The sequence below is a fragment of the Saccharothrix deserti genome (genome assembly GCF_009769385.1).
Classification (GTDB): Bacteria; Actinomycetota; Actinomycetes; order Mycobacteriales; family Pseudonocardiaceae; genus Actinosynnema; species Actinosynnema deserti.
Genome location: NZ_ML775963.1, coordinates 173,084 through 228,677, shown reverse-complemented (window position 1 = coordinate 228,677; position 55,594 = coordinate 173,084). Strand labels below are relative to the sequence as shown.

At 71.0% G+C, this 55,594-nt stretch carries 55 protein-coding genes (1 of these 55 only partly in view); 26 read left to right on the top strand and 29 right to left on the bottom strand.

Translation table 11 applies throughout. The annotated features are described in order from the left end of the window. The 5 genes from FM051_RS09825 to FM051_RS09805 form a co-directional block, all read right to left on the bottom strand. Positions 1-346: the 5' portion of a hypothetical protein gene (locus FM051_RS09825; protein WP_202918760.1), read on the bottom strand. The gene continues 71 nt to the left of window position 1, outside the view; the window shows 346 of its 417 coding nt (coding positions 1-346); its start codon is at positions 344-346; its stop codon lies beyond the left edge, outside the window. A 20-nt stretch (positions 347-366) separates the two neighbouring features. After that, the gene (locus FM051_RS09820; RefSeq protein WP_158842595.1) at positions 367-936 is read right to left on the bottom strand and encodes a PadR family transcriptional regulator; all 570 of its coding nucleotides are present in this window, start codon (positions 934-936) and stop codon (positions 367-369) included. 204 nt (positions 937-1,140) lie between these two features. Continuing rightward, positions 1,141-2,328, bottom strand: a complete 1,188-nt coding sequence (locus FM051_RS09815; RefSeq protein ID WP_158842594.1) for an ABC transporter permease — start codon at positions 2,326-2,328, stop codon at positions 1,141-1,143. Next, complete coding sequence (locus FM051_RS09810; RefSeq protein ID WP_238412267.1) at positions 2,325-3,167, bottom strand: ABC transporter ATP-binding protein; 843 nt, start codon at positions 3,165-3,167, stop codon at positions 2,325-2,327. The genes FM051_RS09815 and FM051_RS09810 overlap by 4 nt, the downstream gene beginning before the upstream one ends. A 137-nt stretch (positions 3,168-3,304) precedes the next feature. After that, complete coding sequence (locus FM051_RS09805) at positions 3,305-3,568, bottom strand: helix-turn-helix transcriptional regulator (protein ID WP_158842592.1); 264 nt, start codon at positions 3,566-3,568, stop codon at positions 3,305-3,307. Positions 3,569-3,761: 193 nt separating this feature from the next. Here FM051_RS09805 and FM051_RS09800 point away from each other — a divergent pair, with 193 nt between their 5' ends. From FM051_RS09800 to FM051_RS50420, 3 genes are read left to right on the top strand one after another with little or no spacing between them, the layout of a single operon-like run. Further along, positions 3,762-4,205, top strand: coding sequence for a YbaB/EbfC family nucleoid-associated protein (locus tag FM051_RS09800; RefSeq protein WP_158842591.1), 444 nt, complete (start codon positions 3,762-3,764; stop codon positions 4,203-4,205). An 11-nt stretch (positions 4,206-4,216) separates the two neighbouring features. Then, entirely contained in the window at positions 4,217-4,531 is a 315-nt protein-coding gene (locus tag FM051_RS09795; protein ID WP_158842590.1) for a type VII secretion target, read from the top strand. Further along, positions 4,528-6,180 carry a WXG100 family type VII secretion target gene (locus tag FM051_RS50420; protein WP_202918759.1) on the top strand — a complete coding sequence of 551 codons (1,653 nt, stop codon included), beginning with the start codon at positions 4,528-4,530 and terminating at the stop codon, positions 6,178-6,180. Before FM051_RS09795 ends, FM051_RS50420 begins: the two co-directional genes overlap by 4 nt. A 256-nt stretch (positions 6,181-6,436) precedes the next feature. On the opposite strand, the gene FM051_RS09785 is transcribed toward FM051_RS50420, so the two are convergent. Continuing rightward, positions 6,437-7,873: a glycerol-3-phosphate dehydrogenase/oxidase gene (locus FM051_RS09785; protein ID WP_158842589.1), complete on the bottom strand. Its 1,437-nt coding sequence runs from the start codon at positions 7,871-7,873 to the stop codon at positions 6,437-6,439. A gap of 31 nt (positions 7,874-7,904) precedes the next feature. After that, positions 7,905-8,471 (bottom strand): TetR/AcrR family transcriptional regulator, encoded by a 567-nt coding sequence (locus FM051_RS09780; RefSeq protein ID WP_158842588.1) that lies wholly within the window; start codon positions 8,469-8,471, stop codon positions 7,905-7,907. 16 nt (positions 8,472-8,487) lie between these two features. Between FM051_RS09780 and FM051_RS09775 the strand changes: the two genes are divergently transcribed. Beyond that, positions 8,488-10,110, top strand: a complete 1,623-nt coding sequence (locus tag FM051_RS09775; protein ID WP_158842587.1) for an FAD-binding oxidoreductase — start codon at positions 8,488-8,490, stop codon at positions 10,108-10,110. After that, a complete protein-coding gene (locus FM051_RS09770) occupies positions 10,100-11,296 on the top strand; it encodes an amidohydrolase (protein WP_158842586.1) in 1,197 nt (398 codons plus the stop codon). The genes FM051_RS09775 and FM051_RS09770 overlap by 11 nt, the downstream gene beginning before the upstream one ends. Positions 11,297-11,320: 24 nt before the next feature. Here FM051_RS09770 and FM051_RS09765 read toward each other — a convergent pair whose 3' ends face one another. The 3 genes from FM051_RS09765 to FM051_RS09755 all read right to left on the bottom strand — a co-directional run bounded on the left by FM051_RS09765 (position 11,321) and on the right by FM051_RS09755 (position 13,772). Continuing rightward, complete coding sequence (locus tag FM051_RS09765) at positions 11,321-11,719, bottom strand: RidA family protein (RefSeq protein ID WP_158842585.1); 399 nt, start codon at positions 11,717-11,719, stop codon at positions 11,321-11,323. Between the two features lie 61 nt (positions 11,720-11,780). Beyond that, a complete protein-coding gene (erm, locus tag FM051_RS09760; RefSeq protein ID WP_158842584.1) occupies positions 11,781-12,539 on the bottom strand; it encodes a 23S ribosomal RNA methyltransferase Erm in 759 nt (252 codons plus the stop codon). Between the two features lie 225 nt (positions 12,540-12,764). Further along, positions 12,765-13,772, bottom strand: coding sequence for an NADP-dependent oxidoreductase (locus tag FM051_RS09755; RefSeq protein WP_158842583.1), 1,008 nt, complete (start codon positions 13,770-13,772; stop codon positions 12,765-12,767). 236 nt (positions 13,773-14,008) lie between these two features. Between FM051_RS09755 and FM051_RS09750 the strand changes: the two genes are divergently transcribed. Next, complete coding sequence (locus FM051_RS09750) at positions 14,009-15,178, top strand: RtcB family protein (protein ID WP_158842582.1); 1,170 nt, start codon at positions 14,009-14,011, stop codon at positions 15,176-15,178. 54 nt (positions 15,179-15,232) lie between these two features. Beyond that, the gene (locus FM051_RS09745) at positions 15,233-15,640 is read left to right on the top strand and encodes a GNAT family N-acetyltransferase (RefSeq protein WP_158842581.1); all 408 of its coding nucleotides are present in this window, start codon (positions 15,233-15,235) and stop codon (positions 15,638-15,640) included. Positions 15,641-15,644: 4 nt separating this feature from the next. Here the strand turns inward: FM051_RS09745 and FM051_RS09740 are convergent, their stop codons facing one another. The 5 genes from FM051_RS09740 to FM051_RS09720 form a co-directional block, all read right to left on the bottom strand. Continuing rightward, positions 15,645-16,076: a hypothetical protein gene (locus FM051_RS09740; protein ID WP_158842580.1), complete on the bottom strand. Its 432-nt coding sequence runs from the start codon at positions 16,074-16,076 to the stop codon at positions 15,645-15,647. Beyond that, entirely contained in the window at positions 16,073-18,838 is a 2,766-nt protein-coding gene (locus FM051_RS09735) for an FtsK/SpoIIIE domain-containing protein (RefSeq protein ID WP_158842579.1), read from the bottom strand. Before FM051_RS09735 ends, FM051_RS09740 begins: the two co-directional genes overlap by 4 nt. 1 nt (position 18,839) lies before the next feature. After that, the gene (locus FM051_RS09730; protein ID WP_158842578.1) at positions 18,840-19,091 is read right to left on the bottom strand and encodes a hypothetical protein; all 252 of its coding nucleotides are present in this window, start codon (positions 19,089-19,091) and stop codon (positions 18,840-18,842) included. A 1-nt stretch (position 19,092) separates the two neighbouring features. Next, a complete protein-coding gene (locus tag FM051_RS09725) occupies positions 19,093-19,353 on the bottom strand; it encodes a hypothetical protein (RefSeq protein ID WP_158842577.1) in 261 nt (86 codons plus the stop codon). A gap of 137 nt (positions 19,354-19,490) precedes the next feature. Continuing rightward, on the bottom strand, positions 19,491-20,408 hold the full coding sequence (locus FM051_RS09720; RefSeq protein ID WP_238412262.1) for a hypothetical protein: 918 nt from the start codon (positions 20,406-20,408) through the stop codon (positions 19,491-19,493). A 200-nt stretch (positions 20,409-20,608) separates the two neighbouring features. Between FM051_RS09720 and FM051_RS09715 the strand changes: the two genes are divergently transcribed. Next, positions 20,609-21,076 carry a hypothetical protein gene (locus FM051_RS09715; protein WP_158842576.1) on the top strand — a complete coding sequence of 156 codons (468 nt, stop codon included), beginning with the start codon at positions 20,609-20,611 and terminating at the stop codon, positions 21,074-21,076. Between the two features lie 95 nt (positions 21,077-21,171). Then, the gene (locus FM051_RS09710; RefSeq protein WP_158842575.1) at positions 21,172-21,918 is read left to right on the top strand and encodes an SDR family NAD(P)-dependent oxidoreductase; all 747 of its coding nucleotides are present in this window, start codon (positions 21,172-21,174) and stop codon (positions 21,916-21,918) included. A gap of 84 nt (positions 21,919-22,002) precedes the next feature. On the opposite strand, the gene FM051_RS09705 is transcribed toward FM051_RS09710, so the two are convergent. The 4 genes from FM051_RS09705 to FM051_RS53660 all read right to left on the bottom strand — a co-directional run bounded on the left by FM051_RS09705 (position 22,003) and on the right by FM051_RS53660 (position 26,236). Continuing rightward, positions 22,003-23,649, bottom strand: a complete 1,647-nt coding sequence (locus tag FM051_RS09705) for a hypothetical protein (protein ID WP_158842574.1) — start codon at positions 23,647-23,649, stop codon at positions 22,003-22,005. A 56-nt stretch (positions 23,650-23,705) separates the two neighbouring features. Further along, on the bottom strand, positions 23,706-24,491 hold the full coding sequence (locus FM051_RS09700; RefSeq protein WP_158842573.1) for an alpha/beta fold hydrolase: 786 nt from the start codon (positions 24,489-24,491) through the stop codon (positions 23,706-23,708). Beyond that, entirely contained in the window at positions 24,492-25,076 is a 585-nt protein-coding gene (locus FM051_RS09695) for a DUF4232 domain-containing protein (protein ID WP_158842572.1), read from the bottom strand. A 98-nt stretch (positions 25,077-25,174) separates the two neighbouring features. Further along, positions 25,175-26,236 carry a gamma-glutamylcyclotransferase gene (locus FM051_RS53660; protein WP_158842571.1) on the bottom strand — a complete coding sequence of 354 codons (1,062 nt, stop codon included), beginning with the start codon at positions 26,234-26,236 and terminating at the stop codon, positions 25,175-25,177. A 349-nt stretch (positions 26,237-26,585) separates the two neighbouring features. Between FM051_RS53660 and FM051_RS09685 the strand changes: the two genes are divergently transcribed. Then, complete coding sequence (locus tag FM051_RS09685; protein ID WP_158842570.1) at positions 26,586-27,011, top strand: nitroreductase family deazaflavin-dependent oxidoreductase; 426 nt, start codon at positions 26,586-26,588, stop codon at positions 27,009-27,011. A gap of 18 nt (positions 27,012-27,029) precedes the next feature. Here FM051_RS09685 and FM051_RS09680 read toward each other — a convergent pair whose 3' ends face one another. After that, positions 27,030-27,860 carry a PhzF family phenazine biosynthesis protein gene (locus tag FM051_RS09680; protein ID WP_158842569.1) on the bottom strand — a complete coding sequence of 277 codons (831 nt, stop codon included), beginning with the start codon at positions 27,858-27,860 and terminating at the stop codon, positions 27,030-27,032. 76 nt (positions 27,861-27,936) lie between these two features. Between FM051_RS09680 and FM051_RS09675 the strand changes: the two genes are divergently transcribed. Beyond that, entirely contained in the window at positions 27,937-28,752 is an 816-nt protein-coding gene (locus tag FM051_RS09675) for a LysR family transcriptional regulator (RefSeq protein WP_158842568.1), read from the top strand. 22 nt (positions 28,753-28,774) lie between these two features. Here FM051_RS09675 and FM051_RS09670 read toward each other — a convergent pair whose 3' ends face one another. The 3 genes from FM051_RS09670 to FM051_RS09660 all read right to left on the bottom strand — a co-directional run bounded on the left by FM051_RS09670 (position 28,775) and on the right by FM051_RS09660 (position 33,067). Further along, positions 28,775-30,193 carry a P-loop NTPase family protein gene (locus FM051_RS09670; RefSeq protein ID WP_158842567.1) on the bottom strand — a complete coding sequence of 473 codons (1,419 nt, stop codon included), beginning with the start codon at positions 30,191-30,193 and terminating at the stop codon, positions 28,775-28,777. Continuing rightward, positions 30,190-32,004, bottom strand: coding sequence for a dynamin family protein (locus FM051_RS09665; RefSeq protein ID WP_158842626.1), 1,815 nt, complete (start codon positions 32,002-32,004; stop codon positions 30,190-30,192). Before FM051_RS09665 ends, FM051_RS09670 begins: the two co-directional genes overlap by 4 nt. Positions 32,005-32,113: 109 nt before the next feature. Continuing rightward, the gene (locus FM051_RS09660; protein ID WP_158842566.1) at positions 32,114-33,067 is read right to left on the bottom strand and encodes an IniB N-terminal domain-containing protein; all 954 of its coding nucleotides are present in this window, start codon (positions 33,065-33,067) and stop codon (positions 32,114-32,116) included. 244 nt (positions 33,068-33,311) lie between these two features. Here FM051_RS09660 and FM051_RS09655 point away from each other — a divergent pair, with 244 nt between their 5' ends. After that, entirely contained in the window at positions 33,312-34,583 is a 1,272-nt protein-coding gene (locus tag FM051_RS09655; protein WP_158842565.1) for an Hsp70 family protein, read from the top strand. After that, positions 34,580-36,946 carry a helix-turn-helix transcriptional regulator gene (locus FM051_RS09650; protein ID WP_238412260.1) on the top strand — a complete coding sequence of 789 codons (2,367 nt, stop codon included), beginning with the start codon at positions 34,580-34,582 and terminating at the stop codon, positions 36,944-36,946. The genes FM051_RS09655 and FM051_RS09650 overlap by 4 nt, the downstream gene beginning before the upstream one ends. Before the next feature lie 63 nt (positions 36,947-37,009). Here FM051_RS09650 and FM051_RS09645 read toward each other — a convergent pair whose 3' ends face one another. Together FM051_RS09645 and FM051_RS09640 are read right to left on the bottom strand one after the other, a co-directional pair. Beyond that, positions 37,010-37,900 (bottom strand): VOC family protein, encoded by an 891-nt coding sequence (locus FM051_RS09645; protein WP_158842564.1) that lies wholly within the window; start codon positions 37,898-37,900, stop codon positions 37,010-37,012. After that, complete coding sequence (locus FM051_RS09640) at positions 37,893-38,405, bottom strand: RNA polymerase sigma factor (protein WP_158842563.1); 513 nt, start codon at positions 38,403-38,405, stop codon at positions 37,893-37,895. The genes FM051_RS09645 and FM051_RS09640 overlap by 8 nt, the downstream gene beginning before the upstream one ends. Positions 38,406-38,477: 72 nt before the next feature. Between FM051_RS09640 and FM051_RS09635 the strand changes: the two genes are divergently transcribed. Both FM051_RS09635 and FM051_RS09630 read left to right on the top strand, forming a co-directional pair. Beyond that, positions 38,478-39,053 carry a TetR/AcrR family transcriptional regulator gene (locus FM051_RS09635; RefSeq protein ID WP_158842562.1) on the top strand — a complete coding sequence of 192 codons (576 nt, stop codon included), beginning with the start codon at positions 38,478-38,480 and terminating at the stop codon, positions 39,051-39,053. 85 nt (positions 39,054-39,138) lie between these two features. Continuing rightward, a complete protein-coding gene (locus tag FM051_RS09630; RefSeq protein ID WP_238412259.1) occupies positions 39,139-40,608 on the top strand; it encodes a carboxylesterase/lipase family protein in 1,470 nt (489 codons plus the stop codon). Positions 40,609-40,716: 108 nt separating this feature from the next. Here the strand turns inward: FM051_RS09630 and FM051_RS09625 are convergent, their stop codons facing one another. Next, on the bottom strand, positions 40,717-41,208 hold the full coding sequence (locus tag FM051_RS09625) for a DUF2165 domain-containing protein (RefSeq protein ID WP_158842561.1): 492 nt from the start codon (positions 41,206-41,208) through the stop codon (positions 40,717-40,719). A gap of 257 nt (positions 41,209-41,465) precedes the next feature. Then, a complete protein-coding gene (locus FM051_RS09620; RefSeq protein ID WP_158842560.1) occupies positions 41,466-45,524 on the bottom strand; it encodes an nSTAND1 domain-containing NTPase in 4,059 nt (1,352 codons plus the stop codon). Positions 45,525-45,817: 293 nt separating this feature from the next. Between FM051_RS09620 and FM051_RS09615 the strand changes: the two genes are divergently transcribed. From FM051_RS09615 to FM051_RS09585, 7 genes are all read left to right on the top strand, one after another. Then, positions 45,818-46,015, top strand: a complete 198-nt coding sequence (locus tag FM051_RS09615; protein ID WP_158842559.1) for a hypothetical protein — start codon at positions 45,818-45,820, stop codon at positions 46,013-46,015. Between the two features lie 138 nt (positions 46,016-46,153). Beyond that, positions 46,154-47,611, top strand: coding sequence for an AlkA N-terminal domain-containing protein (locus tag FM051_RS09610; protein WP_158842558.1), 1,458 nt, complete (start codon positions 46,154-46,156; stop codon positions 47,609-47,611). Positions 47,612-47,627: 16 nt separating this feature from the next. Then, entirely contained in the window at positions 47,628-48,155 is a 528-nt protein-coding gene (locus tag FM051_RS09605; RefSeq protein ID WP_158842557.1) for a methylated-DNA--[protein]-cysteine S-methyltransferase, read from the top strand. Between the two features lie 432 nt (positions 48,156-48,587). After that, entirely contained in the window at positions 48,588-49,172 is a 585-nt protein-coding gene (locus FM051_RS09600; RefSeq protein WP_202918755.1) for an ArsR/SmtB family transcription factor, read from the top strand. Positions 49,173-49,174: 2 nt separating this feature from the next. Beyond that, entirely contained in the window at positions 49,175-49,891 is a 717-nt protein-coding gene (locus tag FM051_RS09595; RefSeq protein ID WP_158842556.1) for an SRPBCC family protein, read from the top strand. Further along, complete coding sequence (locus FM051_RS09590) at positions 49,888-50,514, top strand: DUF998 domain-containing protein (RefSeq protein ID WP_158842555.1); 627 nt, start codon at positions 49,888-49,890, stop codon at positions 50,512-50,514. The genes FM051_RS09595 and FM051_RS09590 overlap by 4 nt, the downstream gene beginning before the upstream one ends. Positions 50,515-50,528: 14 nt before the next feature. After that, positions 50,529-51,323 (top strand): alpha/beta fold hydrolase, encoded by a 795-nt coding sequence (locus tag FM051_RS09585; protein ID WP_158842554.1) that lies wholly within the window; start codon positions 50,529-50,531, stop codon positions 51,321-51,323. A gap of 111 nt (positions 51,324-51,434) precedes the next feature. Here FM051_RS09585 and FM051_RS09580 read toward each other — a convergent pair whose 3' ends face one another. Further along, on the bottom strand, positions 51,435-52,268 hold the full coding sequence (locus FM051_RS09580; RefSeq protein WP_158842553.1) for an SAM-dependent methyltransferase: 834 nt from the start codon (positions 52,266-52,268) through the stop codon (positions 51,435-51,437). Positions 52,269-52,483: 215 nt separating this feature from the next. Between FM051_RS09580 and FM051_RS09575 the strand changes: the two genes are divergently transcribed. From FM051_RS09575 to FM051_RS09565, 3 genes are all read left to right on the top strand, one after another. Next, the gene (locus FM051_RS09575) at positions 52,484-53,359 is read left to right on the top strand and encodes a helix-turn-helix domain-containing protein (RefSeq protein WP_158842552.1); all 876 of its coding nucleotides are present in this window, start codon (positions 52,484-52,486) and stop codon (positions 53,357-53,359) included. Positions 53,360-53,490: 131 nt separating this feature from the next. After that, positions 53,491-53,730: a DUF397 domain-containing protein gene (locus FM051_RS09570; RefSeq protein ID WP_158842551.1), complete on the top strand. Its 240-nt coding sequence runs from the start codon at positions 53,491-53,493 to the stop codon at positions 53,728-53,730. Continuing rightward, positions 53,714-54,022, top strand: coding sequence for a hypothetical protein (locus tag FM051_RS09565; RefSeq protein ID WP_158842550.1), 309 nt, complete (start codon positions 53,714-53,716; stop codon positions 54,020-54,022). Before FM051_RS09570 ends, FM051_RS09565 begins: the two co-directional genes overlap by 17 nt. Before the next feature lie 223 nt (positions 54,023-54,245). Here FM051_RS09565 and FM051_RS09560 read toward each other — a convergent pair whose 3' ends face one another. Next, complete coding sequence (locus FM051_RS09560) at positions 54,246-54,854, bottom strand: TetR/AcrR family transcriptional regulator C-terminal domain-containing protein (protein WP_158842549.1); 609 nt, start codon at positions 54,852-54,854, stop codon at positions 54,246-54,248. 76 nt (positions 54,855-54,930) lie between these two features. On the opposite strand from FM051_RS09560, the gene FM051_RS09555 reads away from it, so the two are divergent. Beyond that, positions 54,931-55,473 (top strand): peroxiredoxin-like family protein, encoded by a 543-nt coding sequence (locus FM051_RS09555; protein WP_158842548.1) that lies wholly within the window; start codon positions 54,931-54,933, stop codon positions 55,471-55,473. The last annotated feature ends 121 nt before the right edge of the window (positions 55,474-55,594 follow it).

The following is a 55,594-nucleotide window of genomic DNA, read 5'->3' as shown; positions in this document are numbered from 1 at the left end:
CGCCGTACTGCTCGACCAGGTCGCGCAGGAAGTCGCAGTAGCCCGCGACGTCACCGGAGGCGGACTGGTACTGCGCAACCAGGTCGAGGCGGCGTCCCCGCTGCGCGTACCGGGCGGCGTCGGACGGCGTCGCGGTCGGGTGCGGTGCGCCGTTCGGGGTGGTGTCGTCGAAGCCGACGTAGGCGCGCACCAGGAAGGGACGGCCCGGCTCACCCTGCAGTCGATCCAGTGCCGCCGAGATCCGCTCAGGGTCGTCGGGCGCGCCGGTGGCCAGGCCGCCGCTGTCGTCACCGGTGATCCCGCCCGGGTAGATCCCGAAGAGCAGCTTGTCGTGGTCGGTGGACACGGGTTCGTCCTCTCGTTCGGTCAGGTGGGCCACGTCAGCGAGCCGACGCGGATCTCGTCCACGACCGTGCCGATCCACTCCAGTTCGGCGCGGGCCAGGCGCAGCGCGTACTCGGCCTCGATGACGTGCAACCGGGGCACGCCGCTTTCCAGCACTTCGGCCAGGTGGCTCTCGTCGGCCTCGACGCGGTCGGACAGCCGCTGGGCGCGCTCGGTCAGGGCCGCGACGGCGCCGGTCGGCCCGAGCGCGCCGAGGTAGGCGACCGCGCCGACGAACTGCGTGAACTCGCGCCGGGGGTTGCGGATCTGGCTGTCCAGGCGGCGCACCAGCTCCTCGCGCCCGGTGTCGGTGAGCGCGTACACGGTCCGTTCCGGGCGGTTCCCGGTGCGCTGCTTGCCCTGCGGAGCGACCCATCCGGCCGCCACCAGCGCCTCGACGATGTCGTAGAGCGTGCCCCGGCTGATCACGGTGGCGCGGTTCTCGCCGCGTTTCCGCAGCTCGGAGAGCATCTGGTACGGGTGCGCCGGGTTCTCCAGCAGCAGGCCCAGCACCGCGAGCACCAGCGGGTTGTCGAGCGCGCGACGTGGCATGGCCGAAATCTAACAGTCGAAATCGACTATGCCACGGCGAGCGCTGTAGCAGGGGTCCCCGCCAAGGGGATCCCTTGATTTGATCTTGCCAGGAGGGGGCGACAATTCCAGGCCGTCGAGCCTGCGCCTGTGGACAACCAGTGGACAGCTCTAGCGGACAGCTTTAGCGGACGGCTCTAGCGGACAGCCAAGGGAACGCGAGGGCTACCGCAGCACGTCCCGCAGGCGGACGCGGGCGCCGGTGCGCAGCACGGCGTTCGAGTACACCTTGCCGCCCAGCCACGTGATCGCCGCGACCGCGAGGAGCGCGAGCACGATCGCCAGCAGCACCTGCCACGTCGGCGCGACACCCATCGCCATCCGGCCCGGCATCAGGATCGGCGCGAACGGCGGCAGCACCGACATCACCGCCACGGCGGACCCGGTCGGGTCGCTGATCATCAGGTTGATGCCGACCACGAACGCCACCACGATCGCCATGCTGATCGGCGTCAGCACCGACTGCAGCTCCTCCTGGCGCGACACCAGGGACGCCGCCGCCGCGAAAACGGTGGCGTACAAGAAGAACCCGAGCAGGTACCACAGCAGCCCGGTCGCCAACGCCCCACCGGCCACGCCCGCGACGTCGATCACCCCGGACGCCGACGACAGCACCAGCCCGATGCCGCCGATCAGCAGCAGTTGCAGCAACCCCACCGCGCCCAGCCCGACGACCTTGCCCAGCAACAACTGCCACGGCCGCAGCGTCGCCAGCAGGATCTCCACCACCCGGCTGGACTTCTCCTCCACCACGCCCTGCGCGACCATCGTCCCGTAGACCAGCAGCGAGTAGTACAGCAGCGCCGCGATCACCAGGCCGATCGCCAGCCGTTGGCCCTTCCGGTCGTCCTCCGGCTCCAGCGCCACCACGTCGACGCCCGCGCGCTCCACGTTCTGCGCGGCCACGGCCGGGTCGACGCCCGCCTCGGCCAGTTGGGCGTTGAGGACCTGCTGCTTGACGATCAGGTCGATCGAGGCGTGCAGCTCGTCGCTCAACGACTCCTTCACCACCACGTGCAGGTCGTCCGGCGCACCGGTGACCAGGGCGTCCACGTCACCCGACCGCACCTGCTCCTCGGCCGCCGCCGGATCGGTCACGTCGACCGTCTCCACCTCGCGGCCGAACGACGCGGCGGTCTGCTTCAACGGCTCCGCCAGCACGGTGGCCTGACCGCTCAACGCGACCCGGTCGCGGCCCGCGTCGTCGAACAGCACGGCCTGCAGCAGCACGTACCCCGCCATCAGGGCGACGATCACCAGCGTGCCCCACAGGAACGACTTCGTGCGCACCTTGGCCAGGAACTCCCGGCGCGAGACCAGGAACACCGCCCGCCCGGGGGTGATGCTGTTCATGCCGCGGACTCCTCGGTCACCACGCTGCGGAACAACTCGGTCAGCGAGGGGCGCTGCCGGGAGAACTCGTGCACCGGGCCTGTGTCCAGGGCGGCGCGCAGCACCACCTGGTCGTCGCCGTCCGGGGCCAGGTCCACCACCGTGCGGCCGGACGACGTGTGCGCGGACCGAACGCCGGGCAGGTGGTCGGCCCAGCCGGCGGGTGCCTGTGGTGCGTCAACGACCAGCTTCGAGTCGCCGCCGGCGCGCAGTTCGTCCACCGGGCCGCACGCGACGAGGGTGCCTCGGCGCACGATGCCGACCCGGTCGCACAACCGTTCCACGAGATCCAGCTGGTGGCTGGAGAACACCACGGGCACACCGCTCGCGGCCTTCTCGCGCAGCACCTGGCTCATCACGTCCACCGCGACCGGGTCCAGGCCGGAGAACGGCTCGTCCAGCACCAGCACGTCCGGCTCGTGCACCAGCGCCGCCGCCAACTGGACGCGCTGCTGGTTGCCCAGGCTGAGCTTCTGCACCTCGTCGTGACTGCGGTCGCGCAGGCCGAGGCGGGCGATCCAGTTGTCCGCGGACCGGTGGGCGGCGTTGGTGGACATGCCGTGCAGCTCGGCCAGGTACACGAGCTGGTCGTGCACCTTCATCTTCGGGTAGAGGCCGCGCTCCTCGGGCATGTAGCCGATCCGGCGGCGGGTCTCGAAGGTGATCGGCTCGCCGTTCCACCGCACCTGGCCCGAGTCGGCGGCGAGCACACCCAGCGCGATGCGCATCGTGGTGGTCTTGCCGGCCCCGTTGCTGCCGACGAACCCGAACAGCTCGCCCGCCCGCACGTCGAAGGTCATCCCGTCCAACGCGACGACCTCCCCGTAGCGCTTGGAGACCTGGTCGATCTCCAGCTCTCCCAGAACCGTGCGGCCCTGTGCCACGGTGCTCTCCTCCTGTTGTGACCAGTCGTGACCAGCCATGACCAGCCGTAGACCTAGGCCAAGCCGTAGACCTGGCTCGACAGCGGCTCGAACGGCGTGCGGCTGAACACCGCCTCCACGGGGAGACCGAAAACGTCGCAGATCCGCAGCGCCAGGTCGAGGCTGGGGTAGTGGTCGCCCCGCTCCAACGCGCCGATCGTCTGCGGATTGACCTCCACCGCCTTGGCCAGCACCGCCCTCGTCATACCCCGCTCGACCCTGAGCACCCCGATCCGGTTGTGGATCGGCTGCCCGGGGCCTCGGCGCACCGGACTCATGCTACGAAGTGTTGCGAAAACCCAACAGATCGGCAAGTAAACAATTCACAGAATAGACCGAATGGTGGTATCCGCCGGTGTCGTGCCCGTAAATCACGATTCGGTGAAACGATACGTCGCCGGGAACCGAATCGTCTGTCGACGGGTCGAATGCGCAGTAGGGCCGCAAGCCCCGTTGCCGTGAGGGGTGAACATGGAGCCGGACCAGTGGCTCGCGCAGTACGGAGAGAAGATCGACCAGGCCAAGCGGAACGCCGCCCAGGTCGAGACGCAGCTCGGGGGTGTCGGCGGCAGCGCGACGTCACCGGACGGCCTGATCACGGTCACTGTCAACGCCTCGGGCGCGTTGACCGACCTGATCCTGCGCCCGCAACTGCGGGGCGAGGACCCGGAGCGGATCTCCGGCGCGATCATGACCGCCGTCGCGCAGGCGCAGCGCGCCGCCGCGGGCAAGGTCGTCGAGATCATGACCGAGTTCGTCGGCGACAGCCCGGCGCTGGAGTTCGTCAAGGCGAAGATGCCGAACGGCTATTCGGGTGACGGCACGGATGCCGTGGAACCGGCGCCGGAGATCCAGCGTCGAGACGTCAGGCCCGATGACGACTACTTCACCAACCCACCCGATGTCATGGCCTGAGCAGGGGGTAGATGACCATGTTCGACTCGTTCAACGTGAGCCCGGAGCAGATCCGGGCGCACGCTGGCACGGTCGACCAGCTGACGCAGCGGATGCTCTCGGCCACCAACACCGCTGACCCGTCGCTGTCGACCGAAGCCTTCGGCGTGTTCGGCTCGTTCCTGGCCCAGTTCCTGCTCAAGACGGCCGGTTCGTCCCAGGACATCCTCGGCCAGGCCACGGAGACCATCGCCGACATGTGCCAGGGCCTCAAGGAGGTCGCCGACCTCTACGAGAACGTCGACCTCGACAACGCGTTCGGCTTCACCGGAAAGGCACGGGGATGAGCGCGCAAGCCACGACAGGGAATTCCACCGGTCAGGGCCGTGACCCGTCGTACCTGATCAGCGACGTGCAGGGCACCGTCGCGGCGGTCGAGCGCGGTGACTGGGTGCAGGCCGGTCTCGGCATGGCGAACACCGCCATGGGCATCGTCGGCATGGCGAGCAACCCGCTGTCGGGCTTCCTGTCCGCCGGGTTCAGCTGGGCCATGCAGCACGTCGACTTCCTGCGCGAGCCGTTCGACGCGCTGCTCGGCGACCCGCAGGCGATCCAGAAGATGTCCGACAGCTGGGCGTCCGCGGCCAAGCAGATCGAGGGCATCGTCGCCGACTACCGGCGCACGTCCGAGCAGGAGACCAAGGGCTGGCACGGTCGTTCCGCCGACGGTTACCGGGCGGCGAGCAAGAAGCACGCCGCCGGCCTGGAAACCCTGGCCAAGGCCACGAAGGGCATCTCCGGCGCGGCCAAGGGCGCGGGCGAGCTCGTCGCGACCGTGCGCAAGACCATCATGGACCTGATCAGCCAGGCCGTGTCCGAGATGGTCATGAAGATCATCCAGTGGCTCGCGGCGTCGTTCCTGACGTTCGGCGCGGCCATCGGCGCGGCGATCGCGGACATCGTGCAGATGGCGTGCAACTACGCCAAGAAGCTCGCCGACTTCCTGCAGAAGCTCGCCAACTCGCTCAAGAAGCTGATCGACCTGATCAAGTCGGTCGCGCAGATCGCCCAGACCGCCAAGCAGATCCTCCAGGCGATCACCGCGATGACGTCGTCCAACAGGGGTTCGGGCGGCGGTGGCGGCTCGGGGCCGCGGCTGACGCGGGGCGGTGTCGGGCTGACCGAAGACCAGTTGAACAACATGGACCGCGGCGCGGACCAGCGCTACACGTCTCCGGGGAACGATGGGACGAACACGTCCGGCTCGGGTGGCGGCGGCACGGGTGGTCCCGTGGTGAGCCGTCCGCCGACGGTGGGCGTGGGTTACGGGCCGGGCTCCGACCCGGACGGGCGTGTCTACCCCGGTGGTCCGAGCGGGCCGGTGGTGAGCCGTCCGCCGACGGTCGGCACCGGTGGCGGTTCCGGTCGTGGTTCCGGTGGTGGCGCGGGTGCCGGCGGCCACTGGGAGCCGGGGCGTTGGGTGGCGGGCAACGGTTCGGCCGGTGGTGACCGGATGACGTCGCTGCCTTCGCTGGGCGGCACGACCCACACGACGAGTGGGTCCGGCGCGCCGACCGTGCCGGGCGTGCCCACTGTGCCGCCGGTGCGTCCGGTGGCTGCTGACCTGCCTACCATGCCGACCGGCGGTGGTTCGGGCGGTGGCGGTGGTGGTGGCTTCGCCGGTGGTGGCGGTGGCTTCGCGGGCGGCGCAGGCGGTGGTGGTGCCGGTGGCGGCGGCTCGACCCTCCAGTCCGGCGGCTCGTCCGGCGTGCTCGGTGCCGCGGGCAGTCCGGCCGGTGGCGCGGCAGGCGGCGTGCCCGGCGGTGCCGGTGGCGGCCGTCCCGGTGCCGCGGGCATGGCCGGCGGGATGATGCCGATGATGCCGCCCCCTGGCCAGGGCGGCGACGGCAAGGACCACCAGCGCAAGGTGCGGCTTGAAGGTGAGCCCCTGATCGAGGAGCCGCCGAAGGCGGCGAAGCCGATCATCGGCGAGTGACCCGAACGCCAAGGGGGGACCTCCACACGGAGGTCCCCCCTTTGCTTACCCAACAGCACCTTCGCTCGTCCTGAACGTAGAACTCAGACCCCCTGAACGTTCGACTCACGGCACCTGAACGTTCGACTCTCGCGGTCTGGAGGTAGGACTCTCGCGGTCTGGAGGTAGGACACACCTGGCGTGAACGTAGGACACACGCGTGAGTCCTACGTTCGCGTTGGGTGTGTCGAACGTTCAGGTGGGGTGAGTTCTGCGTTCAGGTCGCTTGGGCGGCCAGTTCTTCGGCTACTTGGTGGGTGATGGTGGGTTCGGCGTGGGCGCGGTCGGTGGGGATCAGGCCGGTGCGGGTTCGGCGGTCCAGGACGTCGGCGGCGGTCAGGGCGCCTTCGTGGCGGACTGCCCAGGCGACCTCGCCGATCTCGGCCACGCGGGGGGCCTCGGTGCCGTAGCGGGGGATCAGGTGGGGTGGGCCGGTGGCCGGGCCTGCGCCTACCAGTGGGAGGTGGGCGGTGCGGGAGGGGGCTGTTGTCAGGGCGGTGGCGTTCACGGCGTCGGCGGCCATGCGGCGGTAGGTGGTGAGTTTGCCGCCCACGACTGTTGTCACTCCGTCTTGGGTCAGTACCGCGTGGCGGCGGGAGAGGTCGGCGCTGGGGCCGTCGCCGGTGTCCAGGAGGGGGCGCAGGCCGGCGAACGTGCCCAGGACGTCGGCTTGGGTGAGTGGGCGTTCGAGTACTGAGGACGCCACGGTCAGGAGGAAGTCCACATCGGACTGGGGAACCGTTGGCACGTCGGGGATGGGGCCGTCGAACGGTTCGTCGGTCAGGCCTATGTAGACGCGGCCGTCGCGTTGGGGGAGCAGTAGGGCGAAGCGGTTGCGGGCACCGGGGACCGGAACGGTCAGGGCGGTGTTGGTCAGGCCCAGGGCGGAGGCTGACAGGACCAGGTGCGAGCCGCGGGACGGGCGGAGTTTCACGTCCACCAAGTCGCCTGCCCACACGCCGGTGGCGTTCACCACCGCCCGCGCCTTGATGTGCAGAGACGTGTTGGTGAGGGTGTCGGTCACGTGGGCGCCGTTGTCGGTCAGGGACGTGACGCGGGCGCGGGTGATGACGCGTGCGCCGAAGCCGGCGGCGGTGCGGGCGAGGGCGACGACCAGGCGGGCGTCGTCGACCAGTTGGCCGTCGAAGCTCAGGAGGCCGCCGCGCAGGTCGGCACGGCGCAGGCCGGGAGCCAGGGCCAGGGCCTCCACGGCGGGCACGTGCCGCGGACCGGGCAGCACGCGGGACGGGGTGCGGGCCAGGCGGCGCAGCACGTCACCGGCACGCAGACCGGCCATGACGACCGGGTCGTGCGACTTGCCGTGCAGCGGCACCAACTGCGGCAGCGCCCGGACCAGGTGCGGCGCCGTGCGGGTCATCAGGATGCCCCGCTCGACCGCGCTCTCGTACGCCAGTCCCACCTCGCCCTGCGCGAGGTACCGCAGGCCGCCGTGGATGAGCTTGCTCGACCAGCGGGACGTGCCGAACGCCAGGTCGTGCGCCTCCACCAGGCACACCGACAGGCCGCGCGAGGCGGCGTCGAGGGCGACACCGGCACCCGTCACCCCGCCACCGACGACCAGCAGGTCGACCGGCGACGAGGACACGTGGTCCAGGTCCGCGCGGCGGCGGGCGGCGTTCAGCGAGGTGCTCATGACAGTCGAGGTGCTCACGACAGTGATGTGCTCATGACAGGGCCGCGTCCAGGTAGGCCGCCAGTTCGGCCAGCAGTTCGTCGAAGTCCAGGTCCGTGGTCGCGGGCCGGATCGACAGGACCAACGACTGCGTGGTCAGCAGCACCAGTCGGGCCTGGGCGGCAGGGGAACCGGGACGGATCGAGCCGTCGGCGTGACCGGCCTCGATCTGCGCCACCAGGAACGCCTCGACCAGCTTCTGCGTGCTGCCCAGCCGCCGCACGAGGTACGGCAGCATCAACTCGGCGTCCAGGTCGAGCACCCGCCGCATCAACGGGTCGGCGGCGAGCAGCCGGATACCGGCGATGGCCTGCGCCACCAGCCGCTGCCGGGCGTTGTCGCCGGTCACCGCGATGCGCTGCAAGAGCGCGGTGAACTCCCTGGTCATCAAGGCCCTGACCAGCGTCCCGACGTCCGGGAACCGGCGGTAGAGGGTCATCCGGCTCACCCCGGCGCGTTTGGCGATGTCCGTCAGCGTGGTGCGGCGGACCCCGACCTCGACCACGCAGTCGCGGGCCGCGTCGAGGAGCGCGTCATCACTGTGACGTTGAGACGTCATGTGTCACACTGTAGCGGTGACCGAGCGCACCGACCACACCCTCCGGGGCAGTTGGACCTCAACCACGGGCGAGCTCCCGCCGCACGCCCTCAGGTGGCTCCGCGGGCGCACCGGCCTGGCGGACGTCCGCACTCCGCCGCGTGCGCCGGTCGTGCCGGAGTCGGCGCTGTCGGGTGCCGCGCACGCCGCGTTGGACGCCGTCGTCGGCCCCGGGTACGTCCGGGTGGACCGCGATTCACGGCTGGGACGCGCGGGCGGATTGTCCTATGTGGACCTGTTGAGGCAACGTGGTGACGGTGACCTGGCCGTGCCGGACGCGGTGGTGCTGCCCGCGTCACCCGGGCAGGTCGTCGAAGTGCTGAAGACGTGCGTCGAGCACGACGTGGCGGTGGTGCCGTTCGGCGGTGGCACGTCCGTCGTCGGCGGCGTGAACGCCCTGCGCGGCGACAAGGCGGCGGTGATCGCGCTGGACCTGAACCGGCTGGACGAGCTGGTCTCGGTCGACCCCGTGTCACGCCTGGCCGTGCTCCAGGCCGGTCTGCCCGCCCCGCAGGCCGAACGGGCGCTCGCCGCCCACGGCCTGACCATCGGGCACGTCCCGCAGTCCTACGAGCGCGCCACCGTCGGCGGGTTCGCCGCGACCCGCTCGGCCGGTCAGGCGTCCTCCGGTTACGGCCGGTTCGAGGACGTGGTGGAGGGCGTGCGGCTGGCCACGCCGGTGGGCGAGTGGCGGCTGGGCGGCGCGCCCGCGTCGGCCGCCGGGCCGGACCTGAAACAGCTGGTGGTGGGCAGTGAGGGCGCGTTCGGCGTCATCACCGAAGTCACGCTTCGCGTCCGGCCGCGTCCGGAGGTCGAGCGCTACGAGGGTTTCGTGGTGGACGGCTGGGCGCGCGGCTCGGCCGTGGTGCGCGGGCTGGCGCAGCGGCGCGTCCTGGCCGACGTGACCCGTCTGTCCGATGTGGACGAGACCGGGGTGTCCCTGGCGATGACCGGGGGCTGGAAGATCAACGCGCTCAAGGCGTACCTGAAGGCGCGTGGCGTGCGGCGGCCGTGCCTGCTGATCCTCGGTTGGCACGGCGCGAGCGAGGCCGAGGTCAAGCGCAAGCGCGCGGAGACGTTGCGGGGCCTGAAGCTGGTGTCCCTCGGCACGGCGCTAGGTGAGGCGTGGCGGCACGGCCGGTTCAACGGTCCGCGTCAGCGGGACGCGTTGATGGAGGTCGGTGTGTGCGTGGAGACGTTGGAGACCGCCACGCACTGGTCGAAGGTGTCCGAGCTGCGCACCGCCGTGCGCGAGGCGCTGGTGGACGCGCTCGGTGAGTGCGTGGTCATGTGCCACATCTCGCACGCCTACGAGACCGGCGCGTCGCTGTACTTCACCGCGCTGGCGGCACGGGACGTCGCCGATCCGATCGGGCAGTGGCAGGTCGCCAAGGCCGCCGCGAGCGAGGCCATCACCGGGCTCGGCACGATCAGCCACCACCACGCGGTCGGTGCGGACCACGTGCCGTACCTCGAAGCCGAGATCGGCGCGCTCGGGGTGGACGTGCTGGCGGCCGTGAAGCGGACACTCGACCCGACCGGTGTGCTCAACCCTGGAAAGCTCATCCCGACGGGGCTAGCGTCGCCTGGTGACCGGTGACCTGCTGATCCGTTCCGTGCGGCCGTGGCCGAACAGCCCGGACGCGCCCCTGGTCGACGTGCTCTGCGAGGGCGGGCACGTCGCCGCGTTCGCCCCGGACCTCGACCCGCCGCCCGCCGTGCCGGTGGTCGACGGCCGGGGCGGTGTGCTGCTGCCGGCGTTCACCGACGCGCACGCGCACCTCGACTCCACCCGGCTCGGCCTGCCGTTCCGGCCGCACAGCGCGGGCGAGGGCCTGGCCGAGCTGATCGACAACGACCGGCGCAACTGGCGTTCCGCCGAGGTGTCCGTCGCGCAACGGGCCACTCACACGCTCGGGCGCACGATCGCGTCCGGTGCGACGCACGTGCGCAGCCACGCGCAGGTGGACGTCGACTCCGGGTTGGACAAGCTGGAAGGCGTGCTCGCGGCGCGCGAGGAGCACTCCGGGCGGGCGCACGTCGAGGTGGTGGCGTTCCCGCAGTGCGGCATCCTGCGGGAGAAGGGGACCGCCGAGCTGCTGGACGCGGCGTTGCGCGCGGGCGCGGACCTGGTCGGCGGGCTCGACCCGGCCGGTTGCGACCGTGATCCGGTGCGGCACCTCGACGTGGTGTTCGGGTTGGCGGAGAAGCACCAGTGCGGCGTGGACGTGCACCTGCACGACGCCGGGTCGCTCGGTGCGTTCCAGGTGGAGTTGATCTGCGAACGCGTGAACGCGCTCGGCATGCAGGGGCAGGTGACGATCAGCCACGCGTTCGCCTTGTCCACTGTGGACGACGAGCGGCAGCGGGAACTGGTGGAGCTGCTGGCGGAGCACGACGTCGCGGTGACCACCGTCGCGCCCGGCGTGCGGGAACCGTTGCCGTTGCGGCAACTGCGGTGGGCGGGGGTGCGGTCGGGGCTCGGGCAGGACGGCATCCGCGACTACTGGTCGCCCTACGGCAACGGCGACATGCTGGAGCGGACCTGGCAGTTGGCCTACCGCAACGGGTTCCGGCGGGACGACCTGGTGGAGATGTGCGTCGACATCGCCACGCGCGGCGGCGCGGCCGTGATGGGACGGACTCTGGGCTTGACGGAGGGCTCGCCGGCGGACCTGGTGGTGGTGCCGGGCGACACGGTGACCGCCGCGGTGATGGACCACGCCCCGCGCACACTGGTCGTGCACGCGGGACGCGTCGTCGCCGCCGACGGCGAGATCGTCTAGTTCAGACTTCGGACGGCCGGGTGCTCATGACGTCACGGCCGCGACCGCGCTGACTTCGAGCAGCGCTCCGGGCACGCCCAACCCGGCCACCCGCGCGGCTACGACCGGCGGCGCGGCGCCCGCCAACTCGGCGGCCGCCACCGGGTAGGCCGCGTTGAGGTCGACGCCCTCGACCAGCAGGATCGTCACCATCACCAGGTCGTGGACGGTCGCGCCCGCCGCGGCCAGCGCGACGTGCAGGTTCTTCATCACCTGCTGGGTCTGGGCGGCCACGTCATCGCCGCCGACGAGCCTGCCATCGCCGTCGACGGCGTTCTGGCCGCCGATGTAGACCGTCGTCGAACCCGGCGGCACCACGGCGACGTGGGTGAAGGCGGGCGACCGGACGAGTCCGTCGGGGCGGAGCAGTGAGTTGCGGTTCATGCTGACCAGCATGCCGCCATATCAGGACAGCTACTGTCCTGATATCCGGAATTCCCCAGGGCTAGCAGCACAGGTCGAACAGTTGCGCCCACTGCTCGGCGGTGAGGTCGCGCGGCAGAGTGCGGTCGGTGATGCCGTGCCGTCGGGCCCACGCGGTGACGCGGGACGACGGGTAGGCGGCACGCACGACCTGCGGCACGCCGCGCCCGCGTCCGGTGAAGATGCGGTGCACGAACGTCTGGTACCGACGTCGGCTGCGGACGTCCACGAGAGGGTCGGCTCGGCGTGTCACGGTCATCAGGCCGCCGTCCACGCTCGGTCGTGGGTGGAATGCCGCGGCCGGAACCCGCCGTGCCAGGTCGAACGAGTACCAGGGCCACCACTGCGCGGTCATCATCGTCGCCCCGCCGACGCCCGCCCGGCGCCGAGCGACCTCCCACTGGACCAGCAGCACGGCGTCCGTCCAGTGGTCGGCGTGGACGATGCGCCGCAGCATCGCCGTGGTCAGGTGGAACGGCAGGTTGCCGACCAGCACGTGCGGCGTGGAGGGCAGGCGGTGCCGGAGGAAGTCCGCGTGGACGACCGACGTGCCCGGCCCGACCCGTTTACGCAGGTCACGGACCCGGTCGGGGTCGATCTCCACACCCGTCAACGGTCGGCCGAGGGCCTGCAGGGGCAGGGTCAGCGCGCCTGCCCCGGAGCCGATCTCGAGGATCGGCCCGCGGGTGCGGGCGACGAGGTCGACCACGGCGGTGACGACGGTGCGGTCGGTGAGGAAGTTCTGGCCGTTCTCGTGCCGGCCGTTGTGGTGCGTGCGCACTGGTGGAGCTCCGCGGCTGCTGGGAAGCGAGCCGGGCAGCACGGAAGAGACCGCCCGGCGTGGACTCGCTGGAGCGGCGGAGCTTCTACCCGAAGGATGCCGCCGCTAGACGCGGCGCAACCGGGTCAATGCCGAGGCGGCGCACATGCCGGCGACGCTAGCGCATCGCCGGCGGTGTCCGACAACCGATTTTCGTGCACGAGACAACTTTCGTGCACGGAACAACTACAGGGTGACCAGGGCCTTGCCGGTGTTCTCGCCGCGCAGCATCCCGATGAACGCCTCCGGCGCGCGGTCCAGGCCCTCGGTCACGGTCTCCTGGTAGCGCAGCTTGCCCTCGGCGATCCAGCCGCCGACCTCGCCCACGAACTGGTCGCGCAGGTGCTCGTGGTCGTGGACCAGGAAGCCGCGCAGGTTCAGCCGCTTGCCCACGGCCAGGCCGAAGTTGCGCACACCCGCCGGGGTCCTGGTGTTGTAGTTCGAGATCGCGCCGCACAGGGCGACGCGGCCGTACGGGTTGAGCGCGTCGATCGCCGCTTCCAGGTGGTCGCCGCCGACGTTGTCGAAGTACACGTCGACGCCGTCCGGCGCCGCCTCCGCGAGCTGGTCGGCGACCGGGCCGTTCTTGTAGTTGAACGCCACGTCGAAGCCCAGCTCCTCGACCAGGTACTTCACCTTCTCGTCGCTGCCGGCGCTGCCGATGACGCGCTTCGCGCCGCGCAGCCGGGCGACCTGACCGGCGACCTGGCCGACCGCGCCCGCCGCGCCGGACACGAACACCACGTCGCCTTCCTTGAACGCGGCCACGTCCAGCAGGCCCGCGTAGGCGGTCATGCCGGGCATGCCCAACACACCCAGGTACGCGCCGATCGGCGCCTGCCGCGGGTCGACCTTCACCGCGTCGGCCGCCTCCACCGCGCCGTACTCACGCCAGCCCAGGAAGTGCAGCACGGTGTCGCCGACCTCGAAACCGGGAGCGTTGGACGCCACGACCTCGCCCACCGCGCCGCCGTCGAGGGCCTTGCCGATCTCGAACGGCGCCACGTACGACTTGCCCTCGTTCATCCGGCCCCGCATGTACGGGTCGACGCTCATCACGAGGTTGCGGACCAGCAACTGCCCGTCACCGATGGTCGGCACGGGTGCCTCGGCCAGTTCGAAGTTCTCGACGGTCGGGAAGCCTTCTGGGCGGGATGCGAGACGGATCTCCCGCGCGGTGCTCGGCAAGGTCATACGAAGTGCAACAGCACGAAGTCTCGGCGCTGTTCCGCCGTTCGGCTGTGAGCTGTGTCCCGCAGTCGTCCCGCAGTCGTCCCGCAGTGGGGCAAAACGCGCATGACCGCGTCATCGCCGAGGCGTACCGTCCTGGCGTGGTCCCGGCGCGGCTTCCCCGCCTCGACCCACTCCCCGAAGTCACCGAAAAGATTCAGAACAGCCGGCGGCGAATCCGCCACTGGAAAGGCATCACCGTGGAGAAGATCAGCAAGAGCCTCCTGAACTGGGCGTCGATCCTGGAGCCGAAGACCCGCGAACAGGCCGAGAAGACCGCGCTGATGCCGTTCGTCTTCCCGCACGTGGCACTGATGCCCGACGCACACCTCGGCAAGGGCGCGACCGTCGGCAGCGTCATCCCCACCCTCGGCGCGATCATCCCGGCCGCGGTCGGGGTGGACATCGGCTGCGGCATGATCGCGGTCCGCACCCAGTTCACCGAGGACGACTTCCGCTCCCGGCCGCTCGCGCCGCTGCGGGAGGCGGTCGAAGCCGCGGTGCCGCTGTCCGCGGGGAAGTACAACAAGGGCCTCACCGCCACGGCGGCCGAGCGGGTCCACGCGTTGGGCGAGCGGGCGGAGAAGTCCGGGTTCGACCCGGCCCGCTACGCCGCCAACTGGAAGTTCCAGTTGGGCAGCCTCGGCTCCGGCAACCACTTCATCGAGATCACGGTGGACGAGACGGGCCGGGTGTGGCTGTTCCTGCACTCCGGATCGCGCGGGGTGGGCAACAAGATCGCGCAGCACCACATCGACGTCGCGCGGGCGCAGTGCGAACGCCGGTGGATCAGCCTGCCCGACCCCGACCTGGCCTACCTCGTGGAGGGCGAGGCCGAGTTCTGGGCCTACATCCGCGAGATGCGGTGGGCCCAGGAGTTCGCGTGGCTGAACCGCGAGGAGATGATGGACCGGGTCGTGGCGTGCGTGTCCGACTGGATCGGCACGGACGTGGAACGGCAGGAGACTACGAACTGCCACCACAACTACACCGAGCAGGAGACCCACTTCGGCAAGGAGGTGTGGCTGTCGCGGAAGGGCGCCATCAACGCCGAGGAGGGCCGGCCCGGCCTCATCCCCGGGTCGATGGGCACCGCGTCGTACGTCGTGGTCGGCAAGGGCAACAAGCTCGCGCTGAACTCGTCACCGCACGGCGCCGGCCGCAACTACTCCCGCTCGGCCGCGCGCCGGACCTTCAGCCACGAGGACCTGCGCAAGGCGATGGTCGGCATCGAGTACCGCGACACCAACGCGTTCATCGACGAGATCCCCGCGGCGTACAAGGACATCGACATCGTCATGGCGGACGCCGCCGATCTCGTCGAGGTCCGGCACACCCTGCGGCAGATCGTCAACGTGAAGGGCGACTGACGCGATCCGTCGCACCGCGACACATCTCCCGCCCACCCGAGGAGCGACGACAGCATGGACATCCGCCGCATCACGTCGTTCGACGCCGTGGTGGCCGCGGGCCACCTGTTCGACGACCCTCCGATCGAGGACGCGACCCGCGCGTTCCTCGCCGACGACCGGCACCACCTGTTCATCGCCTACGTCGACGGCGAGCCGGCCGGGTTCGTGTCCGGGGTGGAGACCATCCACCCCGACAAGGGCGTGGAGATGTTCCTCTACGAACTGGGCGTGGACGAGGCCTACCGGCGCCGGGGCATCGGCACCGCCCTCATCGAGAGCCTGATCGGGCTGGCCAGGGAACGCGGCTGCACCGGTGTGTGGACCGGCACCGAGAAGGACAACACCGCGGCCCTGGCCACCTACCGCCGTGCCGAGGCCGAACTAGACTTCGACACGGTCGCCGTCTCCTGGGGCTTCTGAAACCCTAAGAACCCTTGCGGCGCAACAGGTTGCGTTTCTGCGCCGCGTCCTCCAACGCCCGGTAGGCCAGGTCCAGCGCGGTGTTGTACTCGCTCTGGTCACGCGGCGGCACCGACTCGTCCGGGCCGGGCACCGTCGTCATCGTGAACCACCGCTCGTCCCACAGCAGCCTGACGACGCCCTCCCAGTGCTCGGCGACGACCTGCTTGACGAGCTTCTCCTGGTCGATGACCTCGGCCATCCGGTCCTGGGACGCGGCCAGCCGCTCCAGCAGCTGCCGCACCCGGGCCCGGTCGGCCGCGCGCATCCGGTCCACCGAGTCGCCGGCCAGCGCGATGATCTCGCGGTACCGCTCGACCGCCGAGACCGCCTCGACCTCCGGCGCGGCGTCCCCGCTGGTGCGCTGAGCGGGCACGACTGAGGCGTGGCTGATCATGGTTCCTCCCCGGTGTCGAACGGGATGACGACCTGGGGCCGCGAGTGCTCGAACCGGTCGAAGAACAGGCCGCGCCGCGGTCGCGGTGACCACGCCATGACCTGCTCCGGTCCGAACGACAGCAGCTCCTTGCCCTGGATGTCGAACGCGACCCACGCGCCGATGTCGTCGTAGACGCCCGGCGACAGGCTGTTCTTCAGCCGCTGCACGCCCCGCCACCAGCCCAGCACGTGGGTCCGGTTCTCCGGGCCGTGCTTGAGCACGGTCCGCAGGTTCTCCACCCCGGAGACCCGCGTCGTCGGGTTCTTGGCTTCCAACAGGGTGTGCGCCGCGTCCACCGCGTAAACCACCAAGTAGTGAGGTTGCAGTGGCGCGCCCGTCTCACCGGTCATGCTGGCGGTGATCCGGCTCGCGGTGTCGTCGACCAGCGCCCTGATGCCGTCGAGGCCGAACAGGTTCACCGCGTGGCCCGCGCCGCGCAGCTGCTTGGCCAGCTTCTCCGCGTGCGGCCAGGCGTCCTCGGCCAGGCACGCCAGGGTGAACTGGGCGTCGTTCGGCTCGTGCTGGCGGGCCAGCGACAGCGCCGCGCCGCCCAGCACGTCCGCCGCGTCCTCGGCGAGCGATCCGAGCACCGCGATGTTGCGGCCGGGGGTGCGGGCGAAGCGCACCTTGGCCGCGCTGCCCGCCACGTCGATCACCTGGCCCATCAGCACGGTGGGGTTGCCCTCGCCCGGCCGCAGCGCCCGGAAGTCCGGGAGGGGGTGCAACGCGGGCACCTTGCTGCCGTCGAACAGGATCGGCTCCGCCAGGTCGGGCGGTCGGAGCCCGTGCAGCTCGGCCTGCAGCACGTCGAACGTGCCCTTGGTGGTGGCGTCCGGGATGCGCGCGATCTCGTTGCCCGGCCGCACGCCCGACTCGTGGTTGACCACCGCGTGCCAGCGCGGCAGCTCCACCGCGGCGTCGTTCTGCGGCTCGGCCAGCACCCGGCGCGCCTTCGGCAGCGCGATGCGCACGGTGAACTGCTCGAAGATCGCCGACTTGCCCCAGAAACCCTCGATACCGGACACGTCCTGGCTGGACAGCACCAGGTGGATGCCCTGGGACCGGCCGCGCCTGGCCACGTCCTCCAGCAGCTGGGTCGCCTGCGCGGTGACCTGGTCGCGTTCGCCGAACAGGTACTGGAACTCGTCGATCACCGCCACGATCCGCGGCCAGTGGCCGTGCGGGTCCTCGTCGCGCAGCTGTTCCAGCTTGGTGACCTCGTGCCGCTTGGCCGCGTCCGCGCGCCTGCGCATCTCGTCGGCCAGGAACGCCAGCAGCGCCACGCCGAACTCGCGGTCGGTGTTGACGTTCACGCCGACCAGCCGCGCGTGCGGCAGCCACGTCGGGTCCTTGCGACCCGGCGCGAACTGCGCGAACGACACGCCTTCCTTGAAGTCCAGCAGGTACAGCTCCAGCTCCTCCGGCCGGTACCGGGCGGCGAGGCTGCCGAGCATGGCGTAGAGGAAGTTCGTCTTGCCCGAGCCGCTGGGCCCGCCGATCAACGCGTGCGGCGACGTGTCGCCCAGCGCCACGTGCACCGGCTCGCCCTCGTGGTAGCCGACCGGCGCGATCACGCCCGCCGCCGAGCTCTCCTGCCACAGCTGCTCCGGCAGCAGGTCGGCGAACGTGCCGAGCCGGGTGCGGCGCTCCTCCCGCTTGTCCGCGATCGCCGCGCACGCGCGGGGCACCGACGCGCGGGGGAACGGCGGGTCGAGCGCGACGGCCACGTGCTTGCCGGTCATCGTGCACGTCGCCGTCTGGTCGGCGGCGATGGTGACGGTCTCGACCGGCGAGTTGACCGTGATCGGGATGTCGACGATGAACAGCTGGATGCCGGCCGCCAGACCGTTGCGCGCCACCCGTTGCAGCTGCTGCTGGTGCTCTTCCTTCAACGCCTGCCGGTTGCCGAACAGCACCGCCACCCGCCACGGCTCGGTCCGCCGCCCGCCCGCCGCCTTCACCGACTGGTGGCCCTCGACCAGCACACCGGTGTGCACCCGGCGGATGTGGTCGGACAGCTCGTCCAGCAGCTCGTGCAGCCGGGCCGGGTCGTGCACGGTCAGCAGACCCGCCCGGGTCAGCGGGTACAGGCCGGGCAGCGCGCCGGTGAGCTGGTTGACGTCCCACACGTGGACGTGCACCAGACCGGGCTGGAAGTGGCTCAGCACCCGCAGCAGCAGGCTCTCCACCAGGCCCTCGGCCGCGGCCCGGCTCTCGTGGGTGGAGGCGATGTGCAGGTGCGCCTGGTCGAGCAGCGGCACGGCCACCGGGAACCGCTGCGGCTCCGGCGCGCTGCGCACCACACCCGTGCCGATGCGCCACAGCTCGGGCACGCCCTCGCTGCCGTCGGACGTGCCCGGTGTGCCGAGCCACGACTCGTGCGGCCACGACGCCGGGCCCTGCGCCACCGCGTTGACCAGCGCGGTCAACTGGTCCGGCCCGCGTTCCGACCAGTCGCGGAACGCGTCGATCCGGTCGATCAGCGCCTTCGCCACCTGCTGCGTGAACAGCGGGTTCTCCAGCGCCTCGGCCAACGTGTGGTCGGCCAGCGCCCGGTCGACCCCGTCGCCGCGCAACATCACCTCGAACATGTCGCGTGCGCGTTCGTCGGCGAGCAGGCGGTGTTCGCGCGAGGCGTTGCCCAACGCGGCGGCCACCGCCCGGCGGAACTCCTCGAAGGAGCTCTCGATCCTCTTCCGGCGCTCGTCACGCCTGTTCACGTCACAGCTCCACGGCTAGGCGTTGGACCAGTTCCAGGCTGCCGACGATCAACTCCAGCTCCTCGGCGAACTTCTCGCCGGCCTTCACGAACCCGGCGGGAACCAGGGACTCGTGGTGGTTGGCGCTCGCCGCGACCAGGATGTCGACCGCTTCGTCCAACGCGTTCTGGGCCTCTCGGACGCTGCGGTAGGCGTCGCGGAGGAACTCACAGCTCTGCTCGAGCGCGAGCTTGATCTCGCCTACCGAGGTCACGTCACAACCTGGAATTGATGCTCTCGGCCTGGGAGATCCCGGCGCCGAGGTGCTTCTGCAAGTCGGAAACGCCGCTGACCACCTCGGCGAACCGCGCGTTCGCCTGCTCCACGTCGGCCTGGACGCTGCCCTGGGTGGCTGTGCTGAGCAGGGCTTGCGCGTCCTCGGCCAGGTCGGCGGCCTGTTGCAGGGCGTTGACGCTCTGACCCGCCTTCTCGACGGCCTGAGCGATCGCGGTGCGGACCTCTTCGATGCTGGCCATGTCGGATCCCGATCCCTCCTGCAAAGCTGCTTGAGTTCCTATAGTTGAAAGTAGTACCTAAATTTTCACGATTCACAAGCAAGATCGGCTGACCGGGTGGCATTCAGATCCACTCGTTCGGGTCAGCGATGTCGATCTCAGTCGGGCACCGTCCACACGAATGCCGAGGCCGGTGTCGCTGTCAGTTCCAGCGCGGCGATACCCGCGGGCGGCACCGGTGTCGCCGACCAGCGGATCGACGCCGAACCGCCGGACCACTCCACCGCCGACCACCCCGAACGGCCCAGTGACGCGACGGCGTCGTGTAGCGCCACCGTGGGCGAATTAACGTTCGCACCGAGGTCGATGTGCACGCTCAGTAGGTGCCCATGTGGAGCCACCCGAGTGATCTTGCCACTCCGGGCGACCCGGCTCGCTACCGCCCGCGCTTGCCACTCGGCGCCGGCGGTCCGATCCGTGGCCACGTCGACGCGCAACGACAGCCGCGTGCCGGGCTCCGGCTCGGCGTCGGCCGCCTGCTCCGGCTCCGACTCGTCCGGTTGGTCCAGCCCGTCCTGCCCTTCCCGCTCGTCCTGCTCCGGACCACCCCGCTCCGGACGGCGTTGCTCCGGGTCGTTGTGCTTCGGGTCGTGGTGTTCGGGGCCTTGGTGTCCGGGGTCGCCGCCCGCCCACGCCTCCACCAGGAGCCGCTCCGCGCCCGGCACCAGACCGTCGAGCAGCGCTGGGTCCTCCAGCACCGTCCACGCGGTCGGCGGCTCGCAGGCCACCCGCGGCGTGGGGAACTCGTCGCCGAGCCGGCGGACGAACGTGCGGACCGCCCTGGCCAGCGCGCCGGCCACGTTCTGCGTCGCGCGTTCGCCGCTGACCAGGCTGATCGTCACCGACCAGCAGCCGGGTTCCTCGTCGGAGCAGTCGAAGGCCCGCACGACCCGCCCGCCGACCTGGCTCAGCAGTCCGGCGCAGGCGGCGCGCGCCTGCTGCTCGTCGTCGGCCGCCACCACCGCGGTGATCAGCAGCTCAAGGTCCTCTTCCACCATCGCACCGGAATTGTCCACGACACGCCTTGGACGCGTGAGAGTGCACTGATGTCACCCATAAGCAGGGGCTTGCGCCCACCCCTCGTGATGTCCGCTGATCAGGCCGTTTTCGCTGCTTCAAACCCCGGTTCACACGATGCGGTCGGCGACGGTCGAGGGCTCGACCTGCGAGGTAACGATGTGAACGCATGGCCGTCTAACACCCAGGAGGTTCCACCATGCGCAGCCTCATCCGACTCGTCGCCGCAGGCGCGGTCGCGTTCCCCATCATCATCGGCTCGGCGGGCATCGCCTCCGCCGACACGGACTCCGAGGCCGAGGTCAACCACGCCCACGGCTTTGCGTTCGTGGGCGAGCACGGTGCGTTCTTGCACGCCCTCCACGCCACCGCCAACGAAAACGGTGACACGTCCTTCCACGAGCTGTTCCTGACTGCCGGGGACGAGGGCGCGGGCGCTTTCGAGGTCGAAGCGTTCACGGAGGACGGTGACGCGTTCTTCGAGAGCGACTTCTCGTTCTCGGGCCCCTACGGCGCGGGCACCGGCTTCGAGGACAGCAGCGTGGTGACCGGCGATCACTTCGACAACGTCGACCATGACCACAACCACGACGATGACGATGACCACCACGACGACGATGACGACCACGACCATGGCGACCACCACGTCGGCGGCCACAAGGGCTGATCCGTGATGGGGGTGGGGCGGCACCACGTCGGCCGCCCCACCCGGGTCGCCGCCCGGCTTGACCTGGAGTGCGCTCCAGCATGTTGGGTGGGCCCATGACGAAGCACCTGCAAGGCAAGGTCGCGCTGGTCACCGGAGCCTCGTCGGGCATCGGGGAGGCGACCGCGGTCGCGTTGGCGCGGGAGGGCGCGGCCGTGGTGATCGCCGCACGGCGCGTGGAACGGCTGAAGGCGTTGGAGGACCGGCTGGTCGAGGACGGGGCCAGGGTCCTGTCGGTCGAGCTGGACGTCACCGACGAGGCGGCGTGCCGGGACGCGGTGGCGCAGGCCGTCGAGGCGTTCGGCGGGCTCGACGTGCTGGTCAACAACGCGGGCGTGATGCTGCTCGGTCCGGTCGAGGGCGCGGACACCACGGACTGGACCCGGATGGTGTCGACGAACCTGCTGGGGGTCATGTTCCTCACCCACGCCGCCCTGCCGCACCTGTTGGCGAGCAAGGGCGCGGTGGTGCAGGTGTCGTCCACGGCGGGGCGCGTCGTGCGCAGCGGCACGGCGGTCTACAACGCGACGAAGTTCGGCCTCAACGCGTTCAGCGAGTCGCTGCGCCAAGAGGTGACCCAGCGCGGCGTGCGGGTGGTCGTGGTCGAGCCCGGCATCGTGGAGACCGAGCTGCGCGAGCACATCACCAACCAGGCGGCCAAGGACGGCATCACCAGGCTGGCGGACTCGATGCGCCAACTCCAGCCGGACGACGTCGCCGGCGCGGTGCGGTACGCGGTGACCCAGCCCGACCACGTGGCGGTCAACGAGATCCTGGTGCGGCCGACCGACCAGCCCTGGTGAGGCGCGATCAGGTATCGGGCAAGCCCGAGACCAAGTGCTCGGCCCGGCGCCGCTGAACCTGCCGGGGGAACAGTGGTTCCGACGTCAGGCCCGCGGGCGGGAAGACGCCTTGAACGCCGCCTTGCGGGCGGCTTTGGCGATCTTCTTGTCGGGGTGCGCCTCGCCGATGTCCGCGAGCGCGTCGCCCGCCTGCGGGTGCGGGAGTCGCCATGCCACCTCGAACAGCGCCTGTTCCCGGCCCGCCGGCACGACCTCCGCGACGGCCGCCGCGATCGGCTCCGGCGTCCCGTTCGACGACGTGACGGCGTCGATGAGCATCCACGCGCGGTCCGAGTCGTCCGGTGGCTCGCCGAGTGCGGACTTCGCGTAGGCGCGCAGCGCCGGCACGTCGAGTGCCGCCCGCCATTGTTCCGCCACGGTTCCGCCCAGCTGTTTCGCGACGACCACGGCCCACTTCCGCTCGCCGCCGTCGCCCTGCGCGGCGAGGTCGAGCAGTTCGCGGGCCGCGTCGGCGGCGTCCCGGCTCGTGAGCCACGCCCGCACCTCGGCCGCCAGTTCCTCCTCGGTGAAGCCCGGCGCGGCATCGACCAGCTGTCGGGCGGTCATTTCCGCGCTGGGCGGTAGCAACGGGATCTCGATGCCGCCCTCCACCAACTTGATGCGTGCCACGTGCCGCGCCACCGGCGTGAGGGTGACGACGTCGTCGCGGACCTCGACCGCGCCGAGCCTGGTGAGCCGGTCGAGCAACGCCTGGCCGGGATCGCCGTGCTCGGCGACCCACGCCTGCCACACCCGGTCGGCGGCCTTGGGGGACAGGTGTTCCAGTTCCAGGTCCGCGGCGATCCGGACCGCATCGCTGACGCCGGTGGTTTCCATTCCGCGGCCCTGACGGAGGAACAGCAACGGCAGCAGCGGGCCGCCCACCTCCGCCATGGTGAGGTGTTCGGCGCGGTGCGCGAAGGCGTCGATGGCCGCCGAGTGCAGCAGCACGTGGCCCAGTGCCCGCTCCCACAGCGCGAGTGCCACCTCGTCGTCCACGTCGGGCCACGCGTGGGCGTCCGCGCTGGTCGAAACGGTCGGTTCGTCCTCGGAGAAGTCGAGGAACCCCAACACGTCGGCGAGTTCCCACAGTTGGACGCGGTCGATCGAGGTGATGCCGAGGTCCCGCTCGGCCCGCTCGGCGTCCGCGTCGGTCAGCTCGGTGTCGTCCGGCGACGTGGGCCGCTGCTCGCCGACCCACACCGCCAGCGCCCGCGCGTCCGCGACCAGTCGGGCGGTTCGGGCGTCGGCCGCCAGGACGTCGGGCGAAGGCAGTCGGATCGGCGGCAGCCGGTCCGGCACACCCAGGACGCTCGCCAGATCAGGCACCGGGCCGGCGAAGTCCTCGACCAGATCCAGGAACTCGGGTTCGACCTCGTCCAACTCGTCCAGTAGCCGGCGCACCCGGTCGGCGGGCAGCCGTCCGCGGTCACGGAAAAACGCGAGCAAGTCTCGCAACGTGTCGGGCATGGCCTCGCTGGGCGCCTGCCCGAACGCCGCCATCGCCTCCGGGTACGCGTCGAGCAGGAACTCCGCCAGATCACCCGGTTCCAGGTCGGCGTGGTCCTCGAAGCCGAGCATGGTCAGCGCGATCAGCGCCGCGCTGAAGTCCGTCTCCTCACGGCCGTGCTGCTCCGCCCATCGACCGAAGTCCGTGACGGTCTGCTCCACCGGGTCCACAGGGTCGATCATGCCCGCGCACCCTACTACCGGCGTGGGCCACCCGGACGACCGCTCCGCCCGACGGCTCAGCGCAGATCGAGGACGCGGCGGACGAACTCGACCACGTCGGCCAGCACTTCGGCGGAGTTGGTCTCGTTGAACACCTCGTGCCGCGCGCCGCGGTAGACGCGTTCCTCGAACAGCAGGCCGCGCAGCCGGTCCGTGCCGGTGCGGGTGTCGGCCAGCGGCACGAGTTCGTCGGCGTCGCCGTGCAGCCACAACGTCGGCAGGTGCTCCAGCGACGGCCCGTAGTTGACCTCGTCCAGCGCGCGCTCCAACGCCTCCAAGGTCTCCCGCTTGTACGGCCCGTGCCACACCAACGGGTCGGAGGCGTAGTGCTTGCCGACCTCCGGGTCGCGCGACAGCAGGCCCGGGTCGAGCGGCACGTCCGGGATCTCCGGCAGCCCCAGCACGTCCAGCCCCTGCCAGGTGCCGAGCACCGGCGCGGACAGCACCAGCGCCGACAACGGGTTCAGCTGGGCGTACCGGGCCGCGACCAGCCCGCCCTCGCCGTGCCCGATCAACACGGTCGGCAGGTCGGACGACGCCGAGACGATCGTCGCGCCGACATCGGCCACCACGCCGTCGAAGTCGGCGATCACCGCCCGCTCACCGTCGGACAGGCCGTGCCCGACGTGGTCGGCCGCCAGCACCAGCGCGCCCGCCTCGACCAACGCCTCGGCGACGTGCCGGTATCTGCCGCTGTGCTCGCCGTAGCCGTGCACGAGGACGGCCAGCCAGGAGGCGTCCAGGTTGGGCCAGGTGCGCACCGCGAGGTCACCGGCGTGGCCGGGGACGTTGGACTCGATCACCTAGGCAGCGTAGAACGCGCTGATCTGGATCTTCCCGCCGCCGCACACCGGACCCAGGCCCCACTCGAGGCTCATCGGCCGCGTCTCGTCCGGCGGGATCGCCGCGGCGGTCGCGGCCTCGGTCTGGCACGGCTCGTCCACCGGCTCGTCACCGGCCGGCACGACGGTCCAGTGCAGGTTCGCCGCGGCCGCCGTGCCGGGTGCCAGGGTCACCGGCGACGGTCCGGGGTCGGCGGTGCGCTCGAGGTCGGTCGGCACCGGGTTGCCGGCGCTGTCGAGCAGTTGCAGGCCGCTGTACCCGTTGAGCGTGCACGGCGCCGCGCCGTTGTTGGTCACCACGAGCTTGCCGTAGCGGTTGCCCGCGCCCGCGTCGCCGGGCTGGACCGAGGCCACGAGCACGGCGGCGGTGCACCTGTTCGACGCCGGGGTGGCCGCCGTGGGCGACGACGGCGGCACCGGCGCGATCCGGGAGGACGAGGACGAGGACGGTTCGACCACGAGGGCCGACTGGTCGGCCGCCTGCTGGCGGCTGCCGCACGCGGTGAGCGCGACCGCGAGAGCGCCGAACGCCACGAGCCGCCTCATGTCCACCTCCTGGTCGGATACGTGGTCCTTACCAGGAGGACGTACCCACCCGCCGGGCGGTTGGTTCCATAGGCGAACAATTCACCGGATCGGGCGCATTATGGACGGTTCTCTACCCAGCCGTCGGGGAGCACCGGCATGTCGCCCACCTCGGCCGTCCACAGGTAGGTCCAGCAGACCTGCCCGTCGGGCAGCGTGACGCGCACGCGGCGGTACTCGTCGCCCTCGTACTCGTCCAGCACCGGCAGGGCGTCCTCGGGGTTCTCCAGGCGCAGCACGTGCCCCGGCACGCCGGGTCCTTCGCCGGGCCGCAGCGCCGGGTAGCCCCGGCCGGTGTCGTGCAGGGTGCCGGGCAGCGCGGCGGGCTCCGGGTCGCCGTCCACGAACGGTTCCACGAGGTGCCACGCCGCCATCCCCGGCTGGAGGGTGCCGTAGGTGAAGAGGCGGTCGGGCCAGTCGTCCGGCGACGGTTCGCCGTGCACCGGCGTCACGTCCAGGCCGTCGCCGTCGGCCGGGCGTCCGCCCAGGCGGCGCGCGCCTCGCTGGTCCACGTCGGCGCAGCGCACCGGCCTGCCGTTGACCAGGAGGGGCATCCGCCTGGTGCCCGCACCGGTGTACGCGAGCACGGAGTCGACCACGCCGCCGTCGAACAGCGTCACCCGGCCGGTGTGCACGCGGACGAGCCGGTAGCGCAGGCCCCGGCCCTCGCAGCGGTCGAGCACCCGCAACTGCTCCGCGGTGGCGAACCACACCGCGTGCTCTTCTTCGACGCCGGGCGCGGCCGCGAGGGTGGCCGGCCGCTGGCCGTCGGTCTTGCGCAGTCCGGCGGCCCAGACGGCGGCGAGCCCGTCGCAGCGGGCCCGCAGCACCACGGCCGGGCCGGTCAATCCGAGTTCTTCCCGCAGCCACGTCACCTTGGCGGGGTTGGCGTTGGAGCCGTAGGCCAGCACCGGCATCCGGCCCGAGAGCGGCGGCTCGCCGTGCTCGGCGAGCCAGTCGTCCAGGTCCTGCCCGTCGGGGGCGACCCGCCATCCGGAATCGGCACCGGGATCGGGCGTGACCGGCCAGCCGGCGCCGTCGAGGTGCACGAAGCAGTGTCCCGGCCGAGCTCCCGGATAGGGCTCGGCCGGGTGACTATCGTCCGTGAAGGGCTGTGTCATGGACCCCATTCTGGCAAACCTCACCTGGAATTCACCCGTTGTTGGGTTCGGGAGAGCGTCAAAGATCCGACCTCTACCCTTAAAACGCGGGGTGAACGCCGCCGACTGGCCTGACCTGATCGATGCAGATCGGAGGTATCGACGTGATCTGTCACACGTTCCCGGTGTGCGACCGGCCCGGGGGTTCCCTCCGGGTCGAGGAAGTAGTCCCGTGCGGTGCTGGTCGCCGAGGGCAGGTGACGAGCCGGGGCCGATAGGCGGAATCCCCCTGCGGCTGTTCGGATGCTGCCGACCGCGCGTGCGGAGTAGTGATCAGCGGCCCCGGCGTCTGCTCGGTAGCTTCGGGGACATGTCAGTAGTGGACAGCCCTGTCGGCTGGGTGAAGCAGCACATCCGCAAGTACATCGAGTCGGACGGTGCCGAAGGCCACGAGTGGCAGCCGGGCGTCTTCACGCTCCTGCTGACCACCATCGGCCGCAAATCGGGCCAACCGCGCCGGACCGCGTTGATCTACCAGCCCTACGGCGACGCGTACGTGGTCATCGCCTCCAACGGCGGCGCGGTCGAACACCCCGCCTGGTACCTCAACCTCGCCGCGGAGAACCGGGCCGAGGTGCAGGTGGGCTCGGACGTGTTCAACGCCAAGGCCCGCACCGCGTCGGGTGACGAGCGCGCGGAGCTGTGGAAGCTGATGACCGAGGTGTGGCCGGACTACGACAGCTACGCGACGAAGACCGACCGCGAGATCCCCGTGGTGGTGCTGGAACGCGTCTAGATCCGCGCGTCCGCGCGTCTAGATCCGCACTGCCGCACCGGTCACGGTGACCTGCGGGTCGTCGGGTGAGACCTCGATCGTCAGCAGGCTGGGACGTCCCATGTCCACGCCCTGGTGGATGGTGATCACCCGCGGTCGGGTGACCTCGCCGATGGCCCGCAGGTAGCCGCCGAACGCCAGCGCGGCGGCGCCCGTCGCCGGGTCCTCGACGATGCCGCCGATCGGGAACGGGTCGCGCGCGTCGAAGACGTCCTCGGAGCGCTGGTGCACCAGTTGCGCGGTGATCCCGTCGTTGGCCCGCAACAGGTTGCCCAGCGCGTCGAAGTCGTAGTCCAACGACGCCAACCGTTCCCGCGTCCGCGCGGCCAGCACGAGGTGCCGCCCACCGCCGAACGCCCAGTGCACGGGGTAGCGCGGGTCGAGGTCGTCGGCCGACCACCCCAGCGCCCGCAACGCCTCGGCGACGTCCTCGTCGGACGCGGGCGTGGACGAGGTCGGCACGCTGGTCAAGGTCGCCGTGCCGGGTGACGTGGCGATCTCCACCAGCCCCGCGCGGGTGTGGAACCGCAGCGCGCCCGGCCGTTCCAGTGCGACGGCCGCCGCCACGGTGGCGTGACCGCAGAACGGCACCTCCACCAGCGGGCTGAAGTACCGCACGTCGAACTCCCGCGCGTCGGCCTCGGGCCCGGCGCCGCGGGGGAAGACGAACGCGGTCTCGGAGTAGCCGATCCCGGCGGCGATCTCCAACATGCGGTTGTCGTCGAGCCCGGTAGCGTCGAGCACGACACCGGCCGGGTTGCCGCCCGCCGGGTCGGTGGTGAAAGCGGTGTAGCGGAGCACTTCGGTCATGCCGACAGCGTCCCCCACCACGCCACATCGAGTCCAACGATTCCCTGCGATGTTTCCGATCGGTATTGTCGATCCGGTGGACACCCGTCTCCTGCGCACCCTGCTGGTGCTCGCGCGCACGGGCAGCTTCACCGCCACCGCGGCGGAGCTGCACCTCGTGCAATCCACGGTGACGAGCCAGGTCAAAGCCCTGGAACGGCACCTCGGAGCCCGCCTGTTCGACCGGCTGCCCAGCGGCGCCCGGCTGACCGAGGCGGGCCGTCAGGCCGTCGAGCACGCCAGGGAGGTGCTGTCCTCCGAACAGCGCCTGCGTGACGCGGTGCGCGGCAGCACGGCCGTCGAGGGCGACGTTCGGATAGCCGCACCCGAGTCGGTCTGCGCCTACCGGCTGCCGCAGCGGGTCGCGGACGTGGCCATGCGCTGGCCGGGCATCACCGTGCACCTGTCGCCCGCCGGGACCAGGCAGGCGCTCGCCGGTGTCCGCAACGGCACGCTGGACCTGGCGCTGGTGTTGGAGGACGCGGTGGTCGCGCCGGGCCTGAAGGTCACCGCCATCGGGGTCGAGCCGATCGAGTTGGTGTCCGCGCCCGGCGTGGTGCTGGACGAGCGGTACTTCCTGCTGGAGGAGGGCTGTTCGTACAGCGACCGGTTCGTGCGGGAGCTCTCCGCGACGCCGAGCATCACCCGGTTCGGCAGCATCGAGGCCGTCCGGTCTTGCGTGGTGGCGGGTCTGGGGTGGACGGTGCTGCCGCGCGTCGCGGTCGCCGAGCAGTTGGACGCGGGCACGCTCCAGCGCGTGCGCGAACTGCCCGACAGCACGTTGTTCCTGATCACCGACCCGCGCCGGACGCCGTCCGCGGCGGTGCGGGCGGTGGCGGCGGCGCTCAACTGACCGCTCAACCGACCGCGGCGGGTCACCCGACCAGCTGGGTGAGCATCCCCTCGCAGCTGCGCACGACCACCGACGCGGCCCGCCGCTGCCCGTGGTCCAGCGCCGGGTCCATCGCGTGGTCGCGCCACCGGGCCAGGGTGTCCAGCACGGCGTGCCGCAGTTCGCTCTCGGTCGGCTCGTAGTCCATGCCCAACCGCACCAACGGGTCCGTGCCCAGGCCGCCGACCAGCCGGGACGCCTCGGCGTCCAGCTCACCGGGCAGCCGGGTGCGCCCGCCCTGCAACGCCGCCAGCAGCCGCAGTTCCCGGAAGTCGTGCGCGGAGGCCAGGATCCGCTCCAGCGCGGTGGCCAGACCCGCCGAGCCGGGGCGGGGTTCGGCGCGCAGCACCACGTCCAGACCGAGCAGCGCGGCCCGCGCCTTGAGCACCTCGCGGCGTTCGGTGAAGTAGATGCCGATCGAGTCGCGCAGCTCGCCCAACCCGCTGCGCTGCACCAGTTGACCGGTCAGCTTCACCTGGGTGTCGAAGCCCTGCCGGATCAACGTGGTGGTCAGCCGCACGCCGAAGATGCCGAACCGGTCGACCAGGCCGCGGCGCACCGCCGGGTCCAGCCGCACCGGGAAGTCCTCGCCCACGAACCGGTCGGCGGACAACAGGTGGTCCTCCAACTCGGTGCGCGCCAACGACGCCAGCGCGGCGAGCGCGGCGAACTCGTCCTGCCGCACCGTGCGCGCGGCCACCGCGAGCAGCCCGGCCACCGCGATCGCGTTCTGGCACAACGGTGTCACGGTCGCCTCGCGCCGGTAGCGGCGGGCGATCTGCTTGGCCGAGGACAGCGCGTCGATCCGGCCGCCGCCGATCTCGTCGGCCCGCGCCAGCACCAGCACCGTGTTCACCGGCGCGACCCGTGCCACCGGGTGGTCGTGCGCGGTCTGGAGGAACTGCAGGTCCGTGGTGTGCATGTGCCTGGTCAGGTACAGCACCGCGTCGGCCTCGCCGTAGACGTGCTCGACCGGCGTGCCCGCCGGCGTGTCGATCAGGGTGAGGTCGCGCAACGACCGGGACGGCCACTCCACGACCACGCGTTCGGCGTCCGGCGCGTCCACGAACGCCTTGCCGTCGCGGCGCGCCACCGGCACCTCGTACTGGCCGACGTGCGCCTTCGGCTGCGGCCCGTCCTGGTACCAGGTGGTGGCGCCGGTCGGCACGAACTCCTCGCCGATCAACGCGCTGACCACGGTCGACTTGCCCGACCGCGGCGCGCCCGCCACGGCGACGCGCACCGGTTCGCCGAACCGGGCCTGGTGCCCGCGCAGCCACGCGACCGCGCGCGGGCTGTCCCGGTAGACCGTCAGGGCGTCCTCGAGCAGCGCCCAGACCTCTTGCTCCAACGTCTCGCCCGCGATCATCTGGCCCGAAGACATCTGGCCGGAAGACATCATGCACTGATCCCCAACGGCGGCGTCTGACCTCCCGCGAGCGCCTGGACCCGCTGGTAGAGGCCGACGAGGTGGTCGAGTTCGCGCTTGGCGTCCCGGTTGCGGCGCTCCCGTTCGGAGTTGTCGTCCTGCACGGCGCGGCGCGCGCTGCGGGCCGATTCCAGCAGCGTCTCCTGCAACTCCTCGGCCAGCGTGGAGAAGTGGTTGCGCAGGCTGCGCTGGATGTGCCGGGCGGCGTCGCGGCAGTCCTTGCTGAACTTGATGAAGAAGTCGTCCACGTGCCGTGACGCGGCGGCCTTGGCCGCGGCCTGCCTGCGGCGCAGCCGCATGTCGCTCTCGTCCATGATCGTCTTGCCGCCGAACAGCGCGCCCGCGCCCAGCGAGATGGCGTTGATCAGCGGCATCCCGGCGAGGCTGGTGGCCAGGCCGAACATCAGCACGCCGCCGTAGGAGCCCTTCAGACCGGTGAACGCCTTCTGCACCAGGCTGAACTTCTCTATGACCGGTTTGTCCATCGGCGCGACCCGGTCCAGCACGTCGTCCGGGAAGATCGACTCGGGCAGCAGGTCGTCGCGGGCCACCGGGAAGCTCTTCGCGACCTTCTCCGCCACCCACTCCGACCGGTCGAGCAGCCAGGCGAAGTTCGTGGTGGCGGCCTCGGTGAGGTTGTCCTCCAGCCAGGCCTCGAACTTGTCCCAGCCCAGCGCCGGGTCGGCGGTCTCGAACGTCTTGTCCACCTCGCGCAGGATCTTGCGGGTCCGGTCGCGCAGGTCGTACTCGATGTCGGAGACCAGGTCGGCCATCTCGTCGGCCAGCACGGTCTGCCAGCGCGCGGAACGGCGGCGCAGCTCGTCGATGCGGCGCTGCGCCTCGTTGAGCGTGGCGATGGTGTTCCCGGGGCCCTCCGTGGCGCGCGCGGACAGCTCCTCGCGCACCGGCGCGACCAGCTGCTTGATCGCCGACGCGGCGGCGACCGCGACCGTGCGGCGGGCCAGCACGTCGGAGGCGGCCACGATGTCCTGCTGCACGCAGGCCAGCAGCTCGGGGAAGCCGGACTCGGCGTTGAGCGCCTTGTCCCCGGTCTTGGCCGCGCGCAGCCGCAGCGCGGCGGACACCGGGATCAGCTTCGCGGTCACGCCCGCGCGGGCCAGGTGCGCCCGGTTGCGTTCGAGCACCCGCCGCCACTGCGCCGCGATGTCGATCTTGGTGAGCACCACGACCACGTTCGGGCAGGACGTCATGACCTGCTTCAACAGCTCCAACTCGGACTTGGTCAACTCGGCCGTCGCGTCGGAGACCATCAACACCGCGTCGGCTTGGAGCAGCGCGGCGAACGTGCTCGCGGTGTGCGCGGGCCGCAGGTCGCCCACGCCCGGTGTGTCGATCAGCACCAGGCCCGAGTCGAGCAGGGCGCGCGGGATGCCGACCTCGGCGCGCACCAGCTCGCCGCCGTGGCCGCCCTGGTTCGCGCTCACCTGGCTGGCGAGCTGGTCGATCGGCACCGGTATGCGTTCGGTGGGGGTGTTGGCGATGGACGCGCCGCGCACCAGTGCCGCGGACGGGGTCTCCGCGTGCTGCACGAAAGTGGGAACGGTGGTGGTGACGTCGTCACCCACCGCGCAGACCGGGGCGTTCACCATCGCGTTCACCAGCTGGCTCTTGCCCTGCTTGGGCTCGCCGATCACGAGCACGCGGAGCTTGGGGTCCAGCTGGCGGGCGCGCTTGTCGCGCAACCGTTCGGCCAGGTCGGGCCGGTTGTGCGCAGCGCAAGCCCGGATCGTGTCATCGAGCACGTCGAGCCAAGGCGCGGACATCACCCGGAAGAGTGTGCCGGTAAAACCCGTTCGGGTGAAAGTCCGATCACAAATGAAGACCGGGTCCTGTCCAGTGGACAGGACCCGGTCTTCAGGTCGGTAGATCAGCTCAGAGCAGGCCACCGAGGTCGAGCGAGTCCACGACCGGCAGGTCGAGACCGTCGACGGTGCCGGTGACGTTGCTCACCACGCCGCCCACGCCGGCGGTGTCGGCCACCGTCGTGACGGTGTCGGTGACGCCGGACAGGGCGGGGGCGCCCTGGACGTCGAACTCGGCCGAGCCGTGCGCGGAGCCCGAGACGCCCAGGGAGTCGGTCAGGCCGCCGACGTTCGCGATGTCGGTGACGCCGCCCAGGGTGCCGGTCACGCCACCCAGGTCGACGGGCAGGTTGCCGGTGAGGCCACCGGTCACGTTGCCGAGCACGCCGGTCAGCGAGTCGACCGTGCCGAACGCGGTGCTGGTCAGGCCGTCCACGTCCGTCACCGTGCCGGTGACCCCACCCGCGGTGGCGAGGGCACCGTCCAGCGTGCCGGTCGCCGTGCCGGTCAAGCCATCGACCGGACCGGAAACGGTGTTCAACGTGCCGTCCAGGGTGTCGGTCACGTCGCCCACCGCGGAGAAGTCACCCGCGACGGTCAGCTCGGCCGAGCCGGTGACGTCGAGCAGGTCCCAGCTCGACACACCGCTGAAGACGGAGAGGCCCTCGGCGTCCGCGCTCAGCGTGCCCGCCACAGCGGCCTTCACGTCGCCGAGGCCGGTGGCACCCGACACGGCGAGCTGGTCGGTCACGGCCTTGAGCTGGAAGATCGCACCAGCCTGGCCGAGGCCGGACAGGTCGAGCGGCAGGTCCTCGAGGGGCAGGCCGTCGAGAGCGGGCAGGCTCCCGGTCGGCACCATGTCGAGGACCAGCGGGATGACTTCCTGCACGTCCAGAGCGGTGATGTCGCTCAGGCCCGCCGCGGCCAGGGTGCCCTCGGCGTCGGCCTGGAAGTCGGCCAGCGCGGTCGGGTCGCTGAGCAGGTCGAGAACGAAGTCGTGCAGCGTGTTGGGGCTGGAGCCCATGATGGCTATCTCCTGGGTAAGTCGGACGCGGTGACCTGGACCGGCAGGGGTGAGGTCCGGCCGTGGTGATCAACGTATGGGCGGGGGGATCACCAGCCATCGGGGATTACTCCCAGTAGATGCCGCAACCCATATGGGGTGTCTCTCGTTCACTCCCTAGGGGATTAGGGGATCACCTTGTGACCCTCTCGTAACCCGTGTAGGTACTGCCGTACTTCGATCAGGTGAGTGAGGAGGCATCCGGTTGCCGTATGTCCTCGGGGTCGACGTGGGCACCACCCGTACCGCCGCGGCCGTGTGCAGGCTGGGCGGGGTCGGGCGGACCGAACCCGAGCTGGTCGGCTTGGGCGGTCCGGGCGGCGGGGTGGCGTCGACGCTGCAACTCACGTCCGACGGCGCGTTCGCGGTCGGCGAGCCGGGTGACCCCCGGTGGACCGCCACCGGCTTCAGCCGCCGGGTCGGCGACACCGTGCCGATCGTGTTCGGCCCGGACTCGGGGGGCGCCGAGCGGTGCCCGGCCGAGGAGCTGACCGCGCTCATGGTGATGTGGGTGGCCGATCAGGTGGCCGCCCGCGAAGGTGAACGGCCCGCGCACATCGTGCTCGCGCACCCCCCTGGATGGGGGGCACACGCCAAGGGGCTCATGCACCGGGCGTTGCGAGCGGTGGGGGTGGAGGCGTCCCTGGTGCCCGAGCCCGTCGCGGCGGCCGAGAACCACGCGTTCAGCCGGTCGTCCGCCGGGTCGTTGGGCGTGTTCAGCCTGGGCAGTCACGCGTTCAGCGCGTCCGTCGTCGGGCGGGGGTTCGAGCTGGTCAACTCCGTCGAGGGGGTCGACCAGGACGCCGGTGTCGACTTCGACGACGCGGTGTTCGCGCACGTCCAGGCGTCACTCGGGCGGGCGTTGGCCGAACTGGACGCCGACGACCCCCGCACCCGCGGCCTGTTCGGTCGGCTGCGGCGCGACTGCGAGGCGGCCAAGCGGATGCTGTCCGGCACCGTGGAGACGTCGATCGCGGTGCACCTGCCGTCCGGGCGGGTGGACGTGCCGATCACCCGGGCGCAGTTCGAGGAGCTGATCCGGCCCGCCGTGGAGCAGGCCGTGAGCGCGTTCAGCCGGGTCGCGACCGGTGTCGAGATGACCGTGCTCGTCGGCGGCAGCGCCCGGATACCGCTGGTCGCGGCGTCGGTGCCGGGCCGGGTGGTGCTGGAGGCCGCGCCCGAGACGTCGGTGGTGAAGGGCGCGGCGCTGGCGGCCCGTCGGCTCGTGATCGGGCCCGACGCGGAACCCGAGCCGCGCGAGACGTCGGTCATGGTGCGGGACGAAGACCCGCTGCTGAGGTTCCCCGTGGGTGGTCTCGAGGTGGCGGACGCGGAGTTCACCGCGCCGCCGCCCCGACCGCCCGTCGACATCACACCGCTGGAACTGCCGGAACGCCGCTCGGTGAAGCGCGTCGTGCGCGGGCTGGCGATGACCGGTGGGCAGCGCCGTGCCCGTGACTCCAAGGATGGCCGTTGAGCCCGAGCATGACCGCGCACCCGATGTTGTCCCCGCAGCTCACGCAGGTCTTGGAGGTCATCGCTTCCGGCGCGTCCGTGCGGCTCGGGGTCGTCTCGCCCGGCGGGTACGGGAAGACCACCGTGCTGCGGGAGATCAGGCGTGCGTTCGAGGACGCCGGCGTGACCGCTTCGGTGGTGGACGACGCGCACCTGTTGCCGGACACCGAGCTGTTGGCCCTCCGGTCCCTGGTGGAACAGGGGGACGAGAACGTTGTCGTCGCTTATCGGCCCTGGCCGCGGTCGCGTGCGCTGGCGGCGTTGGCCGAATCGCTGGGACGGGCGCGGCCGGCGTTGATGCTGGAGCCGTTCACGCGGGAGCAGGTGCGGGCGGTGCTGCCCGCGTCCGCGCGGGGGCTGGTGGACTACGTGCACCAGCAGACCGGCGGCGTGCCGCGGTTCGTGCAGCGGCTGGCCGGGTTGAGCACGGCCGAGCTGCCCTCGGAGGTCGTGGCGTCGTTCCGGGCCGACCTGGACTGGCTGGACGCCGACGTGCAGAAGTACCTGCTCGCCGCCGAGGCCGGTGCGGCGTTGCGGCTCGACCTGCTCGGCGGGCTGCTCGGGGGTGACGTCGACGCGGTCGGCGACGTGATCGAGGCGGCTCGGGCGACCGGTCTGGTGGCGGCCGACGGGACGTTGCTGCCCATCGCGCGGGTGGCGGTGGCGGCGTTGAGCCGGACCGATCGGCGGATCGCCGTGCGGCAGAAGCTCGCCGAGCTGCAACTGCGGTCCGGTGGGCCGGTGCTGGAGCTGGTGCGCCCGCTGATCGGGGTCGCCGGGCCGGAGATGGCGGCGGCGTTCCGGGCGGCGGCGGACGAGGCGCTGGCCACCGATCCGGCGTTGGCGGCGCGGTTGTTGGCGGCCATCGGCACGGCCGGCGCCGAGGTGGCGGTGCGGCGGGCGGTGGCGTCGGCGATGGCGGGTGATCTGGACGCGGCGATGCGGCTGGCGGACCAGGTGATCTCCAGCGGCGACCAGGCGCACCGGGGTGCGGCGGCGGAGGTGGCCGCGATCGCGTTGGCGCACCGGGGGCAGTTGGCGCGCGGCACCGAGCTGCACCGGTGGTCGCCGAGCGCCACGTCTTCGGCGTTCGCGGTGATCGGGCAGGTCGGGACCGGGCGGCTGCCCACGGCGGCGTTGCCGGTTGCGCCGCCGACCATGCTCGACGGTGGCGCTTCGCTGATGGCGCAGGGGGTGGTGGAGTCGGTCACGTCGTCCGCGACCACGTCACTGTCCACTTTGATGCGTGCGGCGGGGTTGTTGGAGCCCGCCGGGAAGGCCGTGCTGCTGCCGGACACGCCCGCCGCGTTGGCCGCGCTGGTGGCGTTGCACAGCGGTGAGCCGGGGGTTGCCGAGTCGGTGCTGGACCGGGCCGTGGCGACGTCGTCCGGTGGTGCGCTGATGGCCGTGCGGCACCGGCTGTTGCGGGGGTGGATCGCGATGCAGCGGGGCAACCTCGCGCAGGCGCGGGAGACGTTGCTGGCGCTGCGGAAGGTCGGGCGGCCGCTGGAGCCGCGGGACTGGCTGTTCGCGGTGGCGCTGGAGATCGGGATCGCCCGGCGCAACAGCGATCTGGCGACGTTGAAGCGGACGTGGGAGCAGGCGTGCGAGGCGGTGCTGAGGCATCCCGTCGACCTGTTCACATTCCTGCCGTTGGGCGAGTTCGCCACCGCCGCCGCGCGGCTGCGCGACCAGCACCGGTTGGCGCCGCACCTCACGGCGGCGCGGAACCTGTTGCGGGACTTGGGTGATCCTTGTCTTTGGGCCGTGCCGTTGCACTGGAGCGCGCTGCACGCGGCGATCATCGCGGAGGAGACGTCCGTTGCCGAGGAGCACGCGGCGTCGTTGGCGGCTTACCGGGATCGGAGCCGGTACGCGGGGATAGTGTCGGTGGCGGCGGAGAGCTGGCTGGACGTGTTGGCGGGCAAGGTGGACGCCGACCAGGTGGAGGAGTCCGCGCGGGGGTTGCACGCGGTCGGCCAGTGGTGGGACGCGGCCCGGTTGGCCGGTCAGGCCGCTATCCGCACGTCGGACCGCCAGGCGATGGTGCGGTTGCTGGACTGCGCGCGGCTGCTCCAGGGGCGGACGACGGCGACGGCGCGGAAGCAGCCCGAGCCGGTGGTGGAGGCCGATGCCGGGAAGCTCAGCGACCGTGAGCGCGAGGTGGCGGAGCTGGTCGTCGGTGGGTTGACGTACAAGCAGGTGGGCGACCGGCTGTTCATCTCCGCGAAGACGGTCGAGCACCACATGGCCCGGATCAGGCAGCGGTTGGGCTGCTCGAGCCGGGCGGAACTGCTGGACCAGCTCCGCCAGATCGTCGGCTGATCACTTTCACCTGATAGTGATCTTGCCATCTTCGAACGCGAGTTCGAACATGGAGCCATGCCTTCACTGCTGCCAAAGCCAGAACTCGACGCCCTGGTTGTCCACGCACTCGCTGGAGAGCCCGTACGACTGCCGCTCGGGCTCCTTGGCCGTGCCGCCCTGTTCGCGGACCCGGTCCATGGCCGATCGCAGGTCGTCCACGGCGTACATCAACTTCCACCCGGCCCACCGCTGTCCGCCCCACAACCCGGACATGGGCAGGCCCGCGCCCTCGATCCCCCAACCGCGCTCCACACCTCCGGCCGGGAACCGCCACCCCAACACGGCGCCGTAGAACCGCTTGGCGGCCTCGTCGTCCGGCACGGTGAGCGTGTAGTACCCGACTTCGCCGTGCCGGATCTTGTCCGATCGAGCCGCACCTCGAGCCGTACCGGCAGGTGCGCCGGTCCGCGCGGCCACCATCCACCGGTACCCGAAGGGGTCGAGCACGGTCCCGCCGTACCCGTGCCCGGTGTCGGCGGCGGCTCGCAACACCGTGCCGCCCAGCTCCACGGCCCGCCGCACCGCCGCGTCCACATCGGACACCTCGACCCGGTGCATGGGCTGGACACCACCCTGTTCGGGTGCGATGTGCCGGTACTCGACGGACTCGTCCGCGAGCATCAACACGGAGTCCCCGATGACGATCTCCGCGTGCCCGACGGACCCGTCGTCCATGACGATCACCTCGCCGCGCCGAACGGCCCCGAACACCTCGACGTAGTAGTCGATGGCGGCCCGGGTGTCCCGAACGGCCAGGTAAGGCACCACAGTCCCGTACGTCTCACCGACAGCAGTCACATCTCCTCCAACCAACACTTCCCGCTCCAACCGCTCGCGCAACCGAGCGGCGAACCCGGGATCCGGATCAACAGCTCGAACGGGCAGCCGAAGCCCTTCGAACGGGTCAGTCATCGCAACCCCCGGTCCACGCGCGACGAAAGGCGGTCCGTGCCCGGACCAGCAGGGCCTCCGTCGCGTGCACCGTCCGTCCCAGGAGGTGGGCGACTTCGGGCACCGGCAGGCCGTCGAGGTACCGCAGGGTCAGAGCGCAACGGTGGTGGGCGCCCAGCGACTCCAGGACCTGCCGGGCCTGCATGGCGTCTATCTCGACATCCCACGGGTCCTCGACCGGGGGCTCGTCGTGGATCAGTCTCAGGCCCCGTTCCTCCCGCTCCCGCCGCCGCCAGTGGTCGACCAGCTTGTGCCTCGCTATCCCGATCAGCCACGCCGGGCTGACCGGGCCACCCGAGGTGCGTGCCGACTGGACCGCCGCCAGGAACGTCTCCGACGTCAGCTCCTCCGCCTGCACCCGGCTGCCGCACCTGGCCAGCAGGTACCCGTACACCTGCGGCAGCGCTGCGTCGTAGATCTCCAGCAGCGCGAACGCCGGGTCGGGACGGGCCTCCGGTGAGCTCACACCCCCATCGTCGGTCGAGGTGGGCACTCTCCGACGGGTGAAGTTCTTGCTCGCGCGTGCTAAATTTTGCTCATGCGAGCAAAGTCTCTCACCGAGCAGGCACGACGGGCGCAGATCGTCTCCGCGGCGATCGAGACCCTGGCCGACCTCGGCTACGGGGCGACCTCGTTCAAGCAGATCGCCGCCCGCGCCGGCCTGAGCAGCACGGGCCTGATCTCGTACCACTTCAAGGGCAAGCAGGAGCTGGTGGACGAGGTCTACGCGGAGGTCCGCGGCAAGTTCGCCGAGTTCGTCCTGGACCGGATGGACCGGAGCGCCACCGCCGCCGGCGAGCTGCGGGCGTTCCTGAGCGCCAACCTGCGCTTCATGCGGGCCCACCGCTCGCACATGGTGGCGCTGCTCCAGGTCCGCCCGTACGTGTCGACCGCGGACACCGCGGACGACGACCACCGCAAGATGGCCGACCTGCTCAGGGAGGGGCAACAGCGACAGGAGTTCCGCGATTTCGACGCGGACGCGATGGCGATCTTCGTCCTGGCCCTGCGCAACGGCGTCCTGGCCAGGGCGGCCGATCACGCGGAGGTCGACCTCGACCTCTGCGAACGCGAGCTGATCACCGCGGTGGAGCTCGCCACGAAGAGGGGATAGGCACATGCGTCGGGGGACGCCGGCACTGATCGGAGCGGTGGCGATCGCGACAGCACTGCTCGTGACGGCATGCGGGGAGAACACAGTGCAGGACACCAACAAGGACATCAACAAGGACATCAGCCAGGACACCGTGCGGGTGGAGAGCGGTGAAGTGCGCGGCACCGTGCGCGCCGACCACGCCCTCTTCCAAGGCATCCCGTACGCGGCACCACCCAAGGGCGACCTGCGCTGGCAAGCGCCGCGCAAGGTCGACGACTGGGACGGGATCAGGGACGCCACCGCGCCGGGCAACCCGTGCCCGCAGATCGGTTCGTCCTATTCGGACACCAGAGCGACCGATGAGGACTGCCTGTTCCTCAACGTCACCACACCGTCCACCACGGGCCGCAAGCCGGTCATGGTGTGGGTGCACGGTGACGGCGCGATCGGCGCGGGCCACCACTTCGACGCCACCGCGCTCGCCACCAAGGGTGACGTGGTGGTCGTGACCATCAACTACCGGCTGGGCGTGTTCGGCGGCTTCGGCCTGCCCGGACTGGACGGCTCCGGCACGTTCGGCCTGCAGGACCAGCGCGCCGCGCTGGAGTGGGTCCGCCGCAACGCCCGGAGCTTCGGCGGCGACCCGGAGAACGTCACGCTGTTCGGCGTCTCCTACGGCGCGTCCTCGACGGCGGCGCACCTGGTCTCGCCGAAGTCACGCGGCCTGTTCGACAAGGCGATCATGCACAGCGGGTTCGCGCTGGTCGACCTGCCGGCGGAGGCCTGGTACCCCGGTCTGGGCGCGCTGCCGTGGCTCGCCTGGCGGGACACGGCCGAGATCGAGGGCAGCGGCCGGACCGTCGCCGCCGAACTGGGCTGCCCGGACATCGCCTGCCTGCGCGCCCTCCCGGCGGAGAAGCTGCTGGATCACCCCCAGGTGATGAACATCTTCCAACCCTTCGGCTACGGCAACGCCGACCTGCCGCGGGTGCCCGCCGACGCCCTCGCCGGGGGCGAGTTCGCGAAGGTCCCGGTGCTGGCGGGCAACACCCGTGACGAGCACCGCGGCATCGTGGAGATCTTCCGCGGACCGGTCGCCGCCGAGGACTACCCGGTCCTGCTCGCGGCGGCGTTCGGGGACCGGGCCGCCGAGGTCGAACGGGAGTACCCGCTCGGCGCGTTCCCCGACGCCGGCCGGGCGTGGGCGGCCGTGTTGACGGACCGGGTGTGGGCGCGGGCGACGTTCCGGCAGCACGAACTGCTGTCCGCGCACACGCCGACGTTCGCGTTCGAGTTCGCCGACCCGGCGGCCTCCGAGCAGGGCGCGAGCCACAGCTCGGACATCGGCTACCTGTTCCCGGAGGAGGAGTTGACCGGCGGGCAGCGCGAGCTGTCGGACGTGATGATCCGGTACTGGGCCAACTTCGCCCACCACGGCGACCCGAACGGTGACGGCCTGCCGGAGTGGCCCGCGTTCGCCGCCGACCGGCACGTGCAGTCGCTGGCGCCGGGGGCGATCACCGGCGTCGACTACCGGGCGGAGCACCGGCTGGAGTTCTGGGCCGACAAGTAGTTCCAAGCCGACGAGTAGTTCCAAGCCGACGAGTAAGACGAGAACCGGAGGCCGCTGCGAGGGGGGCGGCCTCCGGTTCGACACGGACGAGGAAGGGGAAGAGAGGGATCAGTCGCGTTTGCCCACGTGCAGCAGGATGAGTCCGAGGGCGGCGATCACGAAGTTCTGGAACGCGGCCGACAGCCCGTTCCAGTCCTTCGACTGCCACATGACGAACCACTCACCGCCGATCGCGATGAACCCGCCCCCGAACAGCAGCACCTGCATCACCCAGCCCGTGGACGACAGCCGCCGCGCGGTCTCCTCGCGGCGCCGCAGCCAGGCCACCAGCCCGGCCAGCATCACCAGCGCGGTGACCGCCTCCCACAGGATGATCAGCACGTACGCGATGGTCACGACCGTCGGGCTGGTGATCGCGCGCCAGGCCGTGTTGGGCGACCCGAACGTGGTGTCCATCGCGAACACGTGCTGGACGAACGCGTGGTTGGTCTCGTAGTCGGTGATGTTCCCGAACACCACGAGACCCATGTAGAGCGCGGTGATCCCGGTCAGCGCCGTGATCGCCGCCTGCGGGCTCCCCACCCGGGCAAGTGAACGCATGATCTGTAGAACCTAGTCACGATCCACCGGAAGTCCACGAGGGGAAATCACATGACTGGCATTTCGCCAACCCGGCACCGGGCCTGAACCTGACCTGGGTGCGCACGCCGAGCCGCAGGTCAGCGGCGGTGACGGTGCTCGTGCCCGCGCACGACGAAACCGCCACGGCGGCCCAAGTGGACGCGAGCGGCTGTGTGCGGTCCGGACCGCACGGGGGTTCGGGGTGACGTCGTCGGCGCCGCACCCGAGGCTCCCGATCAGGGGCAAGGCGGCTCGTAGTCCAGCTGCGGCAGGTGTTCGCGCCACCGCTCCTCCGGCAGCACGCCCTTGGTCGTGGTGCAGATCCGCTCGATGACGTGATCGAGGTCGAGGTCCCACAGCCGCACCGTGTTGTCGGAGCTGGTCGACGCCAACAGCCGGCCGTCCGGGCCGAACGAGATGTCCCGCAGCCCGCCGTCGTGCCCGGTCAACGCCTCCCCGAGCGGGACGGGGCGGTTGAGGTCGTGCACGTCCCACAGGCGGATGGTGCTGTCCTCGCCGCCGCTGGCCAGCGTCCTGCCGTCCGGGCTGAACGCCACCGTCACCGCGCTCTCGACGTGTCCGGTGAGCGGTGCGCCGATGGGCTTGACCCGGTTCGGCGTGGTCAGGTCCCACAGCCGGACCGTCCGGTCGTCGGAGGCGGTGGCCAGGGTGCGGCCGTCGGGGCTGATGTCGCCCGACCGGACCGCCGCGGTGTGCCCCTCCAACGGCTGCCCGAGCGGCCGGGCGGCGGCCGGGTCGGTGACGTCCCACAGCCGCACGGTCTTGTCCGCGCTGGCCGTGATCAGCGTCTTGCCGTCCGGGGTGAACCCGACGAAGTGCACGTACCCGGTGTGCCCGACGAGCGCGCCCCCGAGCGGCGTGGGGTTCTCGCGGTCGCTGATGTCCCACAGCTGCACGGACTTGTCGTCGTAGCCGGTGACCAGCACCTTGCCGTCGGGCCGGAACGCCTCCGGCGAGCTGTACCGGGTGCCCAGCTCGATCGGCTTCCCCAGCGGCTTGGGGTTGCCGGGGTCGGCGAAGTCCCACAGCCGCACCATCTTGTCGCTCACGCTGGCCAGCGTGCGGCCGTCGTCGCTCAGCGCGAGCGACCACACGCCCGCGCCGTGGTCGAGCACGGCGGTCGACTTCGGTCTGTTCGGGTCGCTGGTGTCCCACACCCGGATCGACCGGTCCTCGCTCGCCGACACCACCCACCGGTTGTCGGGCGTGAAGCGGGGGCCGATGGTGCGTGCCGAGTGCCCGACGAGCAGCCCGTGCGGCAGCGACCACAGCCGCACCACGGAATCGTGGCTGCCGGTGACCAGGGAGGAGCCGTCGGGGCTGAACGCCACCGCGTACACGATGCCGTTGCGCCCGGCCAACGGGTGGCCGAGCGGCAGGGGGTGCGCCGGGTCGGTGAGGTTCCACAGCCGGGCGGTGCCGTCCGCGCTGCCCGACACGAGCACCCGGCCGTCCGGGCTGAACGCCACCGACCACACGCCCTCGGTGTGGTCGTTCATCGGGCGGCCGAGCGGTTGCGGCGCGGCCGGGTCCGACATGGCGAACAGCCGCACGGTGTGGTCCTCGCTGCCGGCGGCCAGCACCTTGTCGTCCGGGCTGAACGCCAGCGAGCGCACCGTGCCGTCGAACCCGGTGATCGGCTCGCCCAGCGGCTTGGGGTTGCGCCGGTCCCGCACGTCGAACACCACCACGGTCCGGTCGTCACCGCCGGTGGCGAGCAGCGTGCCGTCGTGGTTGAACGCCACCGACCGCACCTGCCCGTTGTGCAGGCCGAGCGGGGCGCCCAGCGGCTGCGGCGCGGTCGGGTCGGTCACGTCCCACAGCCGTGCCGTGTGGTCGGCGTTGGCGGTGGCCAGCGTCTTGGAGTCCGGGGTGAACGCGAGCAGGTAGATCGTGCCGTTGCCGCCGTCCAGGGGCTCGCCGAGCGCACGCGTGCGTTCCGGGTCGCTGACGTCCCACAGCCGCACGGTCCGGTCGTCGCCCGCCGTGGCCAGCGTCCTGCCGTCCGGGCTGAACACCGCCGACGACACCCAGCCGGCGTGGCCCGTCAACGGCGAGCCGAGCGGCTTGGGGTTGCCCTGGTCGCTCAGGTCCCACAGCCGCACGGTGTTGTCGTAGCTCGCGGTGGCCAGGATCTTGCCGTTCGGGGAGAACGAGGTCAGGTACACCGGCCCGGTGTGCCCGATCAGCGGTATCGCCAACGGCGAGGCCTGCGTGGACAGCAGCCTGGTCCGCACGTCGCGGTCCTCGGGGCGCATCCGGTGCGCGACCAGCGCCAGCTGCGCGGACAGCGACGGGTCGGAGTCCTGCAACCGGTCCGCCTCCGCCACGACCTGCCGGAACACCGCGTCGTCGCGTTGCCGCACGGCCACCACCGCGGCGGTGGCGGCGATCAGCGCGAGCACGACCACGCACGCCACAGCCGCACGTCTGCCCCAGGCGGCGCGCCTGCGGTACTGCATCGACACGGCGAGGAAGTCCTGGGCGGTGCCGGTCAGACCCTGGCGGCCGGCCGCGTCCGCCCAGTGCCGCGCGGTCTCCAGCCGGGCGCCCCGGTAGAGCAGGGACGAGTCGCGGTCCTGACCGGCCCACGTCGCCGCGTCCTCTTCCAGCCGCTGCCGCAGCAGCTGGCCTTCCCGGTCCTGGTCGATCCAGCTGCGCAGCCGCGGCCACGCCTGGAGCAGCGCCTCGTGCGTGATCTCCACCGAACCCGCGTCGAGCGTCACCAGCCGGGCCCGCGCCAGCACCTCCAGCGCCTCCTCGCCCGCGGCCCGGTTCGCGGCCTGATCGACCAGCTCGTTCCTGGTCGAGCGGCGACGCGTGTCCTGGGTGTCCTCGCCGACGCGCACCAGGCGCAGCAGCAACGGGCGCGCGGCCTGCTGGGCGTCCGGCGCGAGATCGGCCCACGCCCGTTCGGCCGTGGCCGCGATCGCGCCCTGGATACCGCCCGCCGAGCGGTAGCCCGCGATGGTCAACTTGCCCGCCTGGCGGCGTTGCCAGGTCGCCAGCAGGGCGTGCGAGAGCAGCGGCAACGCGCCCGCGTCGTACGCGCCCTGACCGGCCCTGGCCTGCGCCCGACCGCTGCGCACGCCCAGGTCGCGCAGCATCAGTTCGATCAGGCCCGGCTCCAGTTGCAGGCCCGCCGCCTTCGCCGGCCGCGACACCGCCTCCCGCAACTCGGCCGACGTCATCGGCCCCAGCACCATCTGCCGGTCCTGCAGCGCGTCGGCCAGCTCCGGGAACGCCAGGCAGCGGCCGTAGAAGTCGGCCCGCACGCCCACCAGCACCAACGCGGGCGCGGTGCCGCCCGGGACCGCCGGTGTGCACGCCACGTGCAGCGCCTGCACGAACACCTGCGCCCGGCTCTCGTCCGAGGACAGCGTGAACGCCTCCTCGAACTGGTCCACCACGACCACCACCCGGTCGCCGCCGTGCCGCTCGGCGTACGCCGCGAACGCCGCCCGGATCTGCGCGGCGAACCGCAGCACGCCCATCAGCGTCTGCCCCAGGAACGTCTCAGGACCGTGCCCGGAGGCCGTCAGGTCTTGGTCCATCCCGTCCAGGGTGAGCGCCATGTCCAGGATGTCGGCTAATTCCGGGATTTGCCGGACCAATTCCTTCACCGGATCCGCGCCCGGCGTGATGACCACCGAAGGCCAATTCGTCGAACCGGCCACCGTCAACGCGCCGTCGCGAATGGACGGAATGACGCCCGCGCGCACCAATGACGATTTACCGGCGCCCGAGGCGCCGACCAGCATGACGATTCCGCCGGTTTCCGCGGCACTGCCCAAACGGGACACCAGGGCGGCGGTGCTGCGTTCCCGGCCGAAGAACCAACTGGAATCCTCCGGCTGGAACGCGGCCAGTCCCCGGTACGGGCACACGCCGATCTCGTCCGAGCTCGGCGGCTCCTCGTCCTCCGGCGACGACGCCGGGCTCGCCAGCGCCTCCTCCCACAGCGCCCGCCACGCGTCCAGGTCGTACAACCCGGCCGCCGGCGGCTGCGGACGTGCCTTGCGCGCCTCGCCGATGAGGACCTCGAGGACTACCGAGAGTGCCGAGAACCGGGCCGGCACGTTGCGCCCGCGACGCCAGTCGCTGACCCGCTGCGCGGTCGCGCGCACCGGCCGACCCCGCTCGTCGGTGCGCCGGGCGCGGCTGACCGACTCGGTCACCCGTTTCAGCGGTGGGTCGCCCGCCTCCGCGTAGAGCAGCGCGAACCGCTCCGCGAACACGGCACGGGGACCAGACCCGTGACCGGAACCAGCCATCCGCGGCGTGCCTCCTAGAGATCCGGTTTCCGGACCGGAAAACCGGATGTGAGCGCGTGAACAGGTCGTTTGCCGACCGGTGAAGCTCTGTTAAGTCCACCCTAACGACTTGCGCTGCCAAGCTGCCCAGGACGTTCCGGTGACGTCGTCAAGTTGTGCGAAGGGACCGGTCAAAGTGGTTTCGCAGGCAACTACCGCGAGTGGCAGCGAGTTCGTCGCTGAGGAGTCCTGGGGGTCTTCTCAGCGGTGCGCACCGAACCGACCCGGTCGGTGGAACGGTGCGGCGACCTGCCATGCCGGCCGGGGTTGACGGCCGGCGGGCCGGCCTGATGCCGGTCACGGCCCGTGAGGACCGGGACGTCCCCGGTGAAGCACGGGTCTGCCCGATCGTGCGGACCGTGCTCGACGCGCACGACCGCGATCGTGCCGAGGTGGGACTGGACCTGTTGGCCCGGCTCGCCGCTCCACTGGCCGTTCCGGCGCTCGGCTAGGCCGGTGTCCGTCCGAGGGGACCACCCGTCCCCGGGAAGTGCCGCACAGCGCGGTGCGGCGCAACCCGCCGGGCGAAGTTTTCCTCCATGTCGCATTTCCGCCGGCCATCGGCTGGACCTTTGACCGATGCTGGTGCGGTGCACGAAGACGCGGAACGTTGTGTCCGGGCCGTGCGGTCGAAAGACGCCCGGTTCGACGGGTGGTTCTTCACCGCCGTCCTGACCACCCGGATCTATTGCCGGCCGAGTTGTCCGGTCGCGCCGCCCAAGGTCGAGAACATGCGGTTCTACCCGAGTGCGGCGGCGGCGCAACAAGCCGGATTCCGGGCGTGCAAGAGATGTCGTCCCGACGCTTCACCCGGATCGCCGTTGTGGAATCACCGCGCGGACTCCGTGGCGAAGGCGATGCGGTTGATCGCGGACGGCGTGGTGGACCGCGACGGCGTGCCCGGACTGGCCGCCCGACTCGGGTACAGCGTGCGGCAGGTCGAACGGCTGCTCCTCGCCGAACTCGGCGCGGGACCGTTGGCGTTGGCCAGGGCGCAGCGCGCGCAGACCGCGCGGCTGCTCATCGAGACCACCACGCTGCCGATGGCGGAGGTCGCGTCGGCCGCCGGGTTCGCCAGCGTGCGGGCGTTCAACGAGACCGTGCGCGAGGTGTTCGCGCTGTCGCCGACCGACCTGCGCACCCGGCAGCGCCCGGCGCCGCACACGCCCGGCGTGCTGTCGCTGCGGCTGCCGTTCCGCGCGCCGTTGCGGCCGGACAACCTGTTCGGGCACCTCGCGGCGACCGGTGTGCCGGGGGTGGAGGAGTGGCGTGACGGCGCGTACCGGCGGACCCTGCGGCTGCCGCACGGGCACGCGGTCGTGTCGTTGAGCCCGCAGGCCGATCACGTGGCGTGCAAGCTGGCGTTGAGCGACCTGCGTGACCTGTCGATCGCCATCGCCCGGTGCCGCCGGCTGCTCGACCTCGACGCCGACCCGGTCGCGGTGGACGAGCAGCTGCGGTCGGACCCGCTGCTCGCGCCCGTGGTCGACGCGGGTCCCGGACGGCGCGTGCCCGGCACGGTGGACGCCGCCGAGTTCGCGGTGCGCGCGGTGCTGGGGCAGCAGGTGTCCACGGCCGCCGCCCGCACCCACGCCCGACGGCTGGTGGAGGCGGTCGGCGAGCCGGTCGACGACGCCGGCCTGACCCACCTGTTCCCGACGCCGTCGGCGTTGGCGGCCCTCGACCCGGCTCTGCTCGCGATGCCCGAGTCCCGCAAGATCGCGTTCCGCGCGTTGGTGGAGGCGCTGGCCGACGGGTCGCTCGACCTCGGTGTCGGCGCGGACTGGGAGAAGGCGCGGGCCGACCTGCTGGCGCTGCCGGGGTTCGGGCCGTGGACGGTGGAGGTGATCGCGATGCGGGCGTTGGGCGATCCCGACGCGTTCACCCCCACCGACCTGGGCATCCGGATCGCGGCCCGCGCCCTCGGCCTGCCCGACACGCCCGCCGCCCTCGTGCGGCGGGCCCAGGCGTGGCGCCCGTGGCGGGCGTACGCCGTCCAATACCTCTGGGCCACCGGTGACCACGCGGTCAACCGGCTGCCCGCCTGAAAGGACTGTTTTGTCGATGAGCCACACCACCGTCAGCCACACCACGGTCAGCCACACCACGGTCGACAGCCCCGTCGGACCGCTCACGCTGGTCGCGCACGACGGCGTGCTGTCCGGTCTGTACATGACGGAGCAGCGGCACCGGCCGGCGGCCGAGACGTTCGGCCGCGAGGACCCCTCGCCCTTCGGGGACGTGATCGCGCAGCTGGCGGAGTACTTCGACGGCACGCGGACGACGTTCGACCTGCCGTTGGCCCTGATCGGCACGCCGTTCCAGCGGGCCGTGTGGCGGGAGCTGTGCGAGATCCCGTACGGCGAGACCGTGTCGTACGGGGAGTTGGCCCAGCGGTTGGGCAAGCCGTCGGCCGCGCGGGCGGTCGGGCTGGCGAACGGCCGCAACCCGATCGGGATCATCGTGCCGTGCCACCGGGTGGTGGGGTCGACCGGTGACCTGACCGGGTACGGCGGTGGGCTGGCGCGCAAGCGGCACCTGCTCGACTTCGAGCGGGGCTCACACGCCGACCGGCTGCCGCTCGCGCTCTGAGGTGTGGCGGGTGCGGCGCCTCTTCGCGTCGCCCCGCTCCAACCACCACTCGGCGATCAGCAGCGGGATCACCCGACCCGGCCACACGGCCGTGCAACAACGCGACCTCACTGCCGCCGAACGTGGTGCCGTACCGCGGCGTGAGGACGATGTTCCCCGCTGACGGCCCACGCACCAACCGCGCACCGCCCGACTTTTGCAAACGCAACCGCGAGAGTCGAACGCTCAGACCTCGAGAGTCGAACGTCCAGGTGCCCTGAGTTCAACGTTCCGAACGTTGAACTCAGGGCACCTGAACGTAGGACACACCCCGCGCGAACGTAGGACTCTCGGCACTTGGGCGTTCGACTCTCGGGGTCTGGAGGTTCGACTCTCGGAGCCGACAAGTTTTTTTGTCTTGACGAGGGAAGTTGTCGGTGGGATGGTTGTCCCATGCTTGACGTGGCAGTGATCGAGGACCCGGCGACAGCCGAGGTTTCGTTGGACCCGGTGCGGGCGAGGTTGTTGGCCGAGTTGGCCGAGCCGAGCTCGGCGACCATGCTGGCGGCCAAGATCGGGCTGCCCCGGCAGAAGGTCAACTACCACCTGCGCACGCTGGAGCAGCACGGGCTGGTCGAGCTGGCCGAGGAGCGCCGCAAGGGCAACATGACCGAACGCGTCATGCGCGCCACCGCCGCGTCCTACGTCATCTCGCCGACCGCGCTCGCCGCCGTCCAACCGGACCCCGAGCGCGCACCCGACCGCCTGTCGGCCCGCTGGCTCCTCGCCGTCGCCGCACGCCTGGTCCGCGACGTCGGCAACCTCCTCACCGGCGCCTCGAAAGCCGGCAAGAAGGTGGCCACCTTCGCGCTCGACGGCGAGGTCCGCTTCGCCTCCGCGGCCGACCGCGCCGCGTTCGCCGAAGAGCTCGCCACCGCCGTGACGAGCCTGGTCGCCAAGTACCACGACGAATCGGCGGCCGGCGGCCGGGCGCACCGCGTCGTCGTCGCCGTCCACCCCAGCATCCCGAAGGAGTGACGATGGGTCACGCGTTCGAAGGCGTCAACGAGGTCGAGCTGGACGGCGTGACGCCGGAACAGGTCTGGGAGGCCATCGCCACCGGTCCCGGCATCGACTCGTGGTTCATGGGCTCCACCGAGGTCGAGCCCGGCGCGGTCGTGAAGCAGGCCTTCGGCGGCTACCAGCCCGACTACCCGATCACCGCCTGGGAACCCGGCAAGCGCCTGGCCTACGGCGGCGAGAAGGCACCCGACGGCCGGTTCATCGCCTACGAGTTCCTGGTCGAGGGCCGCGACCGGGGCAGCACGGTCCTCCGCATGGTCGCGAGCGGCTTCCTGCCCGGCGACGACTGGGAGGACGAGTTCGAGGCCATGACGGCGGGCGGCGAGATGTTCTGGAACACCCTCGTCACCTACCTCCGCCACTTCGCCGGCCGCACCGCGCGACCGGTCACCGTCTTCGGCCCGCCGATCACCGACTGGCCCGCGATGTGGCCGGAGCTCGGCCGCAAGCTCGGCCTCGACGCCGCACCGAAGACCGGTGACCACGTCACCCTCGACGGCGAGAGCGGCGTCGTCTACTTCGCCAACTCGCAGACCGTCGGCATCCGCACCGAGAACGCGATGTACCGCTTCTTCCAAGGACTTCCCGGCGTCCTGATCGCCATGCACCACGTGTTCACCGACGACCACCGCGACGAGCGGACCTGGTCGACCTGGATGGGAGACCTGTCATGACCACCCTGCACACCAACCGCACGCACACCGACACCACGAAGCTGCTGCTGGGCTGCGGTGTCCTGGCCGGCCCGCTCTACCTGGTCACCGGCTTCGCCCAGGCGTTCACCCGCGAGGGCTTCGACCTGACCCGCCACCCGTTCAGCTTCCTGTCCCTGGGCGAGGGCGGCTGGGTGCAGATCGTGAACTTCGTCCTCAGTGGACTGTTGTTCCTGGCCGCCGCGGTCGGCTTGCACCGCACCGGCAGAGTGGGCAGGTGGGCGCCGATACTGATCGGCGTCTTCGCCGTCGGCATGATCGGCGGCGGCGTGTTCGTGGCCGACCCGGCGTTCGGCTTCCCGGCCGGCGCACCGGAAGGCCAGGCGCCGGTGCTGTCCTGGCACGGCGTGCTGCACGGTGTCGCGTTCTTCCTCTGCTTCCCCGCGCTGGTGGCGTCGTTCTTCGTGCTCGCCCGCAAGTTGACCGGTCCGTGGGCGCGGGCGAGTGCGGTCGCGGGTGTGCTGTCGCTCGTGCCGCTGCCCTTCATGGGCACCGGGTTCGGTGTGGTCCTGCTGTACGGCGCGGCCGTCGTGGCCTGGCTGTGGGCGTCCGTCGTCGCGGCGAAGCTGCGTTCCGAGATCTGAGGGAGTGGAACACCATGGGACAGGTTGTCTCCAAGGACGGCACCGCGATCGCCTACACGCGCATCGGCTCCGGACCGGCGTTGATCATCGTGGACGGCGCGATGTGCTACCGCGCCTTCGGGCCGGCGACGGCCCTGGCCGAAGCGCTGTCCGAGCACTTCACCGTCTACACCTACGACCGGCGCGGCCGGGGTGAGAGCGGCGCAGGCACCCCGTACGACGTCGAACGCGAGGTCGAGGACATCGCCGCGCTGATCGAGGAGGCCGGCGGGTCGGCGCACCTGTTCGGCATGTCCTCCGGCGGCACGCTGGTCGCCGAGGCGGCGCACCGGGGCGTCGACGCCGACCGGATCGCGATCTACGAGTCGCCGATGATCGTCGACGGCACGCACCCCCCGATGGCGCCCGACCTCCCGGAACGGGTGGAGCGCGCGGTCGCGGAGGGACGCCGGGGCGACGCGATCAAGCTGTTCATGCGTTACGTCGGCACGCCCGGCTACTTCATCGTGGTGCTCCAGGTCATGCCGCCGTGGAAGAAGCTGAAGAGCGTCGCGCACACCCTGCCGTACGACTTCTCGCTGACCGGCGAGTTCCAGCACGGCACGAAGCCGCCCGCGGACCGGTGGTCCGGTGCGGACGTGCCCGCGCTGGTGATCGCCGGCGGCAAGAGCCCGGAGTACATGCGCAACGCGCAGCAGTACCTGGCCTCGGCCCTGCCTCAGGCCGAGCTGACCGTGCTCCCCGGCCAGACCCACATGGTCAAGCCCAAGGCGACGGCGCCGGTGCTGGTCGAGTTCTTCAAGCGTTGAGCACGGCGAATGCGGTGGTGGACGGGGAATTCCTCGCCCACCACCGCTGTGTCCGCACCGGACGGTGCACTTGCGAGTGGTTCCCCCGACGAACCACGACGAAGCCCGTCCCTATGGTTTGCGACCCACCGCACCGGCGATGCAGTAGCTCACCGAGTCCAGCTCCTTGAGCCGCGGACCGTCCGGCCACCAGTCCGCGCAGATCGCCAATCCCGGCTCGACCAGCTCCAAGCCGTTGAACAGCTCGTGCAACTCGCCCATCGTGGCGAACTTCCCGCTGCCCATCGGTGAGTGCAGGAACGTGTGCTCCATTCGACGCGCAATTGCCGAGTGCTCCTCGGTTTCCGGGTCGAGGAAGTGCGAGATCGCCACGTACGAACCGGACGGCAGCGCCTCGATGTACTCGGCCATGATCTCGGCCGTCGTCGGCGATTCGCCGTTGTAGTGGTGCAGCGTCCCCAACTGGAACAGCGCCATCGGTTCGTCGAAGTCGATGTGCTTGCGCACGACCTCGTCGTTCAGGATCTCCCGCGGGTTGAAGATGTCGGCCGCCGAGAAGTGCGTCTGGTCGTTCTCCTCCAGCAGCGCCCGGCCGTGTGCCAGTACCACTGGGTCGTTGTCGACGTACACGACTCGTGCATCCGGGTTAATTCGTTGCGCCACCTGGTGGGTGTTCTCCGCGGTGGGCAGCCCGGACCCGCAGTCCAGGAACTGGTTGATACCCGTCTGGCTCGCGACGAATCGGGTGGCCCGGATCAGGAAGCTGCGGTTGTCCACGGCGAGCGTGGCCGCTTCGGGCGCCACCTGCTGAACCCGCCGCAGCACTTCGCGGTCGATCTCGTAGTTGTCCTTGCCGTTGAGGAACGCGTCGTAAACCCTGGCGATGCTGGCCTTTGTGGTGTCGATGTAGACGGGGGCGGCGGCGTCCGAGGACGTACCCGGCATTGTGGTGACCTCGCATTACGGGGGAAGAAGGAGTGGTGTTCTGTGCACCGCGTCACAGTCCGCTTAGCGTAAGGGTATGGGCTCGACGCGTGAGTGAGCTGCGTGCGGCTGACCGGGCAAGATCGTGGGTGTACGTTCAGTGACGATGCGAGTTCGCCCTGGTCAGGCGCAACCGCTGTTCGGGTGGACGGCATGGACGGTGGGGAGGATCGGCGATGGCGACTGGCGGGTCCACGCCGGAGAGGGAGAGCGGTCCCACCGCGTTGCGCATCGTTCTCGGCTCGCAGTTGCGCCGGTTGCGCGAGGCCGCCGAGATCAGCCGCGCGGACGCGGGCTACTCGATCCGGGGCTCGGAGTCGAAGATCAGCCGCATGGAGCTGGGTCGCGTCGGCCTGAAGGAACGCGACGTCCGGGACCTGCTGACGATGTACGGGGTGGACGACGAGGACGCCAGGGAGAAGTTCCTGGAGATGGTCCGCCGGTCGAACTCGCCCGGGTGGTGGAACCGGTACACCGACCTGATGCCGGACTGGTTCCAGGACTACGTCGGCCTGGAGGAGGCGGCGGCCCGGATCCTGATCTACGAGACCCAGTGGGTGCCCGGTCTGCTCCAGACCGAGGAGTACGCGTTGGCGATCGCGAGCCACGGACGGCCGGAGCTGGTGACGCCGGAAGTCAGGCGGCGGGTGTCGTTGCGGATGCAGCGGCAGAAGGTGCTGGCCCGTCCGGGCGCGCCGCGGGTGTGGGCGGTGATGGACGAATCGGTGCTGTTTAGGCCTGTCGGGGGTCGTGAAGTCCTGCGCACCCAGATCGACTACTTGCTCAGCGTCACCAAAAGCGGACCCGTCACTCTTCAGATAGTTCCCTATCCGTTGGGCGGTTACGCAGCGAAAGGTCCATTCACAATGTTGCGGTTCAGCGAGGCCGACCTGCCGGACATCGTGTACCTCGAACACCTGGCCGGCGCGCTCTACCTGGACAAACTCGAAGAACTGGAGATCTACAGCCGGGTTTTCGACCGGCTGACGGTCGACGCCGAGACGCCCGATCGCACCCGACAGATGCTCATGAAACGGCGAGCGGAGCTATAGGTCTCCTCCGTCTGGGGGAGATTCGGCGTCTGCATCTGCACGTGCATTTACCCGTGCACCACCCGGTGCTACGGTCCGTGCACAACCAGATGCACGTGCAGATGCATCACTTGGCTTGGAGGGTGATGTCGATGGCCATCAAGGTCCACAACGGCATGTCAGCAGCCGAGTTGTCCGGCGTCACGTGGCGCAAGAGCGCCCACAGCGACGCGATCGGCAACTGCGTGGAACTCGCCGTCCTCGGTGGCGGGGACATCGCGATGCGCAACTCCCGGTTCCCCGACGGCCCCGCCCTCGTCTACACGCGAGCGGAGATCGCGGCCTTCGTGGCCGGGGCCAGGGACGGGGAGTTCGATGACCTCGTCGACTGACCACCCGTCGCGGACGACTTTCCAGCTGCGCGAGTTGATCGCGCGCGGCTTCCAGTTCCTCCACCCGCGGGACGCCAGGGGAGAGCTGGCCGCGGTGGTAGGGGTACGGGCGCACGACGCCGTCATCGACGTCGTGCGCCTGCACACCGAGGACGACGCGGTCGCGATGCGGATGCCCGCCGACGAGGTGAACGTCCTGTCGCCCAGCCGTTTCTCGTGGCGCCGCCGGGGCCCGGCCACGCACGTGCTCGAAGAACTGCTCGAACTGCCGGACGACGATCGCACGCCCTGAGGACTTCCCGTCCGCGTTCCGCGGTGGCGGACGGGTTGGGGGGCCACGCCCCTCATCGGCGAACCTGACCTGGAGACGCAGCGGGCGTCGGCTCCGCGCCGGTTGTCGACACCACGCTCGGAGCGCAACTCCGTGTTCGTCGCGTTCGGCGCGGAGGTCGAGGTCGGCTTCGGCCTCCGCGTCGGCCACCCCCTCGAATGGCCAGGTGACTGTGGCCCGTTGACTAGGGTCGCCGCAGGCCGCTCAGCACGACGTCCAAGCCCCGGCGGAACTCGATGTCCGCGGTGATCCCCCTTGCCGCGGCGGCGGTTTCGGCCAGCAGCGGGTACTCCTCGCCCATGTCGGACATCGCGTCGGTGCCCAGTCCCGCCAGCGGACCCCGGTGTTCCATCTCGGTCGCGCCGATCAGGTAGCCGAGCAACGTCCGCAGCGCGATCACGCGTTCCTCGCCGGTGAACCCGGCCTTGGTCAGCACCGCCAGCACCGCCTCGGACCAGCGCAGCACGCTCGGGCACCGGTGCCGGTGCGCCATGGTGAGCGGCACCGCGTTGGGGTGCTTGGCGATCGCCGCGCGGACGCGTTCGACCAGGATCGCGATCTGCTTGTCCCACAACGCCCTTGGCGGCTGCACGTCCACTTCGGACAGCATCTGCTCGACCGCCATGGCCTCCAGCTCGTCGCGGTCGGCGACGTACCGGTACAGGGACATGGTGCCCATGCCGAGTTCCGCGGCGACGGCGCGCATGGACAAGCCGGCCAGCCCGTCGCGGTCGAGCACGGCGAGCGTGGCCGCGGCGAGCGCGGGCGTGGTCAGTGACTTCGGGCGTGGCATCGCCTTGACAGCGTACAAGATACGCGCATAACGTGGGTAAGCGTACAGTGAACGCCTACGTCGCGAGGGGGAGAACGTGAAGGTCGGCGCACGTGAATGGGAAGCGGTGTCGGGCGGAACGGTGCGCGTGCCCGACCCGGAACGCCTGGTGCACCTCCAGTTCCGCCGCTTCGCCGGCTGCCCGGTGTGCAACCTGCACCTGCGGTCGATCGTGGAGCGGCGCGACGAGATCGCGGCGCACGGCATCGTCGAGGTGGTGGTGTTCCACTCGTCGCCCGCGGAGTTGCGCCCGCACACCGCCGACTTCCCGTTTGCCGTCATCGGGGACCCGGAGAAGAAGCTGTACGTGGAGTTCGGCGTGGAATCCGCGCCGCGCTCCGTGCTCGACCCGCGTGCGTGGGGTGCGATCGTGCGCGGCCTGGCCCGCGACCTCGGCCCGGTGCTGCGCGGCCGTCGTCCGCTGCCCAAGGTGGAAGGCGGGCGGCTCGGCCTGCCCGCCGACTTCCTCATCGCGCCGAACGGCCTGGTCGTCGCCGAGAAGCGGGGACAACACGCGTACGACCAGTGGTCGGTGGACGAACTGCTCGCTCACGCACAGGCTCTGACCAGCAAAGACTGAGTTGTCCACAGGATTGTCCCCAGTTGTGGACTGATCGAACAGGCGTGGGGGGGGGGGGGGGGGGGGGGCGGGGGGGCGGGGGCCGGGGGGGGGTGGGGGGCGGGGGGGGGGCGGGGGGGCC

Bases quoted from the DNA above. Each gene is read 5' to 3' on its own strand.
- FM051_RS09820 (WP_158842595.1), bottom strand. From the start codon at position 936: ATGCCACGTCGCGCGCTCGACAACCCGCTGGTGCTCGCGGTGCTGGGC.
- FM051_RS09815 (WP_158842594.1), bottom strand. From the start codon at position 2,328: ATGAACAGCATCACCCCCGGGCGGGCGGTGTTCCTGGTCTCGCGCCGG.
- FM051_RS09810 (WP_238412267.1), bottom strand. From the start codon at position 3,167: ATGACCTTCGACGTGCGGGCGGGCGAGCTGTTCGGGTTCGTCGGCAGC.
- FM051_RS09805 (WP_158842592.1), bottom strand. From the start codon at position 3,568: ATGAGTCCGGTGCGCCGAGGCCCCGGGCAGCCGATCCACAACCGGATC.
- FM051_RS09800 (WP_158842591.1), top strand. From the start codon at position 3,762: ATGGAGCCGGACCAGTGGCTCGCGCAGTACGGAGAGAAGATCGACCAG.
- FM051_RS09795 (WP_158842590.1), top strand. From the start codon at position 4,217: ATGACCATGTTCGACTCGTTCAACGTGAGCCCGGAGCAGATCCGGGCG.
- FM051_RS50420 (WP_202918759.1), top strand. From the start codon at position 4,528: ATGAGCGCGCAAGCCACGACAGGGAATTCCACCGGTCAGGGCCGTGAC.
- FM051_RS09785 (WP_158842589.1), bottom strand. From the start codon at position 7,873: ATGAGCACCTCGCTGAACGCCGCCCGCCGCCGCGCGGACCTGGACCAC.
- FM051_RS09780 (WP_158842588.1), bottom strand. From the start codon at position 8,471: ATGACGTCTCAACGTCACAGTGATGACGCGCTCCTCGACGCGGCCCGC.
- FM051_RS09765 (WP_158842585.1), bottom strand. From the start codon at position 11,719: ATGAACCGCAACTCACTGCTCCGCCCCGACGGACTCGTCCGGTCGCCC.
- FM051_RS09755 (WP_158842583.1), bottom strand. From the start codon at position 13,772: ATGACCTTGCCGAGCACCGCGCGGGAGATCCGTCTCGCATCCCGCCCA.
- FM051_RS09745 (WP_158842581.1), top strand. From the start codon at position 15,233: ATGGACATCCGCCGCATCACGTCGTTCGACGCCGTGGTGGCCGCGGGC.
- FM051_RS09740 (WP_158842580.1), bottom strand. From the start codon at position 16,076: ATGATCAGCCACGCCTCAGTCGTGCCCGCTCAGCGCACCAGCGGGGAC.
- FM051_RS09725 (WP_158842577.1), bottom strand. From the start codon at position 19,353: ATGGCCAGCATCGAAGAGGTCCGCACCGCGATCGCTCAGGCCGTCGAG.
- FM051_RS09715 (WP_158842576.1), top strand. From the start codon at position 20,609: ATGCGCAGCCTCATCCGACTCGTCGCCGCAGGCGCGGTCGCGTTCCCC.
- FM051_RS09710 (WP_158842575.1), top strand. From the start codon at position 21,172: ATGACGAAGCACCTGCAAGGCAAGGTCGCGCTGGTCACCGGAGCCTCG.
- FM051_RS09705 (WP_158842574.1), bottom strand. From the start codon at position 23,649: ATGATCGACCCTGTGGACCCGGTGGAGCAGACCGTCACGGACTTCGGT.
- FM051_RS09695 (WP_158842572.1), bottom strand. From the start codon at position 25,076: ATGAGGCGGCTCGTGGCGTTCGGCGCTCTCGCGGTCGCGCTCACCGCG.
- FM051_RS53660 (WP_158842571.1), bottom strand. From the start codon at position 26,236: ATGACACAGCCCTTCACGGACGATAGTCACCCGGCCGAGCCCTATCCG.
- FM051_RS09685 (WP_158842570.1), top strand. From the start codon at position 26,586: ATGTCAGTAGTGGACAGCCCTGTCGGCTGGGTGAAGCAGCACATCCGC.
- FM051_RS09680 (WP_158842569.1), bottom strand. From the start codon at position 27,860: ATGACCGAAGTGCTCCGCTACACCGCTTTCACCACCGACCCGGCGGGC.
- FM051_RS09670 (WP_158842567.1), bottom strand. From the start codon at position 30,193: ATGATGTCTTCCGGCCAGATGTCTTCGGGCCAGATGATCGCGGGCGAG.
- FM051_RS09665 (WP_158842626.1), bottom strand. From the start codon at position 32,004: ATGTCCGCGCCTTGGCTCGACGTGCTCGATGACACGATCCGGGCTTGC.
- FM051_RS09660 (WP_158842566.1), bottom strand. From the start codon at position 33,067: ATGGGCTCCAGCCCCAACACGCTGCACGACTTCGTTCTCGACCTGCTC.
- FM051_RS09645 (WP_158842564.1), bottom strand. From the start codon at position 37,900: ATGACTGACCCGTTCGAAGGGCTTCGGCTGCCCGTTCGAGCTGTTGAT.
- FM051_RS09635 (WP_158842562.1), top strand. From the start codon at position 38,478: ATGCGAGCAAAGTCTCTCACCGAGCAGGCACGACGGGCGCAGATCGTC.
- FM051_RS09625 (WP_158842561.1), bottom strand. From the start codon at position 41,208: ATGCGTTCACTTGCCCGGGTGGGGAGCCCGCAGGCGGCGATCACGGCG.
- FM051_RS09620 (WP_158842560.1), bottom strand. From the start codon at position 45,524: ATGGCTGGTTCCGGTCACGGGTCTGGTCCCCGTGCCGTGTTCGCGGAG.
- FM051_RS09615 (WP_158842559.1), top strand. From the start codon at position 45,818: ATGCCGGCCGGGGTTGACGGCCGGCGGGCCGGCCTGATGCCGGTCACG.
- FM051_RS09605 (WP_158842557.1), top strand. From the start codon at position 47,628: ATGAGCCACACCACCGTCAGCCACACCACGGTCAGCCACACCACGGTC.
- FM051_RS09600 (WP_202918755.1), top strand. From the start codon at position 48,588: ATGCTTGACGTGGCAGTGATCGAGGACCCGGCGACAGCCGAGGTTTCG.
- FM051_RS09595 (WP_158842556.1), top strand. From the start codon at position 49,175: ATGGGTCACGCGTTCGAAGGCGTCAACGAGGTCGAGCTGGACGGCGTG.
- FM051_RS09590 (WP_158842555.1), top strand. From the start codon at position 49,888: ATGACCACCCTGCACACCAACCGCACGCACACCGACACCACGAAGCTG.
- FM051_RS09585 (WP_158842554.1), top strand. From the start codon at position 50,529: ATGGGACAGGTTGTCTCCAAGGACGGCACCGCGATCGCCTACACGCGC.
- FM051_RS09580 (WP_158842553.1), bottom strand. From the start codon at position 52,268: ATGCCGGGTACGTCCTCGGACGCCGCCGCCCCCGTCTACATCGACACC.
- FM051_RS09575 (WP_158842552.1), top strand. From the start codon at position 52,484: ATGGCGACTGGCGGGTCCACGCCGGAGAGGGAGAGCGGTCCCACCGCG.
- FM051_RS09570 (WP_158842551.1), top strand. From the start codon at position 53,491: ATGGCCATCAAGGTCCACAACGGCATGTCAGCAGCCGAGTTGTCCGGC.
- FM051_RS09565 (WP_158842550.1), top strand. From the start codon at position 53,714: ATGACCTCGTCGACTGACCACCCGTCGCGGACGACTTTCCAGCTGCGC.
- FM051_RS09560 (WP_158842549.1), bottom strand. From the start codon at position 54,854: ATGCCACGCCCGAAGTCACTGACCACGCCCGCGCTCGCCGCGGCCACG.